Source organism: Streptomyces sp. NBC_01341, assembly GCF_035946055.1.
Taxonomy (GTDB): Bacteria; Actinomycetota; Actinomycetes; order Streptomycetales; family Streptomycetaceae; genus Streptomyces.
Genome location: NZ_CP108364.1, coordinates 1,483,367 through 1,541,037, shown reverse-complemented (window position 1 = coordinate 1,541,037; position 57,671 = coordinate 1,483,367). Strand labels below are relative to the sequence as shown.

The following is a 57,671-nucleotide window of genomic DNA, read 5'->3' as shown; positions in this document are numbered from 1 at the left end:
GCCGGTGAGCACGCAGCATGACACGCCCCCCAGCGGAGGGGGGCTGTTCCGGACCAAGACGGTCGAACAGTCCATCCGCGATACCGAGGAGCCGGAGCACGCGCTCAAGAAGTCCCTCTCCGCTCTGGACCTCACGGTCTTCGGCGTGGGTGTGATCATCGGTACCGGGATCTTCGTCCTCACGGGCAAGGTCGCCAAGGAGACGGCCGGCCCCGCCACCGCCCTCGCCTTCGTCGCGGCGGGCATCGTCTGCGCGCTCGCCGCGCTCTGCTACGCCGAATTCGCCTCCACCGTGCCGGTGGCCGGATCCGCGTACACCTTCGCCTACGCCTCGCTCGGTGAGCTGGTCGCCTGGATCATCGGCTGGGACCTGGTGCTGGAGTTCGCGCTGGGTACGGCGGTGGTCGCGGTCGGATGGTCCGGCTACATCAGGTCGCTGCTGGACAACGCCGACTGGACCCTGCCCGACGCGCTCTCCGGCCCGGACGTGGCGAGCGGCTTCGGCTTCGACATCCTGGCTTTCGCACTGGTGCTGGTGCTCACGGTCATCCTGGTCCTCGGGATGAAGCTGTCGGCCCGGGTGACCACGGCGGTCGTCGCCATCAAGCTCGCCGTCGTCTTCATCGTGATCATCGCCGGCCTCTTCTTCATCAAGTCGGCCAACTACACGCCCTTCATCCCCGAGGCACAGAAGCAGGAGGGCGGATCGGGCCTGGACGCACCACTGGTCCAGCTGATCTTCGGCTACGAGCCGACGAACTTCGGGGTCATGGGCATCTTCACGGCCGCGTCCGTCGTGTTCTTCGCCTTCATCGGCTTCGACGTCGTCGCCACGGCGGCCGAGGAGACCAAGCTCCCGCAGCGTGACATGCCGCGCGGCATCCTGGCCTCCCTGATCATCTGCACAGTGCTCTACGTCGCCGTGTCCATCGTGGTCACCGGTATGCAGAACTACACCGAACTCTCCGTCAGCGCCCCGCTCGCCGACGCCTTCAAGGCGGTCGGACACCCCTTCTACGCCGGAGTCATCAGCTTCGGCGCGGCGATCGGCCTGACCACGGTCTGCATGATCCTGCTGCTGGGCCAGACCCGTGTGTTCTTCGCGATGAGCCGCGACGGACTGCTGCCCCGGTTCTTCTCGGTGACGCACCCGCGCTTCGGCACGCCGTACCGCCCGACGATCCTGCTCGGTGTGATCATCGCGATCGTCGCCGGTTTCACCAGCATCAACGAGCTCGCGACCCTGGTGAACATCGGCACGCTCTTCGCGTTCGTCGTCGTCGCCCTCGGCGTGATCGTCCTGCGCCGCACCCGCCCCGAACTCCACCGCGCCTTCCGCACGCCGTGGGTGCCCGTCCTGCCGATCGTCTCGGTGGCCGCCTCGGTCTGGCTGATGCTGAACCTGCCGGCGGAGACCTGGCTCCGGTTCGCGGTCTGGATGGTGATCGGCGTGATCATCTACTTCGCGTACGGGCGCCACAACAGCCGTATGTCCAAGGAGCGCTGACCCGGTCAGTCACGACGCGAAGGCGGCAGCGGCCGTACCGTACGCGGTCCCGTGCACCTCGCCCCGTACGCTTCGACCCGCTGCCGCAGTCCCCGGTCGGACGTGACCACGACACAGTCGCCCCGGCCGGCCCGGTCGTCCGCCCACGCCGCCACCAGGTCCACGATCAGGTCGTCGCCGCTGCCCGCGGCCGCCTCCACGCGGACCCCCGGCACGGACACGACCGCGCGGGCCGCGCCCTCCACGACCAGCACCAGTTCGGCGGGACCGGGAACGCCCGGCAGCCCGTCGAGGGCATACGGGACGAGCGAGTCCCGCAGCCGCTCGGCGGCCCCGCGCCGGTCCCTCCACCACTGGTCCGGGACGGACCCCACCACGTTGGCGGCGTCGATGATCACGAGAGCCCGTTCGTTCGTCACCCCGTCAGGGTGACACGCGCTCAGCCGCCCGTCGCGGGAGACTCCTTCGCGGACTCCGGGATCGTGCCGTCCGAGCGGATCGCCTTCCAGAGGTCGCCGGCCTGCGGCTGCGCCGCCACCACACGGTTCGGGTCGCGTTTGTCGTAGGCGACCGGCAGCATGATCGTCTCCATGGACGAGGGGTCGACGCCGTTCATCGAGCGGGCGAACTCGGTGAGGGACGTCAGTGAGGCCAGCCCCTCGTCGGTGGTGAGCGACTTGGTGGCCGAGTTGGCGATCTTGTACGCCGTCGTCGGACTGCCGAGCAGGTCCTGCGACTTGATCTCGGTCAGCAGCGAGAAGAGGAACTGCTGCTGCAGCCCGATCCGGCCCAGGTCGCTGCCGTCTCCGATGCCGTGCCTGGTCCGGACGAAGGAGAGGGACTCGGTGCCGTCGAGCTTGTGCGTACCGGCGGTCAGGTCGAGCCCCGACGCCTTGTCGTGGATCGGCTCCTTGACGTCGACGGTGACGCCCCCGATGGCGTCGACCAGACCCTTGAACCCGGCGAAGTTGATCTCCATGTAGTGGTCGATGCGGACTCCGGACATCTTCTCCACCGTCTTCACCACGCAGGCCGGACCGACCTGCGAGTACACGGAGTTGAACATGACCCGCTCGGCGGGTGCCGTCGTCGAACCGTCGGACCTGGTGCACTCGGGCCGCGTCACCAGGGTGTCGCGCGGGATGGACACGGCGACGGCCTGGGTCCGGCCCTCGGGTATGTGCACCACCATGGCGGTGTCGGAGCGGGCCCCGCCGACGGCGCCACCCCCGCCCAGTTCCTGGTTCTCCGCCCCGGCGCGGGAGTCGGAGCCGAGGACGAGGAGGTTCTGGCCGGCGGTGGGCAGCTTCTTGGGACGGTCCTCACCGAGCGCCTTGTTGATGTCGACACCCTTGATGTTGTTGTCGAGGTCCTGATACATCCAGTACGCCGTGCCGCCACCCGCGAGGATGAGCAGGACGAGCACCCCCAGGGTGATCTTGAGGCCGCGGCGGCGTTTGCGCGGGCCTTCTCTGCGCTTCCGTCCGCCGCCATGAGACGCCGGACGGCCTTCCTGTGTGCCCTGGGACATGGCGTCGTGACTCATCGTGGTCGAGTCCTCAATCTCGTGGCCCGTGGGTGGGCTGTGGAGTGCGTGGGACTCGGGTGGGGGGTGTGGCCGGTCCGTGTGTGCATGACTGAGCGTGCACTATAGAACAGACGATCGTGCGCTTGGGGCGTTTTGGTCCCGGAATCACAACCCGCGCTGTCCGGACCGCCGTTCGTTCTCGGGCTGGTCGCCGATGCGCGGGTGGGGCTGCGGATCTCGCACCCGCGGCGCCGCACGGAGGGCCGGATCGGGCGAATCGGTGCTGAGCATATGATGTTGTCGGTCTTGTGCAGGCAGGATGAAGAACCGGTGAAGCGGAGAGGGTGTTACGGGCATGCGGAGAAGAGGACCGGACTCCGCGAGCAGTGCCCCCGCCCTCGCGTCCGCGCGCCGGGAGGTCCGCGGAACGCCGCGTGGCCGCTGGATGCCGCTCGGCAAGGACGGCAGGCTCACGCTCTACGCCCGCACGGACGGCGGTCTGTTGCGCTGGACGCAGCGGAACCCGGGCGGTGACCGCTGGGACGGCCCGGACTTCGTGCCGATCGCGGATCTGACGGACCTCACCGTCGTCCAGGGCGCCGACTCGTACGTGCATTTCCTCGGGCGCCGCGAGCGCCGCGGTTCGGACGGGCCGGGTGTGGACTTCGTGCACGCCGTCCAGTACCAGACCGGTCGCCCCGTCACCGCGTGGCGGTCCCTCGGGAATTTCCATCGTGACCGGGAGACCGGCCGGCAGGCCGGCGTGCCCACCGGGGCCGTCGACGCCCAGGGGGCGGTCTACGTCTTCGTGCGCAGCGCCGACCGAGGTCTGCAGATGTGCCGGGAGGCGAAGGGCGGCAAGTGGGGAGCCTGGCAGGACCTCAAGGGGGCCGGGCTCGCCGCCGGGATCGTGCCGTCGGTGACCTCGAGCGGGCTCGTGGAGGTCTTCGCGCCCAGCGATGAGGGTGCTCAGCAGTGGCGCCAGGACGACCCCGACGGTCCGCTGCACAGCACCGGGACGTCGCTGCGGTTCTACGCCCGGGAGGGGTCGGTGGCGGCCCTGGAGACGGCGCCCGGCCGGCTCACCTACTACTGGACCGATGAGAACACGGCGGGGGTCGTGTCCTACCGGGCCGGCGCCTGGCCCGTGCCGGTGGGCGGGTACCCCGGGGACGGTGCCCTCGCGGCCCTGCGCACCCCGCTCGACGGCTACGACTGCACGGTCCTCGCCCAGCGCGGGGCAGGCGGCACTCTGCTGATCGGGGTCTGCGGCACCGAGGGGGAGCAGGGCGGTGTCTGGTGGTCGGACACCACCGAGGACTGCGTCGGTGATCCCGCGCTGGCCCTCGACGGCCACGGCCGCGTGGTCGTGGCGGTTCCCGGGAAGAACGGGGTCGTGTCCGTGGCCCGGCAGGAATCGGGCCCGGGGCTGACCCTCGCACCGCACTGGCACCGGCTGTGACCCGCCGGCACCTTCCGGCGCATCGACGACACCGTCCGTTCACTTCCGTTCCATGTGTCGTTCTCGTGAAGTCGTAAAAGGTTGTACGAGTTCCCGGTGGGATTCCTCACGGCTACATGTCGTACATCTGCACTTTTTTGGCTGGACACTGATCAGCTCTTTATGTGAAGGTTCTGTGACTTGCTTGCGACTGAGCAGGTGTGACCGTCCTGCGCGGCGGTCCTCATGGGGGATGACAGGTTTCGGTCTCGTACCGTCCGCCGTCCGGGCACGAGGTGGTGCCTGGCAGCAGACGCTGGACCGCAGTGGCGTGGGTGGTGGATGCCTCGTGGTCGGTTCCGGTAATCCGGAGGCGGGATCGCTTGTTTCGGCGTACCGGTCGGTGGTGCCGGTCGGTGCGCGAAGAGGCATCGTCCGCAAGGTGCCCGCCCCGCTGCGCTCCGCCGTGAAGTCCTCGTTCACCTCCGTCGACGCCATCCGGTCGGCAACGGTCGTCTGGGCGATGGGCGGCCGCCGCAACGGGCCCCGGCACAGTGCGGCGTCGATGCGCCGGGTGGTGCGCCTCAAGGGCCGGCACGTGCACGCCCTGCTCGTGGAGGGCGCCACCGCATGGGCGGCCCAGGCCCGCAACCTGCACATCCTCATCGCCACGCTCGAGGCCGGCGGCATCGAGTACTTCTGTATCCGCGGTGCCACGAAGGACGTTCCGACGGTCGCGGTGCCCGCAGAGCTGCGCGAGTCGGCGGAGGAAATGCTCCAGATCGCCTTCGAGCAGACCCCGGGTTACGTGGGCACAGCCTCAGCGTCGGAGTCGGGCATGCGGCCCGGCGACGACGACAAGTCGTGGCGCCAGCTGCGCAAGCACGACGCCCTCCGGGTCGCCTGGTACGTCACCGACCCCACGCAGCAGCTCGTGTTCGGCGCCGACCAGGGCTGTGACCTCGAATTCTGGGCGGAACGAGAAGGCCGGCTCGTGGCACCCCGACCCAACCGGGTGGTCGAAGAAGTGCCGGTGGACGCACCACGCCACACCGTGCCGCAGGCCCTGTTCGCCCTGGTGCCCGGCTCCTACACCACCGGCAGCGCGCGCACCGTGGCCGAATTCACCCAGCCTCTGGCGGAGGACCACCTCTTCCCCATCGACGTCGTCTACACCTGGGTCGACGACTCCGACCCCAGATGGAGCGCCGAACGCGATGCCGCCCGCGCGGGCAGGCCGGGCGCCCCGTCCCAGACCCTGCACGCCCAGGCGGCGAACGACGCGCGCTTCACCAGCCGCGACGAACTGCGCTACTCCCTGCGCTCCCTGCACCAGTACGCACCCTGGGTCCGCACCGTCTACCTGGTCACCGCCGGACAGGTGCCCGGCTGGCTGGACACCGACGCCCCCGGCATCCAGGTCGTCGACCACCGTGAGATCTTCTCGGAACCCACCGCGCTGCCCACGTTCAACTCACACGCCATCGAAAGCCAGCTGCACCACATCGAAGGCCTGTCCGAGCACTTCCTCTACCTCAACGACGATGTGTTCTTCGGCCGCCCGCTCGGTGCCGAACGCTTCTTCCACACCAACGGCCTGACCAAGTTCTTCCAGTCCAAGGCGCTCATACCGAGCGGCCCCGCGGACACGGACGACCTGCCGGTGAACGCGGCCGGCAAGAACAGCCGGGCGCTGATCGAGCGGTCCTTCGGCACCCGTATCGCGCAGAAGATGAAGCACACCCCGCACCCGCTGCGCCGCAGCATCCTCGCCGACATCGAGCTGGTCTACAGCGAAGAGCACCAGCGCACCCAGCACTCCCGCTTCCGGTCCCCGGAGGACGTCCCGATCGCCTCCTCGCTGCACCACTACTACGGCTTCCACACCGGCCGCACGACCGTCGGCAACATCCGATACCAGTACATCGACCTCGCCGCCGACCAGGCCCGGCGCCGCCTGGACAACCTCCTCGCCCATCGGAACTTCGACACCTTCTGCCTGAACGACACCGTCGAACATGACGACCCCGAGGCCCAGGAGCGGATGGTGAGGAACTTCCTCGACGCGTATTTCCCCGTCCCCAGCCGTTTCGAGCGCGTGGACCGGGACGAGTACTGCGACGTGAGCGGGCCGGGCAAGGCCGAGATCAGGCAGTGAACGCCCCGCGCCCCGCCGCAGCACCTGTCCCCCGTAACGAAAGTGAACCGCGTGTTTGACACCACCAGTCGCGAAGCGGCCGGCGAGACCTTCATGGGCACCGGCTCCCGCCCGGAGCCCGGACCGGCGCAGCTGCGCAGGAGCCGTACGGAGCGGCAGGTCGTCGTAGACATGCACGAGCGGGTGGCGCTGGTGCACGACCGGCTCACACCACTGGCCGCGCGCGAGCTGAACAACCTGGAAGTCCGCCGCGCCTTGGAAGCCGAGCGGATCGACTGGTTCGCGGTGCCGGGCCTCGACGACACCGCCTCCGCGGTCGGAGTCGACGCGCGTCAGCGCCCCCAGGTCCTGGCGGCGCTGCGCGCCCGGCTGTCCGGCAGCAAGGGCTACCTCGCCCGCCCGAAGGCCGGGATGGCCCCCGGCGACGGCGCGTGGGAGGGCTCCTCGGACAGGACCTGGGAGAGGGCGAACGGCCTGCCCGTCGTGCGCGCCTTCTGGTTCCGCACCACGGAGGAAGGGCACCTGACGCATGGTGCCGACACAGGCTGCGACGTCGAGTTCTGGGAGCCCGGGGAGAGCGTGCCCGGCCAGGGTGTCGACCGCCTCGTCGCCCCCCGCCGCAACCGCGCCAGCGAGCAGATATCCCTCGGCGGTCAGCAGCTCGTCGTCGCCGGAGAGCACATGACCAGGCTCGTCGGCCGGGCCCACGGCTCCGAGACGCCGCCGCTGCGCCCGACGCGGACCCGCCCCGAACTGGCCATTCCCTTCCCCGACGAGCACCCCTTCCCCATCGACGTCGTGTACACCTGGGTGGACGGCGACGACCCGGCCTGGCAACGGCGTCGCGCGGAGAGCCGTGGTGAGGTCTTCCACGCGGAGGCCGCGAGCCTGGCCCGCTACGTCTCCCGCGACGAGCTGAAGTACAGCCTTCGCTCGGTGCGGATGTTCATGCCGTGGGTGCGGAACATCTACGTCGTCACCGACCGGCAGACCCCGCACTGGTGGACCGACGGCGACGGAAGGGCCCGCGTGGTGGACCACCGGGAGATCTTCGACGACCCCTCCCACCTGCCCACCTTCAACAGCCACGCCATCGAGTCGAGGCTGCACCACATCCCCGGGCTGTCGCGCCACTTCGTCTACTTCAACGACGACATGTTCATCGGGCGGACCCTCACACCCTCCGCGTTCTTCCACCCGAACGGCATCGCCAAGTTCTTCCCGTCACCCGCACAGGTCCCCTACGGCCCCCCGGAACCCGACGAGGTGCCCACGTCGGTCGCCGCGAAGAACAACCGCAGGCTCATCCAGGAGCGGTTCGGCCGCACGCTCGTGCAGAAGATGAAGCACGTGCCGTACGCGCTCAACCGGGACATCCTCGCCGCCATCGAACATGACTTCCCCGAGGAGCACCGGCGCACCTCCGCCAGCGCCGTGCGCAGTGTCTCCGACCTGTCCATCGCCTCCTCGCTGCATCACTACTACAGCTACTACTCCGGACACAGCCTCCCCGGCGACCTCCGGTACGGCTACTTCGCCCTGGACGACCCCGAGCTGGAACACAAGCTGCAACTGCTCCTCCTGCGCCGGGACCGGGACACCTTCTGTCTCAACGACTCCGCGAGCGACCCCGCCGAGATCGAGCACCAGAGCCAGCTGCTCCACCGATTCCTCGAAGCCTTCTACCCGGTGCCGAGCCCGTACGAGAAGACGGCGGCCTGAGCCATGAACATCGAGATCCTGGTCCACACCCTGGCCACCGATTCCATCGGCGCACGCGCGGCCGCCCGTCTAGCCCAGTCCCTTGCCACCCGTCACCGGGTCGCCGTCGTCACCGTGCGAGGCGCCTCCGCACCGCACCCGGCGCTGCAACTGCCCAAGGGCGTCGGTGTCGTGGCACTGGCACCCGCGGTCGCGGCCGGCGACCGTGACGACGAGAACACCTCGCAGCTCGTCATCGCCGGCGACCCCGAATTCCGGCGTTACAACCGCGCGGACGACGGGAGACTCCAGAAGCACCTGGCCGCGAGCGGCGCGGACGTGGTGATCGCCCTCAGCTCCGCGCTCGGCGCCGTCCTCGCCCAGTGCCGCGTACCCCACGCCCGGCGCATCGCCCGTCAGCCGGCTCCCGTCGAGCGGCTCCCGGAGTCGGTGCGTGCCCGCTGGACAGAGCTCTACCGCGAACTGGACGCGGTCGTCCCGCTCACCCGGGGCGACGCCGCCGCCCCGGAGTACCGGGCGTTGCTCGCCGCCGGCGTCGAGGTGCGCCACATCCCCGAGCCGGTGCTGCTGGCCGAGAACCCGGACAAGCCGATGACAGGAGTGGTGATCAGCGCGGGGCGGCTGGTCTCACATCGGCGCGTCGACTTGGCGCTGCACGCCTTCGCCCAGAGCCAGACGGCCCAACCGGGCTGGCAGCTACGGGTGTTCGGCACCGGTCCGCTGCGCCGTGAGACACGTGAACTGGTCACCGCGCTGGGTCTCCACGACCATGTGCTGCTGTTCGACCGGGAAGCCGGCGAGGAGGACTTCTACGACGCCGACATCGCCCTGGTGACCTCGGAGCGCCTGGACAGCGCCCGCCCCGTGTGGGAGGCGCTCGCCCAGGCCACCCCCGTGGTCGCCGCGGAGGTGCCCTGCGGAGCTCCCGAGGTGCTTGCGGAGGGCCACGGAGGGCTGCTGGTCCCGGTCGGTGACGTGCATGCCACGGCGCGCGCGCTGGAGCGCTACATGGCGGACGAGGGGCTGCGCTCCGCGCACCGGGTCCAGGCCCTGGAGACCGCGCGGACCGCAGGCGCGGAGCAGGTCGGCGACGCCTACGAGGACCTGTTCGCCGGGGTCAGGGCGGGGGCGCGTGGTCGGTGGGGCCAGCGGCGGCGTACGGGCGGGAGCGCGCCCGCCGAGGCGCGCCCTCTGGCAACCGCCGACTGCCGCGTGCTGCCGAACGGCGTGTGGGAGGTCACCGTGCACGGCGTCCCCGGGGCCCGCGCCGTACGCGTCAAGGAGCAGGGACAGGGCAGGACCGAAGTGCTCGACATCGCCGTCGGGAGCGGCGCGACCCCGGCCCGTATCGACGCCCGCGCCCTAGCCGTGCTGGGCGAGGGCCGGGCCGATCTCTACGCCGTGGACGGCAAGGGAAAGGAAAGCCGTCTGCGCTACGGGCGGTGCACGCTGGGCGGCGCGCGCGATGTCGGACACCTCAGCGACCTGGACCACTTCCACTGGGCGCTGCCGTACGCGACCGAGGGCGGCTACCTGCGCCTGCGTGTCTGGTCCCGGGCGAGCCATGCAGAACTGGTCAGCGTCGACTACGGCGATACGAGCCTGTGGCTGACCGGCTGGCTGCACGGGCAGTGGCAGGCCGGCGGCGAGCCGGCGTTGCTGCTGCGCCGGCGCCAGGAACCCTCGCGCACCCTGGCAGCCGGCCGGGTGCGGTTCGAGGACGGCTGGTTCGGCGCGGAGTTGCACATGGACGAGGCCATGCGAGCCCGGCTGCTCATGCGGGAGAACTGGGACGTGCTGCTCACCGACGGCAGCAGCGAGCCGGTCAGGGTGGCACGCATCGCCGACGACCAGGTGGTGCGGCGCGATGTGCAGCGCTTCCCGGAGCTGGTGCGGGAGGAGCCCTCGGACCTGTTCGGACCGGACGTCGACCGTGCCGTGGTCGGCCTGCGGCCCTACTTCACCGCGGACAACGAACTCTCGCTCGTGGTGACCGAGCATCACTGACAGTCGCCCCTCTCCGGACCTCGAGTACCCCAAGGACAACCGTGCGGATCTCCTTCCTGCTCCACAGCATCGACAATTTCGGCGGGGTACCGCGGGCGTCAAGCAGTCTGGCGTCCGCGCTGGCGGTGCATCACGAGGTGGAGATCGTCTCCGTCTTCCGGACGGCGGACCGGCCGTCCTTCGCACCGTCCACCGACGTCACCGTGCGCTACCTGGCCGACCGTCGAGAGGGGGCGGCGGGGGCCAAGGGCGGAAAGCCGTCACGGATCATGCCGCGTGAGGACGGCTGGGCCGACGAGTACACCCAGGAGATCGACGACCTGATCCTCGCCCACCTCGACAGGTGCGACGCCGATGTGGTGATCGTCGCCCGGCCGGCGTTCGCCGCGTATCTCATCGCGCACGGGCGGCACGGCTACGGGCGCGTGGTCATCGACCACGAGGGCTCGATGGTTCCCACGCAGGAGCTGCGCGACCGCACTCTGGCGCTGTACCGGGAGATGGACGGCGTCGTCTGTCTCACCCGGGCAGACGTGGACGGCTACCAGCGGCAGCTCGGCGACCAGGCGCCCCCGCTCGCCGCCATCGGCAACATCGTGCCACCGCCGGCCCGCCACAACCCCGTAAGCGGCCTGCCTCTGATCGCCGCCGCCGGGCAGCTCGTGACGCGCAAGGGCTTCGACACGCTGATCAACGCGTTCGCCCTGGTCGCCCCCCACCACCCGCAGTGGCGGCTGCGCATCTACGGCCGTGGACCCGAGCAGGCACGGCTGCAGGACCTCGTGCACGCGCACGGACTCAGCGACGCCGTGCGTTTCATGGGCGCGCTGCCCGACCTCACGGCGGAGTGGGACAAGGCCGCGTTCGCGGTCAGCGCGGCCCGCCGCGAGTCCTTCGGCCTGACCATGGTGGAGGCGATGCACCACGGGCTCCCGGTTCTGGCCGCCGATGCCCCCTTCGGACCCGGCGAGATCGTCGTCCCGGGCCACAACGGCATCCTGGTTCCGGTCGGTGACGAGCAGGCCATGGCCCAGGCGATGCGCCATCTCATCGAGCAGCCGGCCGAACGGGAGAAACTGTCCCAGGGCGCCTACGCCTCGGCCCCGCTCTACAGCGCCGAGCGCATCGCCTTCCGCTACGACGCGTTCCTGCGGGAGGTGGCCGCCTCCGTACCGAGGGAGCCGGCCGCCGAGGCCGCGCCCGCCGTCATGCCCGCTGTCCCGGCGGAGGTGCTGGTGCGCGGCGACGGATCCATCGAGGTCCGCGCCGCCCTGGAGCCCGGCGCGGAGCCCCCCGCGCTGTGCATCACGCCGCGGAAGGCCGATACGCCGCTGGTCAGGCTGGCCGCTCTCGGGACGGCGGTGGACGAGGCGACGGGCACTCCGCGATCGGTGTACGCGATCCCCGCCGAACCTCCGGTCCTTGCCGAGGGGCGTTACGACATCGACCTGGAGCTGCCGGACGGCCGACGCCGGCCGCTCGGTGCGGAGAGCGTCCACACCGGCGGTCTGCTGGTCCGCCGGGTCCCGGCGGAGGGCCCCGCGTACTGGCCGGTGCCCTATCGCACCGCGGACGGTCATCTGTCGGTCCTCGTGCGGCACCGCGTGCAGCACGCCGAGGTGCGTGCAGTGCTGGTGGGGCAGGACGGCTGGCTGGTGCGCGGCACCCTGATCGCACCGCCGGGCGCCGGCCTCGACGGGCTGCGCCTGGCGGCCGTGCCGCGCAGAGGGGACGCCGCGTCCACGGTGACGGGCCAGGTTTCCGTGGGGCCCGGCGGCACCTTCGAGGCGCACCTGCCGTTCGCCGGCGTGGTGGCCGCCTCGTCGGGCGGCCACGACGACTGGGACCTGTGGCTGGAGCGGGAACCCGGTCAGCCACGTATCCGGCTGGGGCGCTTCTTCGACGACATCCTGGAACGCAAGCGGATCGACGTGTATCCCACGCAGCGCTGGCACCACCCGACGCAGGGCCCGGCACGTGGAAGGGTCTTCTTCACACCCGGTAACGAGCTGTCCTTCACCGTCAGTCCCGACAAGGGCTGACACCTCTTCCCTCCGGCCCGTCAGTCCTCGTATCCGCCGTGGAGTACACGTTCATGCCTACGCACTACCGCCGCACCCGCAAGGCCGTCATCCCGGCCGCAGGTCTCGGCACCCGGTTCCTCCCCGCGACCAAGGCGACTCCCAAGGAGATGCTTCCGGTCGTGGACCGCCCCGCCATCGAGTACGTGGTGGCGGAGGCCGTACGCAGCGGACTCGACGACGTGCTCATGGTCACCGGCCGGAACAAGCGGGCCCTGGAGGACCACTTCGACCGCGCCTACGAGCTGGAGCACCTGCTGGAGCTGAAGGGCGACGGCGAAAAGCTTCGCCAGGTCCGTGAGTCGAGCGAGCTGGCCGATGTCCACTACGTGCGGCAGGGCAACCCGCTCGGCCTGGGCCACGCGGTCCTCTGTGCCGAACCGCATGTCGGTGACGCCCCGTTCGCCGTGCTGCTCGGCGACGACCTCATCGACGAGCGTGACCCGCTGCTCGCCCGGATGCTGGAGGTCCAGGAGGAGCGCGGCGGCAGCGTCGTGGCACTCATGGAGGTCGACGACGACCGGACGCACCTGTACGGCTGCGCGGCCGTCGCCCCCCTGGACGACGGCGAGGAGGACGACGACGTCCTGGTCGTCACCGGTCTCGTGGAGAAGCCCGAACCCGGCACCGCGCCCAGTAATCTCGCCGTGATCGGGCGGTACGTCCTCGCGCCTCAGATCTTCGAGGTCCTTCGAAAGACCCCGCCGGGTCGCGGCGGCGAGATCCAACTGACCGACGCACTACGCCAATTGGCCCTCGATCCGACGCTCGGTGGTCCCGTGCACGCGGTGGTCTTCGGCGGGCGCCGCTACGACACCGGGGACCGCGGCGACTATCTGCGTGCCGTCGTGCGGCTGGCCTGCGAGCGCGAGGACATCGGCCCCGAATTCCGTTCCTGGCTCGGCGGCTTCGTGCGGGAAGAGGGCATCCTGTAGCGAGGCGGCCGGTCGGGGCGGGGCTGCGCCCGGGAGACGTCGCCCCGGCCGCGTTTCGGCGCGGGCTTCCACGACCGGCCGATCGCTGTCCGCCGCGGGAGCCGAAACGGTGAGGGGCCGTACGGGAGTGATCCCGTACGGCCCCTCACCGCGTGCAGCGTGGTGTTACGCCGGTACGCTCGCCACGCCCGGCTCCAGGAACCGCTTCCCGTTCACGCGCTCCGAGACGCCCTCACGGTCCAGGTACGGCGTGATGCCGCCCAGGTGGAAGGGCCAGCCGGCGCCCGTGATCAGGCAGAGGTCGATGTCCTGGGGCTCGGCGACGACGCCCTCGTCCAGCATCAGGCCGATCTCCTGCGCGACCGCGTCCAGGACGCGGTCGCGGACCTGCTCCTCGGTCAGGACGGTGTCGCCCTGCTTGAGGAGGGCGGCCACCTCGGGGTCGAGGACCGGCGCGCCGGAATCGTGGACGTAGAAGCCGCGCTTGCCCGCCTTGACGACCGCCGCGAGGTTCTCGGAGACCGTGAAGCGGTCCGGGAACGCGCGGTTCAGGGTCTCGGAGACGTGCAGGCCGATGGCCGGGCCGACCAGCTCCAGCAGCACCAGCGGGGACATCGGCAGGCCGAGCGGCTCGATGGCCTTCTCCGCCGTCTCCACCGGGGTGCCCTCGTCGATGATGTTCTGGATCTCGCCCATGAAGCGGGTGAGGATGCGGTTGACGACGAACGCCGGGGCGTCCTTCACCAGTACCGCGGTCTTCTTCAGCTTGCGGGCGACGCCGAAGGCCGTGGCCAGCGAGGCGTCGTCGGTCTGCTCGCCGCGGACGATCTCCAGGAGCGGGAGGATCGCGACCGGGTTGAAGAAGTGGAAGCCGACGACCCGCTCGGGGTTCTTCAGCTTCGACGCCATCTCGGTGACCGAGAGGGACGAGGTGTTCGTGGCGAGGATCGCGTGCGCGGGGGCGACCGCCTCGACCTCCGCGAACACCTTCTGCTTGACGCCGATCTCCTCGAAGACGGCCTCGATGATGAAGTCGGCGTCGGAGAAGCCCTCCGCCTTGTCCAGCACACCGGAGACCAGGGCCTTGAGACGGTTGGCCTTGTCCTGGTTGATGCGGCCCTTGCCGAGCAGCTTCTCGATCTCCGTGTGGACGTAGCCCACACCCTTGTCGACGCGCGCCTGGTCGATGTCCGTGAGGACGACCGGGACCTCCAGGCGGCGCAGGAAGAGCAGCGCGAGCTGGCTGGCCATCAGGCCCGCGCCCACTACGCCGACCTTGGTGACCGGACGGGCCAGGGCCTTGTCCGGAGCACCGGCGGGACGCTTGGCACGCTTCTGGACCAGGTTGAAGGAGTAGATCCCGGAGCGCAGCTCGCCGCCCATGATCAGGTCCGCCAGGGCCTGGTCCTCGGCGTCGAAGCCGGCGGCCAGGTCACCGCTCTTGGCGGCGGCGATGATCTCCAGCGCCCGGTAGGCGGCCGGGGCCGCGCCGTGCACCTTGGAGTCGGCGATCGCCCTGCCGCGGGCGACGGCCTGGTCCCAGGCGTCACCGCGGTCGAGCTCGGGGCGCTCGATCGCGATCTCGCCCTTGAGGACGGCCGCGGTCCAGATCAGCGACTGCTCCAGGAAGTCCGCGCCCTCGAAGATCGCGTCGGCGATTCCGAGCTCGAAGACCTGCTTGCCCTTGAGCTGGCGGTTCTGGTTGAGCGAGTTCTCGATGATCACCGAGACGGCGCGGTCGGCGCCGATCAGGTTGGGGAGCAGCGCGCAGCCGCCCCAGCCGGGGACCAGGCCGAGGAAGACCTCGGGCAGGGAGAACGCCGGGATCGCCGTGGAGACGGTGCGGTACGAGCAGTGCAGCCCGATCTCGACGCCACCGCCCATGGCGGCGCCGTTGTAGTACGCGAACGTCGGGACCGCGAGGCCGGAGAGGCGGCGGAAGACGTCGTGGCCGCCCTTGCCGATGGCCAGTGCGTCCTTGTGGTCCTTCAGGAGCTCGACGCCCTTGAGGTCCGCGCCGACCGCGAAGATGAACGGCTTGCCGGTGACACCGACGCCGACGATCGAACCCTCGGCCGCCTCCTTCTCGACCTGGTCGACGGCGGCGTTCAGGTTCGCCAGCGACTGCGGGCCGACGGTGGTCGGCTTGGTGTGGTCGAAACCGTTGTCCAGCGTGATGAGGGCGAAACGGCCAGCGCCGCCGGGAAGGTCGAGGTGGCGTACGTGCGCCTGCGTGACGACCTCACCGGGGAACAGCTCGGCCGCACCCTTCAGAAGCTCGGTGGTGGAGCTCACTTGCTGCCTCCGGCTGCGTTCTCGAAGTTCGGGTTCTCCCAGACGACCGTCGCGCCCATGCCGAAGCCGACGCACATGGTCGTCAGGCCGTAGCGGACCTCCGGCTGCTCCTCGAACTGGCGGGCCAGCTGAGTCATCAGGCGGACGCCTGAGGAGGCGAGCGGGTGGCCGTAGGCGATCGCGCCGCCGTACTGGTTGACGCGCTGGTCGTCGTCGGCGATGCCGTAGTGCTCCAGGAAGGCCAGCACCTGGACGGCGAAGGCCTCGTTGATCTCGAAGAGACCGATGTCCTCGATGGAGAGACCGGCCTTGGCCAGGGCCTTCTCCGTCGCCGGGATCGGGCCGTAACCCATGACCTCGGGCTCGACACCCGCGAAGGCGTACGACACGAGGCGCATCCTGACCGGGAGGCCCAGCTCGCGGGCGGTCTCCTCGGACGCGAGCAGCGAGGCGGTGGCACCGTCGTTGAGCCCCGCGGCGTTACCGGCCGTCACGCGGCCGTGGGCGCGGAACGGGGTCTTCAGACCGGCCAGGGACTCCAGGGTGGTGCCCGGGCGCATCGGCTCGTCGGCGGTGACCAGGCCCCAGCCCGTCTCACCGGCAGCCGGATCGGTGCGGCGCACGGAGACCGGCACCAGGTCCTGCTGGATCCTGCCGTTGGCGTACGCCTTGGCGGCCTTCTCCTGCGAGCGGACCGCGTACTCGTCGGCGCGCTGCTTGGTGATCGTGGGGTACCTGTCGTGCAGGTTCTCCGCGGTCATGCCCATGAAGAGGGCGGACTCGTCGACCAGCTTCTCCGACACGAGGCGCGGGTTCGGGTCCACGCTCTCGCCCATGGGGTGGCGGCCCATGTGCTCCACGCCGCCCGCGATGACGACGTCGTACGCGCCGAAGGCGATGGAACCGGCCGTCGAGGTGACGGCGGTCAGGGCGCCCGCACACATGCGGTCGATGGAGTAACCGGGCACCGACTGCGGCAGACCCGCCAGGATGCCGGCGGTGCGCCCGAGGGTGAGGCCCTGGTCGCCGATCTGGGTGGTCGCGGCGATGGCGACCTCGTCGATCTTCGCGGGATCCAGGTCCGGGTTGCGGCGCAGCAGCTCCCGGATGGCCTTCACGACGAGATCGTCGGCGCGGGTCTCGTGGTAGATGCCCTTCGGGCCCGCTTTGCCGAACGGGGTGCGGACGCCGTCGACGAAGACGACGTCCCGGATGGTACGAGGCACGATGGCTCTCCTCCAGGGTGCGGGATGGCACTGCTGCGGGCGTACGCGTCGGCACGCCACGCCCCTCATGCTACTTGCGGGTAACCAGACTGCCCACCCCCCACCGCCGGAGCGGCGAACGTCACACGTGCGGGGGGCGGCGCCGGCGGCCCGGCGAGGCCGGGTAACTGGCGTGAATTCGATCCTCGTCGATGGGACCTGCCCCCGTGCCGCCCCGACACGCGGACGCCCCCCTGCCGGTCCGGCAGGGGGGCGTCCGCGGTTCCGCGGATGTCAGGCGGCGTCCGAGTCGAGGGCCCGCAGCAGCAGAGGACCGACCTGTTCGATCTGCCAGCGGCGCGCGCCGTGGCCGGCCAGCGCCGCCTCGACCGCGTCCGGTGTCAGGGCCTTCGGCGGCTCCCAGCAGACCCGGCGCACCGTGTCGGGGGTGATCAGGTTCTCCTGCGGCATGTGCAGCCGCTCCGCGAGCTCCGACACCGCGGCACGGGCCGCCGAGAGGCGTGCCGCGGCGGCCGGGTCCTTGTCCGCCCACGAGCGGGGCGGCGGCGGTCCCGCGGGGTGCTGGCCCGGCTGGGGCAGCTCGATCTCCGGCAGTGCCTTGGCCCGGTCGACGGCCGCCTGCCACTGCTCCAGCTGACGCCGGCCCATGCGGTGCCCGAAGCCGGGCAGGGCGGTGAGCGCCTGGACGTTCACCGGCAGCGCCAGCGCCGCCTCGATGATCGCGGCGTCCCCGAGCACCTTGCCGGGCGAGATGTCACGGCGCTGCGCCACCTGGTCACGGGCGGTCCACAGCTCCCGTACGACCGCGATCTGACGGCGGCGGCGCACCTTGTGCATGCCGGAGGTCCGGCGCCACGGGTCCTTGCGCGGGGGAGCGGGCGGCGCCGACGCGATGGCCGCGAACTCCTCCAGGGCCCATCCGAGCTTGCCCTGCCGGTCCAGCTCCTTCTCCAGGGCGTTGCGCAGATCGACCAGGAGTTCGACGTCGAGCGCGGCGTAGCGCAGCCAGGGCTCCGGCAGCGGGCGGGTGGACCAGTCGACCGCCGAGTGGCCCTTCTCCAGGGCGTAGCCGAGGACGTTCTCCACTATCGCGCCCAGTCCGACGCGCGGGAATCCCGCCAGCCGGCCCGCGAGCTCGGTGTCGAAGAGCGAGGTCGGGGTCATGCCTATGTCGCGCAGGCAGGGCAGGTCCTGCGTCGCGGCGTGCAGGATCCACTCGGTCCCGGTGAGGGCCTCGCCGAGACCGGACAGGTCGGGGCAGCCGACCGGGTCGATCAGCGCACTCCCGGCGCCCTCACGGCGCAGCTGCACGAGATAGGCGCGCTGGCCGTAGCGGTAGCCGGAGGCACGCTCCGCGTCGACGGCGACGGGACCCGTGCCCGCGGCGAAGGCCGCGACGACCCGCGCCAGTGCGTCGTCGGTCGCCACCACCGGGGGAATGCCCTCGCGCGGTTCGAGCAAGGGGATCGGCGCCGGGGCGACGTCGTCCGGGGGGGCGCCCCCGGTGGTTCGCAGTGAGGTGTCTGCTGCGGTCTCTTGGGCGTCGGTCACATGCCAAGGGTATCTGTGTATGCGCGTCGCCCGTCGACGGAACGTTCCGTCGACGGGCGACCATGCGCGTAAACCGGCCGGATGTGCATCCGCGCAGGTACCGGCGGGGCGAGGGGGTCAGTGGATGATGCCCGTCCGCAGGGCCACGGCGACCATTCCGGCGCGGTCTCCGGTGCCGAGCTTGCGGGCGATGCGGGCGAGGTGGCTCTTGACCGTGAGGGCGGAGAGGCCCATCGAGACGCCGATGGCCTTGTTGGACTGGCCCTCGGCGACCAGGCGGAGCACCTCCACCTCACGGCCGGACAGTTCGCGGTAGCCGCCCGGGTGGCTCGGGGAACCGGGAGGCCTGCGGTGCATCCGGGCGGCGTTCGCGCCGATCGGGGCGACACCGGGACGGGTGGGATGGCCGATGTTGGTACGGGTGCCGGTGACGACGTAGCCCTTCACGCCGCCCGCGAGGGCGTTGCGTACCGCGCCGATGTCATCGGCGGCGGACAGGGCGAGGCCGTTCGGCCAGCCGGCGGCTCGGGTCTCGGACAGCAGGGTCAGCCCGGAACCGTCGGGCAGGTGGACGTCGGCAACGCAGATGTCGCGCGGGTTGCCGACGCGGGGGCGGGCCTCCGCGATGGACGACGCCTCGATGACGTCACGAACTCCGAGGGCCCACAGATGGCGGGTGACGGTGGAACGGACGCGCGGGTCGGCCACGACGACCATGGCCGTCGGCTTGTTCGGGCGGTAGGCGACCAGGCTTGCGGGCTGCTCGAGGAGAACGGACACCAGGCCTCCTGGGGAGTGGCGGGACGGGCCGGCTCGGGGATGAAGCCGGGGCGAACCGTGCTTGAAGGGTCATTGACCTCTTCGGCAGCAGGCGCGTCCTCCTTTAGGGGAAGATCACGATTTCATGCGTAACAATTCGGGCAAATAGGACGCGCGATCGATTGTACGAAAAGAGAGCCGGTCCCTGTGCGACCGGCTCTCCGGGAAAGTGACGGAGCGTTATGAGACCTGGGGGCCCCGGCGCTGGGGGAGGTTCACCACCGCCGCGTCGGCCGTGCCCGACGGCGGCAGGCCCGCGAGCTGGCAGAGCAGATCGCCCCACGCGACCAGGTGGGCCGCCATGTCCGGCACCCCGCCGCGCCCCTCGCGAGGCGTCCACGACGCCCGGATCTCGATCTGTGTCGCCGGACGCCGCGCGGAGAGCGCGCCGAAGTAGTGCGACCCGGCGCGGGTCACCGTGCCGCCGGCCTCGCCGTACGACAGCCCCCGGGCGTCCAGGGCGCCGGTCAGCCAGGTCCAGCACACCTCGGGCAGCAGCGGGTCGGCGGCCATCTCGGGCTCCAGCTCCGCCCGCACCAGCGTCACCAACCGGAACGTGCCCTGCCAGGCGTCGTGCCCGGACGGATCGTGCAGCAGCACGAGGCGGCCGTCGGCGAGATCCTCCTCGCCGTCCACGACCGCGGCCTCCAGGGCGTACGCGTAAGGGGCGAGCCGCTTCGGCGGCCGCGTGGGCTCGATCTCGAGTTCGGTGCGCAGACGGGCCGAACGCAGAGCGTCGACCGCGGACCGGAACGCGACCGGGACTGATTCGCCCTCCGCACCCCCCTCGCCGCCGGTGCCATCGGAATGATCGGAAAATTGTCCCTGAGCCGGAGCCATGCGGGGAAGAGTAGGCGGAACCGGAGCCCCGTGCAGGGAGGGACACCCATGCGGCGTCCGGCTCATTGCCGCTCCGTGCGAAGATTCTGTGTGTGAGTGTCAACGACCTTCCCTCAGAGCTCAGCTCCGTCCGATCAGGGGAGGGCCCGTCCTCGGGCCTGCAGACGACCCCCGCCACCCACGAGTCGGCCTTCCTCAAGGCGTGCCGACGCGAACCGGTGCCCCACACGCCGGTCTGGTTCATGCGTCAGGCGGGGCGGTCACTGCCCGAGTACCTGAAGGTCCGCGAGGGCATCGCGATGCTCGACTCCTGCATGATGCCGGAGCTGGTCACCGAGATCACCCTGCAGCCCGTGCGCCGCCACAAGGTCGACGCCGCGATCTACTTCAGCGACATCGTCGTACCGCTCAAGGCGATCGGCATCGACCTCGACATCAAGCCGGGCATCGGCCCGGTGATCGCGGAGCCGATCCGCACCCGCGCCGACCTGGCCCGGCTGCGTGACCTCACCCCCGAGGACGTCCCGTACGTCACCGCGGCCATCGGCATGCTCACCGCCGAACTCGGTGCGACGCCGCTCATCGGCTTCGCCGGTGCTCCGTTCACGCTGGCCAGCTATCTCGTGGAGGGCGGCCCGTCCCGCAACCACGAGCGCACCAAGGCCATGATGTACGGCGACCCGGAGCTCTGGGCCGACCTGCTCGACCGGCTCGCGGAGATCACCGGCGCGTTCCTGAAGGTGCAGATCGAGGCGGGCGCCTCCGCGGTCCAGCTCTTCGACTCCTGGGTCGGCGCTCTCGCCCCGGCCGACTACCGCAGCTCGGTGATGCCGGCCTCGGCGAAGGTCTTCGACGCCGTCGCGTCGTACGGCGTCCCGCGTATCCACTTCGGTGTGGGCACCGGCGAGCTGCTCGGCCTGATGGGCGAGGCCGGCGCGGACGTCGTGGGCGTCGACTGGCGTGTCCCGATGGACGAGGGTGCCCGCCGGGTCGGCCCCGGCAAGGCACTCCAGGGCAACCTCGACCCCGCCGTGCTGTTCGCGCCGACCGAGGCGGTGGAGGCGAAGACCCGTGACGTGCTCGCCGCCGCCGCGGGTCTCGAGGGCCACATCTTCAACCTCGGCCACGGCGTCATGCCGACGACCGACCCGGACGCCCTCACGCGGCTCGTGGAGTACGTCCACGAGCAGACGGCGCACTGAGGTCCGACCCTCAGCCCCCGTCCCGCAGGGCCGCCCGCACCGCCGCGACGGTCTTGCGGGCGGCCACCAGGACCGGGTCCCAGACCGGTGAGAACGGCGGGGCGTAGCCGAGGTCGAGCGCGGTCATGCCCTCCACGGTCATGCCCGCGGTCAGGGCGACCGCGGCGACGTCCACCCGCTTCGCCGACCCCTCGCGGCCCACGATCTGCACGCCCAGCAGCCGTCCGGTGCGGTACTCCGCGAGCATCTTGACCGTCATGGGCTGCGCTCCCGGGTAGTAGCCCGCCCGGCCCGTCGACTCGATCGTCGCCGTGACGTAGCGCAGGCCGACGGCGCGCGCGTCCTTCTCGCGCAGCCCGGTCCTGGCGATCTCCAGGTCGCAGACCTTGCTGACCGCCGTACCGACGACACCGGGGAACGTGCCGTAGCCGCCGCCCACGTTGGCTCCGATGATCTGGCCGTGCTTGTTGGCGTGGGTGCCGAGCGCGATGTGGCGGGTGCGGTGCGCGACGAGGTCGAGCACCTCGACGCAGTCCCCTCCGGCCCAGATGTCGTCATGGCCCGCCACCCGCATCGAAAGATCCGTCAGAAGACCGCCGTGCGGGCCCAGGGGCAGACCGGCCGCGGCCGCCAGGGTGGTCTCCGGCTCCACGCCGATGCCGAGCACGACCACGTCGGCCGGATAGGTCTTCCCGTCCGTCGCGACCGCGCTCACCCGGCCGTCCTCACCGGTCAGGATGCCGGTGACCGAGGCCTCGTTGACCGTGGTGATGCCCAGACCGTCCATCGCCTCGTGGACCAGCCGCCCCATGTCCGGGTCGAGGGTGGCCATGGGCTGGGTGCCGCGGTTGAGCACCGTCACCTCGAAGCCGCGCTTGAGCATCGCCTCGGCCATCTCGACGCCGATGTAGCCGGCACCGACGACGACGGCCCGGCGCTCCGTGACCCGGTCCAGCGAGTCCAGGAGCGCCTGACCGTCCCCCAGGGTCTGCACGCCGTGGACGCCCGGCGCGTCGATGCCCGGCAGGTCCGGGCGGACCGGCCGGGCGCCCGTCGCGATCACGAGCTTGTCGTAATCCGTCCAGTACGACTCACCTCGGGCGAGGTCCAGCGCGCGGACCCTGCGCCCCGGTACGTCGATCTCCGTCACCTCGGTATGGGTGCGCAGATCGATGGCACGGTCCCGGTGCTCCTCCGGGCTGCGGGCGATGAGCTCGTCGCGGGACTCGACGTCACCGCTCACCCAGTACGGGATGCCGCAGGCGGAGTACGAGGTGAACTCCCCGCGCTCGAATGCGACGATGCTCAGCTCGTCCGGCCCCTTGAGCCTGCGGGCCTGCGACGCGGCGGACATCCCCGCCGCGTCGCCCCCGACGACCACCAGTCGTTCCGCCGCCATTGCAGGGTCCCTTCGCCGCCGTGTGCAGGTCCGGGGCCCACGCTACGGCGCTTACGGGGCCGACGGGGCCTGCGGGGCTTCCGAGGGCTCCTGCGGTGTCGTGCGGCGTCGTGGCAGCCGTCCCCGCACGAGCCGCCACAGCACCAGCAGGACCGCCACGGCGGCAAGGAAGGGAGCCGTGGCGCCGATCGCCACCGCGATCCACCGCAGCATCGTCACGAACGCGTCCCAGCCGCCCGCCAGCGCGTCCATGAACCCGGTGTCCTCGTCCTCCGGGTCCGTGGCGTCCTCGTAGGGCTCGTTGAGTTCGAGCGTGACGGTCGCCAGTGAGGTGCGGTCCTTCAGGGACGCCTGCTGGGCGAGGAGCGACTCCAGGTCCGCCTGGCGGCTGCTCAGTTCACCCTCCAGAGTCACCACGTCCGTGAGCTTCTCGGCCTTGTCCATGAGGTCACGGACCCGTGCGACGCTCGCCCGCTGGGTGGCGATCCTGCTGTCGACGTCGACGACCTGACCGGTGACGTCCTTCGCGTTCGACGTGCGTGAACGCAGCTTCCCGGAACCTGCGAGCCGGGTCAGCACCTCGTCGTACCGGTCCTGCGGCACCCGCAGGACCAGATGCGAGGTGTCGTACATGTCGTCGATCCGCTCCGTGGTCTCCTCCGCGACGAGGCCACCGGCCCCCTCCGCGGCGGCGCGGGCCGCCGCGACCGCCTTCGGCACGCTCTTCACCTCGACGGAGAGCGTGGCCGTGCGGATGACGTGCACCGCCACCGCGGATCCGGGCTTCGGTGCGGAGCGGGCGCCGCCGGCGGGCTTCCCCCCGGACTCCGCACCGGCGCCCTCGGCGCGGGGTGCCGCCGCCTTCTGGTCGGACGCGGCGCCCAGCGACTCCCCGCCGCCGGCCGATGAGCACCCGGCGGTGGCCAGAAGGACGGCGAGGAGTCCGGCGGCAGCCAGCGCGTGCGGGCGGCGCCGGAGGGCGCGGACGGAATGGACGGGTGGATGACTGTCCGTGTGGCGTTCGATGGTCATGATGCGTCCCCCCAGGGCCGTTTCAGATGGTGCCGGTTCGACGTGAGGGCCCCTGTGCGGGTTTCGTCCGCGTGGTTTCGAAGCGGTCACGTTCGGGACTCGGAAGGGGTTTGAGAGAGTGGACCCATGCAGCGTTCTCTTCAGCGCGACACCGCGCGTACGGGCCACGCCGTCGTCATCGGCGGCGGCATCGCCGGACTCGCCGCCGCCCACCGGCTGCTGGACTCCGGTCTCCGGGTCACGGTCCTGGAGGCGACCGGGCGGGTCGGCGGCAAGCTGATGACCGGGGAGATCGCGGGCACCCGGGTCGACCTCGGGGCCGAGTCGATGCTCGCGCGCCGGCCGGAGGCGGTCGGGCTCGCCGTCGCGGCCGGACTCGGTGACCGCCTCCAGCCCCCCGCCACCGCCACCGCGTCCGTCTGGACGCGGGGCGCTCTGCGCCCGATGCCCAAGGGCCACGTCATGGGCGTACCCGGTGACCCCGCGGCGCTCGGCGAACTGCTCTCGCCCGAAGGGCTGGCCAGGATCGCCGAGGAGCGAGACCTCACCCCGACGGCCGTGGGGGACGACGTCGCAGTCGGCTCCTACGTGGCCGACCGGCTGGGCCGGGAGGTCGTGGACCGGCTCGTCGAGCCGCTGCTGGGAGGGGTGTACGCGGGCGACGCCTACCGGATCTCGATGCGCGCGGCCGTGCCGCAGCTCTTCGAGGCCGTGAAGGAGGGCGGGCCGCTCCTCGACGGCGTGCTGCGCGTCCAGGAACGCGCCGCGGCCCGGCAGCAGACCGGGCCCGTCTTCCAGGGGATCGAGGGAGGCGTCGGTACCCTGCCGGGCGCCGTCGCGGACGTCGTGCGGGCAGGGGGCGCGGAGATCCTCATGGACACCCCGGTGCTCGGGCTGACGCGGACCGCGGACGGGTGGGACGTGCGCACGGACAGTGGGGTGATCGCCGCCGACGCCGTCGTCCTGGCCACCCCCGCCTGGTCCGCCTCCACCCTCCTCGCCGCCGAGTGCCCGGCCGCCTCCGTCGAGCTGGCCGCGGTCGAGTACGCCTCGATGGCCCTGGTCACCATGGCCTTCCGGCGCTCCGACGTCGCCGGGACCGAGGCGCTGCGGGGGCGCTCCGGGTTCCTCGTCCCGCCGGTCGACGGGCGCACGATCAAGGCCGCGACCTTCTCCAGTAACAAGTGGCGGTGGGTCGCGGACTCCGCGCCCGACCTCTTCGTACTGCGTACGTCGGTGGGCCGCTACGGCGAGGAGGAGCACCTGCACCGCGAGGACTCCGAACTCGTCGACATGTCCCTGCGCGATCTCGCGGCAGCGGCCGGGCTGACCGCCCGGCCCGTCGACACCGGGGTCACGCGGTGGATCGGCGGACTGCCCCAGTACCCCGTGGGCCATCTGACCCGGGTCGCGCGGATCCGTGACGAGGTCGCGAAACTGCCCGGACTGCGGGTGTGCGGAGCGGCGTACGACGGGGTCGGGATCCCGGCCTGCATCGCCGGCGGGCAGCGCGCGGCGGACGAGATCGCGGCGGACTTCACGGGGCAGAGCGCCGGGACCCCCACCCGGGTTCGGGGCACGCGGAGCGAGGCGGGACAATAGCCGTATGAGTGCGCCAGAAAAGCTTCCGAACGCGGGTAAGAAGGCCAAGGACCTCAACGAGGTCATCCGCTACACCCTGTGGTCCGTCTTCAGGCTGAAGGACGTCCTTCCCGTCGACCGCGCCGGTTACGCCGACGAGGTCCAGGAACTGTTCGACCAGCTCGCGGCCAAGGACATCACGGTCCGGGGCACCTACGACGTGTCCGGTCTGCGGGCCGACGCCGACCTGATGATCTGGTGGCACGCCGAGACCTCGGACGAGCTCCAGGAGGCCTACAACCTCTTCCGGCGCACGAAGCTCGGCCGCTCCCTGGAGCCGGTCTGGTCGAACATGGCGCTGCACCGCCCCGCCGAGTTCAACAAGTCGCACGTGCCCGCCTTCCTGGCGGACGAGACCCCGCGCGACTACATCAGCGTGTACCCCTTCGTGCGCAGCTACGACTGGTACCTGCTGCCCGACGAGGACCGCCGTCGCATGCTCGCGGACCACGGCAAGATGGCCCGTGGCTACCCGGACGTGCGCGCCAACACGGTCGCCTCCTTCTCCCTGGGCGACTACGAGTGGGTCCTCGCCTTCGAGGCCGACGAGCTGTACCGCATCGTCGACCTCATGCGTCACCTGAGGGCCTCCGAGGCGCGGCTGCACGTCCGTGAGGAGGTCCCGTTCTACACGGGGCGCAGGAAGTCCGTCGCAGAATTGGTGACCGGGCTCGCATAGCCAGCGTTTCCGGCCATCCCGACCCGGAAGATCAGTTGGCGGGCAACGGCGCGTGTGACGCCGCCCGTCGTTCCAGCGACACCGGGTCCGGTACCGGGTACACATCGGCCGACGGCCGGCGAACCGTCGTGATCCGCGGGGGAGTCAGCCATACCTCCCCGCGGGCCACCGCCTCTCGCCGAGTCCGGCCGGTGTGTCCCGGACCGTATACGTGAATAGGGCATGACGGAGGGCCGCCCCGGTCGGGCGGCCCTCCGTCATGTTGAGCGGATCCCCGGGGGCGCGCTCGGGCCGTGAGGTCCGGGTGCCGCTCAGCTCAGCAGGGCCGCCCGCAGCTGCGGGTCCTCGACCGCACCCACGCCCCGTACGGCCACCGCCGCGAGCAGATCGCGGTCCACACCCTGCGCCGGTGCCGGCAGCGAGTCCAGCCACCGCTGGCCCGTCGGGGAGGCCCACGGGCTGTACGGGTGGTTCTCCACCCGCGCGATGGCCAGGCATCCCAGGGTCAGCACGAGCGGCAGTGCGAACCATGCCGCCACCGGTCCCGCGTGGGAGGTCTCCTGACCGGGGATCAGCAGGGCCGCGGCGGCCAGGGCCACCACGAGCACCGCGGTGCCGCGGACGGCCCGCACCGCCGATTCGAGGTCCGTCCGCGTGCCGTGCGGGACGGCGAGGCCCGCGGCGACGAGGCGGTCGGCGAGGGCGCGCATGGCGTCGGCCGCCGCGGCGGCCGCCCTGATCGGCGCTATGCGGGACTGTCCGTCCGGCCCGATCGCACGGATCACGGTGCGCTCGACCTCGTCCCGCCCCTCAGGATCGACGACCGTCGCCCAGCCCGTGTGGGCGAGCAGCAGCCGTCGCCGCAGATGCATGGAGACCAGAGCCAGATCGGCGACCCTGTGAGGTCCGCCTGCCAGGAACGCCGTCTCGTACAGGTTGAGTTCGGGGTGCGCGGGCTCCCTCGTGACGGGCGTCGGCCGCTGGGCCGTGCTCGCGGTGACGAGGCACAGACGGATGCAGGAGACGCCGGCGGCGCCCCATGCGACGAGAAGAAGTACGACCCAGAGCATGGCCGAGTTGTATGCGAAATCTGCAAGGAAGCGCCATGGGTTGTTCACGATATGGACGAAACGTGGTCACAGGTCGTCATCGGTGGCTGAAACCTGACGGAGGCGTATCCGTGCGCCCGGCCCTGCGGCGGCGCCGTTGTGACGCCGCACGACCCGTCCTCCCGGGCGCGTGGACGTCTGTCTGCGTCAGGAGCTGCTACCGCAGCTGGACCCGCCACCACCGCAACTCGACCCGCTACTGCAGCTCGACCCGCTACTGCAGCTCGACCCGCTGCTGCAGCTCGACCCGCCGCCCCCGCAGCTCGACCCCGAGCTGCACGTGGAACCCGTCCCCGAGTCACCGCCCCCGCCCGTGGAGCCTCCGCACCCACCGCCGGGACCCGCACTCGCACACCACACCACGGGCACGAACGCCGCCGCCGCGGCAGGTGATGCGGCGGACGACGTCACCGATGAGGAACGCCCCGCGGGCCGTTGCCGGGCAGCGGCCACCAACTGTCCCTGGAGCTCCGCGTCCGGGAGTGCGCTCAGCCCCCTGGTGGCCACCAGATGGGCCGGATCCGTCACATGGGCGTTGGCCGCCCGGTAGCTGTCGGCGGCGCGGCGCCCCGCCCTGGTGAGCCGCGCCTTGGCCGCCGCCGCGGTGGCCAGGCCGACCACGGCCCCCGTCAGCAGCGCGGGCAGCACCTTCACGACGAAGGGGAAGGGAACGTCGGCGTACCCCTCCTGCACGGCGTACTGAGCGACGGTCAGGGCGATGCTGAGCGGGAACCCCACGATGCACCCGATACCCAGGGCCAGTGCCCAGCCCCGGCGGGTCCGGCTCTCGCCCGGTGCGACCAGCAGGCCCCGTGCGGCCAGACCGTCGCCGATCTCCTGCACCGCGGGGTGCCGCATCACGGCCTCGCGCAGGGTGTGCAGGGCGCCGCTGGGAGCGGCGGCCAGCTCCTGGACCACGGCGCGCTCCACCGCGTCTCGCGCCTCGTCCCGCTGGAGCACGACGATGCCCGGACCGCCGACGGCCAGCCGCCCGTCCGCGTGCATGCGGGTGAGCGCGGTGTCCACCACCCTGGCCGGGCCGCCGCTGAGGAACGCCTCCTCGGAGAGGTCGTGGACGTATGCGGCGCTGCCGCTGCCGCGCATGCCGACGCGGCGCGTCGTGACGATCAGGACGGCCGAGGCGACGGCGACGGTCAGGGTCAGCAGCAGAGCGAGTGTGTTCATGACGGTCACTTTCCGAGAAGAGCGGCACGGGCGGCGTGGACCAGGCGGGTCGCACGGCGGGGCGGGCGGGGGGCGGCGCGCTCCTCCCACCAGCGCGTCAGCCGCCGGCGGGCGGCCTCGTCGACCGGGTGGCCCGCGACGAGCAGCTGCTCGGCGAAACCGAGGGCGTCGCGGCGGTATCCGGCGGACATCGGCCGGTTCCGGGCGTATGCGAGGAACGCCCCCCGGTAGCCGTCGCCGAGGATCTCGGGCAGCTCCGGGGCGACCTTGGCGACGACGTCGGCCCGCTTCGCCGCCAGGGCCCTGCTCTGCACCGCGAGGCGCCTGTGGTCGAAGCCGTCCGGCACCGGGGTGCCGGCCACCAGGGACGACAGCAGCGCGGTCTGTGCCACAGAGGTACGGCCGCGGGCGCCGGCCGTACGGGAGGCGGGCCCGGCCACCCGGCCGGCCGGCTGCCGCCGGACCCGACGGGGTTCCGAGGCCGCCGCGGCGAGCGTCTCCCGGATCGCGGTGAGTTCGGCCGCCAGCTCCGCGCCCGGCGGGAAGTCGTCGTCGCGCTCCAGCAGCACACCCGGCGGGTCGACGCGGGAGCGGAGTTCGCCCAGTACGTCCAGGACCGGCCGCGTCACGGGATGGGCGTGGGTGTCGTGCCAGACACCGTCCTTCTCGACGCCGCCCGCCACGTGGACGTACGCGATGGCCTCCACCGGCAGTTCGTCGAGAGCCTGCGCGGGGTCCTCGCCGCGGTTGACGTGGTTGGTGTGCAGGTTGGCGACATCGATCAGCAGCCGTACGCCGGTGCGCTCGACCAGCTCCGCGAGGAACTGTCCCTCGGTCAGCTGATCGCCGGGCCAGGAGACCAGCGCGGCGATGTTCTCCAGGGCCAGGGGGACGGGCAGCGAGTCCTGCGCGATCCGCACGTTTTCGCACAGCACCTCCAGCGCGTCCCAGGTCCGGGCCACGGGCAGCAGATGGCCCGCCTCCAGTACCGGCGACGCGGTGAGGGTCCCCCCGGCCCGCACGAACGCGATGTGCTCGGTCACCAGCGGTGTGCCCAGCAGCTCGGCCTTCGCGGCCAGTGCGGCGAGACGGCCGGGGTCCGGGCGGTCCGCACCGCCCAGCCCCAGCGAGACGCCGTGCGGGACGACCGTGACTCCGCGCTCCCGCAGGCGCACGAGCGATTGCGGGAGATGGTCCGTGCAGATGTTCTCCGCGACCGCCTCGACCCATTCGATCCCCGGCAGCGCCTCGACCGTCTCCGCGATCTCCGGTCGCCAGCCGATCCCCGTTCCCAGCTCCATGGTGTTCCCTCCCCGTTCTGTGCAGGGGTGATGGCCCCGCGGGGAGCCCGCGAATCCGAAAGGAGGGACGTTCAGAGGTGGATTTGAGGTTTCCGGAGGCTGTGCCCGTACCCGTTACCAGGGTGGCCTGACCACCGGCGCCTGACCACCGGCGCCGGCGGGCCGGCTACGGCTGGGGCAGCGGAGCCATGGTGGGCGGCACCGGGCGCGAGGTGAACGACTGGTCGCCGCTCGGGGTCACCGGAACCGGGACCTGCGGGACGCCACCGCCCGAGGACACGGGCGGCCCCGACGGACTGGACGTCGCGGCCGCGGCGGCGTCACGCGCCAGGCCGTCGAAGTCGACGAACCCGGTGCGCTCCAGCATGGTGATGTGGTCGAGCACCGTCTGGTTGGCGTCGGAGGCCAGCTGCCGGATCAGCGAGTTGCGTGTCGTGTGCCTGACCTGGGCGATCAGGGCGAACACCTTGCCGTGCGCGGCCCGCAGGAGGTTGGCGAACTTCTGCTCGTACTCCTGCCCGCTCGCCGCCGTGAGCTCGTCGAGCCAGCCCTGCTGCAGCTCCGAGGGCTGGTTCGGGAGCTCCACACCGAGCTTCGAGGCCACGTCGCGAGCCCGTCGGTCCAGGTCCGTGTGCCCCACCACCAGGTGGTCCCCGGCCTGCTTCACGCCCTCGCTCGGCGCGCGCTCGATGGCCTGCTGCCCCGCCGGCAGCTCCCAGAGCCCGGCGAGGCGCACCTTCACCAGGAAGTCCCGGTCGGTGGCGGAGAGCGGGCCCCACTGGGTGGCGACGCTGGACGCGTTCAGATTGGCCTCGCCCGTGCCCGAACGGTCGGCGTAGGACCAGACGGGAAAGGCGAGCGCGCCGAGCGTGGCGACCAGCGCGGCGATGATGAGGGCCGTTCCGTTGATGCGTCGCAACAAGATGTTCTCCCGGGCCGGTACGTGACAGCGTCGAATCAACCGCCAACTGAAGCGTCGATCAACCTACTTGGCGGTAATGCCGTGGCGGCAGTACGGGGAGATACGTATTCGGGCGCAGGGATGTTCAACAGGGCGGCGAAAGATCCGGTGCGGCGCCCGGCCCGGCCCGGCCCGCAGGTCAGCGGCGCAGCGCGGGGTGATCGGCGACGACCGTGCAGGAGCCGGGGGCGACTTCGGTGAACCCGGCGTCGCGCACGACCGGCAGTCCGCTCGCCGTGAGCGCGCGCCAGCGGACGGCGTCCGGCGTCGCGACCGAGAGCGGGAAGCCCGCCTCGCGCCAGGCCTTCCGCTCCGTGTCCGACAGCTCCCACCAGGCGAGCTGCGCACCGTGCCCGGCCTGTGCCATCGCCTTGCCCGCCGACATGCCGACCTCGGGGTTCATCCAGAGCACGGGACCTGCCGGGTCGGGCGCGGCGGGGGGTTCGGGGTCGTCCAGATCGGTGCCCGACACCTGCAGTTTGGCCAGCTCCTTGGGCCAGCCGTCCAGCGGTACCGGCGGGAAGACCCGCACCTCGGCGCGCTCGCCGGTGACCGTGATCCCGGGCAGCGCGGACGCCTTGCGCCACTCCGCTCCGCGCGCCCGCCTGACCACCTTGCGGATCCGGGCGTCCTGCCAGTCACGCATGGCCCGTGCCCATTCGCCCTCACCCTCGGCCCCGCCCTCCGCGAGCGACCGGGGGTCGGACAGGATCGTGAGGACGGCGCGGGCCGCGGTCGCCAGGGCGTCGTTGCGCGCCGGGGGGTCCGTCCTCTCGATGCGCACCACCAGCGGCAGGACGAACTGCGGGGCCTCGTCGCGAGACGTCGGCTCCGTGCGGAACGGGCTGTCGGCGGGGGCGGAGGGCTCCGCGGGGGAGGGTTCGGAAACGCTGTCGCTGCTCACGCCACCAGTCTGCCAGGCGCGGGCGACGACCCGTTCTTGGCGGAATACAAGGCTCCGGGTGAGGATGCACGGCATGAAGAGCGACCTCTTTTCCAGCGAGCACACGGCGCAGCAGGCGACCGTCCCGGGCATGACCCTGCAGAACGCCAAGTCGATCAAGTACGCCGTCAACGGTGAGATGCACGCGCGCCAGGGATCGATGATCGCGTTCCGGGGCAGCCTCCAGTTCGAACGCAAGGGCCAGGGCATAGGCGGCATGCTCAAGCGTGCCGTCACCGGTGAGGGCCTGCCGCTCATGGCGGTCTCCGGCCAGGGCGAGGCGTGGTTCGCCCACGAGGCGGCGAACTGCTTCATCGTGGACATGGAGCAGGGCGACGTCCTGACCGTCAACGGCCGCAACGTCCTCTGCTTCGACGCCACCCTCGCGTACGAGATCAAGACCGTGAAGGGCGCCGGGATGACCGGCGGCGGGCTCTTCAACAGTGTCTTCAGCGGCTACGGCAAGCTCGGCCTGATCTGCGACGGCACCCCCATCGTGATTCCCGTCACCGCACAGCAGCCGGTCTACGTCGACACGGACGCCGTCGTCGGCTGGAGCGCCCAGCTGTCCACCTCGCTGCACCGCTCGCAGAGCTTCGGCTCGATGGTGCGCGGCGGCTCCGGCGAGGCGGTCCAGCTGATGCTCCAGGGCGAGGGCTTCGTGATCGTCCGCCCCAGCGAGCTCAAGCCGGAGAAGGCGTCGGCCCACTGATCCCGGGGGGCGGCCCTGGCGTCCCGGCCGCCGCACTGGGCGACTGCGTACCCTGGTGGGTATGGACGATGCGTACTGCGAGACGCCCGCGCCGGCCCCCGCGCCCCTGGACGCGGGCCCGCCGTACGCCGAGTGCGTGCTGTGCCGGGAGCCCACCGAGTACCCGGAGTCGGCGAAGGGCAGCACCCTCTGCCCCGTCTGTGCCTGGCAGGAGGCGGGACGCTCCGCGTGCTCCGGGTGAAGCGTGCGGGCGGGACCTCGCGCACGGGGTGTCCTCAGCCGCGCATCAGCTCGGAGACCTTCACGAAGCGGTAGCCGCGCTCGCGCAGCTCCGGCACGATCCGCCGTACGGCGGCATCGGTGACGGGAGCCGCGCTGCGGGTGCAGTGCATGACCACCAGCGATCCCGGCTTCACCTCGGCCAGTACCTGTTCGGCCACGGCGTCCGCGTCCGTCGCGAAGGCGTCCCCGCTCACCACGTCCCACTGCACGGCGGTCACCCCGGTGGGGGCCAGGGCCTTCAGCGAGGCGTCGTCGTAGCAGCCGCCGGGGAAGCGGAAGTACGGCACGACGTTGCGCGCGCCCGTCCTCCGGATGGCGGTGAACGCCTTCTCCACATCCCGCCGCATGTCCTTCTCCGCCACGGACGGCAGCCCGTAGCAGGGGGAGGAGAAGGCGTAGTGGCTGTAGGAGTGGTTGGCGATCTCGAACAGCGGATCGCTGCCGATCGCGCGGGCCTGCGCCGGGTATTCCTGCGCCCATCTGCCCGTCATGAAGACCGTCGACGGCACCGCGAGCCGGCGCAGCGACGCGATGAGCCCGGGATTGTCGAAGTGCTCGCCCGCCGCCGCTCGCGGTCCCTGGTCCGCCGTCATGTCCGCGTCGAAGGTGAGGGCCACGACCTTGTCGGACGCGCCCGCCCCTCCGGTCCCGGAGGGCGCCCCGTCCCCCCGGCGCTCGAAGACCGGCGTGAGACCGCCGGGACCGGGTGCGAGCACGGGAGGCGCGCTCCTCGTGGCCGGTTTCGGAGGCCGCGAGGGGGAGGCGGACGGTGTCGCGGACTCCTTGCCGGGTTCCTGACCGGATGTCCTGCCGGACTCCCGCACCGGTGACGGAGCGGCTGCCGGAGCAGCCGTCGTCCCGGTGCGGGTGCCCTCAGGAGCTCCGCACCCGGTGAGCGCCGCACCCAGTACGACACAAGCAGTCATCGCACGAACAGATCTGATCATCCGAGGAAGCTAACTGATGGATAATCAGATTATTCAGAGGCGCTCCGGCCGGGCCCGCACGGCCTACCCTGCGACCTGTCCTCCGGTTCGCCCAGGGGTGACGGTGCCCCACGGCCCGGTCGCGGCGGGTGGCCGCACGTGATCAGCGCCAGGGGCCCGTCACGGCGAACGTCGTCCCCGGCGTGTAGCAGTTCACGAACATCGTCCGGCCGTCCGGCGAGAACGTGACCCCGGCGAACTCCCCCCACTCCGGCTCCTCGGGCGTCCCGATGTTCTGACGCCCGCGCGCCATCGCGTAGACCTCGCCGCGCCGCGTCACCCCGAGTACGTGCTGGGCGCCGCCGCCGTCCTCGCAGACCATCAGCCCGCCCCCTGCCGCCAGGCAGATGTTGTCGGGTGACTCGCCCGGCAGCTGCACGTCGGTGTCCGGGCCGAAGACGATGACGAGCGTGAGCCGGCGCCGCTTCGGTTCGTACCGCCACACCTGACCGAAGTGATCGCCCGCCGATCCCTCCGCACTGTGCGCGAAGCTGGAGACGAAGTACACCGAGGACCCGCCCCAGTAGCAGCCCTCCAGCTTCTGGGCGTGGGTGATGCCCTTGGGGCCGAAATCCTGGAGCCGGATCGGCGTACCGGCGGCCTGCGGGTCCGGTACGGGGACCCATTCGATCCGGTCGAAGGTCGCGCCGGTCTCCTGGATCGCGGAGAGGTCGGGCACCCCGGGGACCCGCATGGCCTCCAGCGCGCCGCCGGCGCGCAGCGAGCCGGTCCCGCCGAGCGGTTTCTTCGGCAGGAAGCGGTAGAAGAGCCCGAACGGCCTCTCGAACGCGTCCTCGGTCTCGTACACGATGCCGTTGCCCGGATCGACGGCGATCGCCTCGTGCTGGAAGCGGCCCATCGCGGTGAGCGGGACGGCCCCGGTGCGGCGGGGATCGGCGCCGTCGACCTCGAAGATGAAGCCGTGGTCCTTCGTGTAGCCGTTGGTCCCCGCCCGGTCCTCGGTCTCCTCGCAGGTCAGCCAGGTGTTCCAGGGGGTGGGGCCGCCGGCGCAGTTGACGGCCGTGCCGGCGATGGCGACGCGCTCGCCGCGCACGGCGCCGTCCGCGTCGAGCTCGATGGACGTACAACCGCCCTTGCCCATCGGGTCGTAGGTGAGCCCTTCGACCGTGGGAACACCGATCTTGCCGGTGACCCGGTTCTCGTGGTTGCGCACGAGATGGACCCGGCCGTGGCGGCCGGCGAAGGCCGACATGCCGTCGTGGTTGCTGGGGACCAGGCCCTCGCCGGAGCGGAGCGGCTCGCCCTCCCGGGAGAGGACGCGATAGCGGAAACCCTTCGGCAGATCCAGCAGCCCGTGCGGATCCGGCAGGAGGGGGCCGTAACCGCTGTGGCCCCGGGCTTCGGCGGTGCCGGCGAAGAGTTCGGTGAAGGCCCCGGTGAAGGCTACGGAGGCCGCGGTGGCGGCGCTGCCGGCCAGGACCTGTCGTCGTGTCGCGAGTCGTCGAGGTGCGGATGACATGAGGCAACTCCCTGTTGGCGGACAGGTGAAGTGACCCGCATGTGTGTACCACGCGTCGGGGCGCGCGGGAACCATGCGGGCCACGGTGCCCCATGTGTCCCGGGGGCGGATGAGGCCCCTGGGGCGGGAGTGAGGTCAGGCCAGCGACGCGGTGAGCGTGATCGTGGTGCCCGTGAGCGCCTGGCTGACCGGGCAGTTCGCCTTGGCGTCCTCGGCGGCCTTCACGAAGCCCGCCTCGTCGAGGCCGGGGACCTCGCCCTCCACGGTGAGGTGGATGCCGGTGATGCCGGTGCCGGGCTGCAGTGTGACCTCGGCCTGCGTGTTCAGCCGGGTCGGCGGCGTACCCGCCGTCGTCAGGCCGTTGGACAGGGCCATCGAGAAGCAGCTGGAGTGCGCGGCTGCGATGAGCTCCTCGGGGCTGGTCTTGCCGTTCGCCTTCTCCGCGCGGGACGGCCACGAGACCGCGAACTCCCCGACGCCGGAGGAGTCGAGGGTAACGACGCCCGTGCCCTCGAGCAGGTTGCCTTCCCAGACCGTGTGCGCCTGACGCGTGGTAGCCATACTGGTTCCCTTCGAACGGTGTGCGTGGTTACGCGGGTGCGGGGCGCGCCCTGAGGCGGCCTCACACCCGTCGCCCCCGAACCTACTGCGCCACCAGACCCTTTGCGTCACGCGCCAGCGCCGTCAGCCGCGAGATGGCGCGGAAGTACTTCTTCCGGTACCCGCCGTTCAGCATCTCGTCACTGAACAGCCGGTCGAAGGGCAGACCGGAGGCGAGCACCGGGATCTCGCGGTCGTACAGCCGGTCGGCCAGCACCACCAGGCGCAGCGCGGTGGACTGGTCGGGCACCGGGCCGACGTCGGTGAGACAGACCGCCGCGATCCCGTCCGTCAGCGCGCCGTAGCGGCTCGGATGCACCCGTGCGAGGTGGTCGAGGAGGGCCGGGAAGTCGTCCAGCGAGGCACCCGCGGTGGCGTACGCGGCCCTGGTCACGGAATCGTCGGAGTACGGCGGCGGGGCCTCGGGCAGTCCGCGGTGACGGTAGTCCTCGCCGTCGATCCGCAGAGGCCGGAAGTGCGCGGACAGCCCCTGGATCTCGCGGAGGAAATCGACCGCGGCGAAGCGGCCCTCGCCCAGCTTGCCGGGGAGCGTGTTCGAGGTGGCGGCCAGGGCGACGCCCTGTTCGACGAGCCTGCTGAGCAGGGACGACACCAGGACGGTGTCGCCCGGGTCGTCCAGTTCGAATTCGTCGATGCAGAGGAGCCGGTGCCCGCCCAGCGTCTGCACGGTCTGCTGGAAGCCGAGCGCGCCGACCAGGTTCGTCAGCTCGACGAAGGTGCCGAACGCCTTGAGTGAGGGGTCGGCCGGAGTAGCGTGCCAGAGCGAGGACAGCAGGTGCGTCTTGCCGACGCCGTACCCGCCGTCGAGATAGACGCCGCGCGGCCCGCCGGGTGCCGCCTGCTTCCTCCCGAACCACTTGCGCTTGCCCGAACCCGTCGCGTGCGCACCGCCGAGCCCGGCGGCGAAGGAGCTGAGCACACCGACCGCCTCGGTCTGGCTCGGCTGGTTCGAGTCCGGTACGTACGTATCGAAGCGCACCGAGTCGAAGCGCGGCGGGGGCACCATCTCCGCGACCAGCCGGTCGGCGGGGACGCGCGGTTCGAGGGCGCACAGGGACTGCGGGGCCGTTTCGGCTATGGGGCTCTGCCCCGGCACGGCTGTGGAGGACGACACAACTCTCCACCTTAAGGCCTCTCCCGGAAGGCCTCCGGCGCCGTGCCAGACTGCCGGACATGCGACGCCTGCTCCCTGTGACGGACCCGACCACCCCAGCCGCTGCCGCCGATCGCGAGTGGACGCTCGACGAACTGGCCGGCGCCTACGCCTACCCGGCGGGTGACCGCCCCTGGCTCCGGGCCAACATGGTGTCCACCCTCGACGGGGCGGCCCAGCACGACGGCCGCTCCCAGGGCATCTCGTGCGCCGCCGACATGCGGATCTTCGGAACCCTGCGAGGGCTTGCCGACGCCGTGGTCGTCGGCGCGGAGACGGTGCGCCTGGAGGGTTACCGTCCCGCCCGGGCCCGCGAGGCCTTCGCCGCCCGGCGGGCCGCGGCGGGGCAGGGCCCGGCCCCGGCCGTCGCCGTCGTCAGCGCCGGCCTCGACCTGGACTTCTCCCTCCCGCTCTTCGTCTCGCCCCTGGTCCCGACCCTCGTGATCACCGGGACGGCCGCACCCGGGGACCGGGTCCGGGCGGCGAGGGAGGCGGGGGCCGAGGTCCTGTTCGCCGGGGACGGCGCCGCCGTCGAGCCCGCCCGTGCGGTGGCGGAACTGGCGGCCCGCGGTCACACCCGGCTCCTCACCGAGGGTGGCCCGCGGCTGCTCGGGCAGTTCGTGGCGGCCGGTGTGCTGGACGAGCTCTGCCTGACCCTGTCACCGCTGCTCACGGCCGGAGACGCGCAGCGCATCGCGGGCGGGCCGGCGGTGGTCGTGCCGGAACGTTTCTCCCTCGTCTCGCTGCTGGAGGAATCAGGGTTCCTCTTCACTCGGTACGGGAAGATCTGACATTGAGCGGAATATCCCGTTCCGGTTAACTCCTGGTGGGCACACTAAGTCCTGCTACCCCGTGCAATTGCGGGGAAGGATGGTTTCAGCAGAAGCGGCCGCCCCGTCGGCCGACAGGATGAAGCGGAAGGGCGCCTGCCGTGTTCACGAGCGTTTTGATGATCGAGAAGCCCCTCACTCCCGAGGACGTGGAGTTCGTCACCACCCTCCACGGCGAGGAGCGGATCTCGTTCGTCGTCCTGATGCAGCCCCGCAGCGACCAGGCCGACGTACTGCTGAGAGCGATCGACGACGTCGCGATCGGCGAGCTGCGGGAGGCCGTCCGGGAGGGTGAGCAGCCGGAGGGCAAGGAGGCCCGCGAACCCGCGGAGATGGCGCTGGAGTACTCGCTCAGGGAACTGCGCGAGGCCGGTTCGGAGGCCGTCGGCCAGGTGGTCGAGGACCATCCCCTGGACAAGCTGAAGACCGTCGTCGACGACTCGGGCGCCGACGAGGTCATCGTCCTGACGGCGCCTCACTACGTCGAGGAGTTCTTCCACCGCGACTGGGCGTCCCGGGCCCGTCACAAGGTCGGCGTACCGGTGCTCAAGCTCTTCGCGCACAGCGAATAGGCTGGGGGCGGACCCCTACCCACGTCAGCACACCTCGGGAGACTCACGCATGGCACCCGGTATTCCTGCCGCCCTGGAACGGCCGCACTTCATCGGCATCGGCGGAGCCGGAATGTCGGGCATCGCGAAGATCCTCGCCCAGCGCGGAGCGAAGGTGGCGGGCAGCGACGCCAAGGACTCCGCCACCGCCGAGGCGCTGCGGGCACTGGGTGCGACGGTCCACATCGGTCACGCGGCCGGTCACCTGGCCGACGACGCGACCTCGGTGGTCGTCTCCAGCGCCATCCGCGCCGACAATCCCGAGCTGGTCCGCGCCGCCGAGCTGGGCATCCCCGTCGTGCACCGCTCCGACGCGCTCGCCTCCCTGATGGACGGGCTGCGCGCCGTCGCGGTCGCCGGCACGCACGGCAAGACGACCACCACGTCCATGCTCGCCGTCGCGCTGTCCGAGCTGGCACTGGACCCGTCGTACGCCATCGGCGGCGACCTGGAGGGCCCGGGCACCAACGCCACGCACGGCGGCGGCGACATCTTCGTCGCCGAGGCCGACGAGAGCGACCGCAGCTTCCAGAAGTACGATCCCCAGGTCGCGATCGTCCTCAACGTCGAGCTCGACCACCACGCGAACTACGCGTCGATGGACGAGATCTACGAGTCGTTCGAGACCTTCGTCGGCAAGGTCGTCCCCGGTGGCACCCTCGTCGTCGCGGCTGACCAGGCCGGCGCCGTCGAGCTGACCGAGCGGGTCCGCGGCAGGTCCTCCCTGGACGTGGTCACCTACGGCGAGTCCGAGACGGCCGACGTACGGGTCCACAAGATCACCCCGCGTGGCCTGACGAGCGAGGTCACGGTCGTGCTCAACGGCAAGTACCTCACCTTCACCGTCTCCGTGCCGGGCCGCCACTACGCACTCAACGCGGTCGCCGCCCTCGCCGCGGGAGTCGCGCTCGGTATTCCCGCGCACAACCTGGCCTCCGCCATCGGCAAGTACACCGGGGTCAAGCGCCGCCTCCAGCTCAAGGGCGAGGCCGCCGGTGTCCAGGTCATCGACTCCTACGCGCACCACCCCACGGAGATGACCGCAGACCTGGAGGCCATGCGCGGCGCGGCCTCGGACGCCCGCCTCCTCGTGGTCTTCCAGCCCCACCTCTTCTCCCGCACCAAGGAGCTCGGCACCGAGATGGGCCAGGCCCTCGCCCTCGCCGACGCCTCCCTCGTCCTCGACATCTACCCGGCCAGGGAGGACCCCCTGCCGGGTGTCACGAGCGAGTTGATCATCGACGCCGCGAAGGCCGCGGGAGCCGAGGTCACGGCCGTCCACGACAAGGCCGCGGTCCCCGCCGCGGTCACGGGAATGGCGAAGCCGGGCGATCTGGTTCTCACCATGGGAGCGGGCGATGTCACCGACCTCGGCCCGCAGATCCTGGACCACCTGTCGAGCTGAGGAGCCACCGTGTCGTACGACGTCGAGAAGCCTGACGAGCAATGGCGGGCCGAGCTGACCCCCGCCGAGTACGCGGTGCTGCGCAAGGCCGGCACCGAGCCCGCTTTCGTGGGTGAGTACACCGACACCAAGACGGCAGGCCTCTACTCCTGCCGTGCCTGCGGTGCGGAGCTGTTCCGCTCCGACACCAAATTCGAGTCGCACTGCGGCTGGCCGTCCTTCTACGACCCGAAGGACACCGACGCCGTCGAGTTGCTCCGGGACGACAGCCTCGGCATGGCACGCACCGAGGTGCGCTGCGCCCGCTGCGGTTCACACCTCGGGCACGTTTTCGAGGGCGAGGGATACCCCACCCCGACGGACCAGCGGTACTGCATCAACTCCATCTCGCTGACGCTCGCGCCCGACGAGGCCTGAGAGACGTGGGAAGCCCCGGCGGCCAGGGCCGGCCGGGGCGCAGCACGACGCCGCCCGCCAGGAGACGCACTCCTGGCGGGCGGCGGTACGTTCCGGTCACGCGGGTGCGGGCCGCGTGCGACCCCTCCGCGACCGGTCAGGCTCACACCTTCGTGAGCTCCGCCGCCGGCCGCTGCACCGGGATCTCCTGCTGCAGCCGCTCGCCCTCGATGTCGAGGTCCGGCAGGATCCGGTCCACCGGACGGGGCAGCCACCAGGCGGCACGGCCCAGCAGGTGCATGACCGCAGGTACGAGGGTCATGCGGACCACGAAGGCATCGACGAGCACGCCGACGGCCAGGGCGAAGCCGATCGACTTGATGACCGGGTCGTGCATCAGCACGAAGCCGCCGAAGACGGCGGTCATGATGATCGCCGCTGCCGACACCACCCGCGCGTTGTGGCCGACACCGCTGACGACCGACTCGCGTGCGTCGCTGCCGTGGACGAAGTCCTCCCGCATCCGCGAGACGAGGAAGACCTCGTAGTCCATGGCCAGCCCGAACAGGATGCCGATCAGAAGGATCGGCAGGAAGCTGACCAGCGGCCCGGGTGTGTCGAGGCCGACCAGATCCGCCAGACGGCCCTGCTGGAAGATGGCCACGGTGATGCCGAACGTCGCGCCGATGGTCAGCAGGAAGCCCAGCGCCGCCTTGACGGGTACGAGGATCGAGCGGAAGACCAGCATGAGCAGCAGGACCGACAGCCCGACCACGAGCAGCAGGTAGACCGGCAGGGCGTGGGCGAGCTTCTCGGAGACGTCGATGCCGACCGCAGTGGCTCCTGTCAGCGCCACGGACGCCCCCCGCACGCTCTCCACCCGGTCGCGGATCGCGTTGACCGTGTCCTCCGTCGCGGCATCGGTCGGACCCGTCTCGGGGATCACGGCCAGCAGCGCGGTGGTGCCCCGCTCGTTCTTCTGCGGCGGGGCGACGGCGAGCACCCCGTCGGTCTTCGTGATCAGCCCGGCCGCCGCCGCGGCCGCGGCGGCGGTCGCCTCCGGGGTGTCACCGGAGACGACGGCGATCAGCCGTCCGTTGAACCCCTCCCCGAATCCCCGGGTGGTCAGGTCGTACGCCTCGCGGTTGGGGGAGCCCTCCGCCTCGGTGCTCGCGTCGGGCAGCGCGAGGCGCATGTCCTGCAGGGGCAGGGCCAGCGCGCCCAGGCCGATCACGCCGACGAGCAGCAGGGGAACGCGCAGCCGCGCCACGACCCGGCCCCAGCGGAAGCCGAAGCCGGTGCCGGCACCTCCGTGCGCCTCGGCGGAGGCGACGCCTGAGGTCCTGTCCAGGTTCCTCTGCTTGCGGGGCAGTACCCGCACTCCAGCGAAGCCGAGGACGGCCGGGAGGAGCGTGAGGGACACCAGTACCGCGAGAGCGACCGTGGCCGCCGCCGCGAGGCCCATGACCGTCAGGAAGGGCACCCCGGCGACGGCGAGCCCCGCCAGCGCGATGACGACGGTGGCACCCGCGAAGACCACGGCTGAACCGGCCGTACCGGCCGCGCGGCCGGCCGCCTCCTCACCGTCCATGCCGTCCTCGACGTACGTGCGGTAGCGGGAGGTGATGAACAGGGCGTAGTCGATGCCCACCGCCAGGCCCAGCATGAGCGCCAGGATGGGCGCGGTGCTGGTCAGCTCCACGGTGCTGCTGAGGGCGAACAGTCCCGCCATTCCGGCCGCCACCCCGACCAGCGCGTTCAGGAGCGTCATGCCCGCCGCCACCAGGGACCCGAAGGTCAGGACCAGTACGAGAGCGGCGACCCCGACTCCGATGACCTCGGTCGAGCCGACCTCGGGTACGCCCCGCATGATCTCGCCGCCGTGCTCCACGCGCAGATCCGCGACGGACGCGCCCGCCTTCGAGAACGCCTCGCGCTGGGCGTCGGTGATGCCGTCGACCCCGGTGGTGAACTGCACCTGGATCAGTGCGTAGCGGCCGTCCTGCGAGACGGCCTTGGACACGAAGGGGTCGACGGCGGCGAGGACGCCGGGGACCCTCGCGGCCTCGCCGGTCACGGGAGCCACGGCCTGCGGTGTCAGCTTCCCGCCCTCGGGCGCGGCGACGACTATGGTCCCGGTGGCGCCGCCGGCCTGCGGGAACTCCCGGGACAGTGCGTCCAGGGCTTTCTGGGACTCCGTGCCCGGAATCGAGAACTTGCTGGTCGTGGGCCCGCTGAAGGCCGCCGCTCCTCCTCCGAGGAGGGCGAGCAGCAGGAGCCAGAGCGCGAGCACGCGCCCCCGGCGACGGAAGGAGAGCCGGCCGAGCCGGTAGAGCAGGATAGCCATGCGGTAGAGGCGTCTTTCTCTTCGAACTGGACGACTTCTGTCAGCTGACGGGATGCCCGAGGGTTCTCAGAGCCCCCTGCACCAGCGCGGCGCGCATCGCGTCCGGCGCGACATCCACGTCGGCGGCGACCGTGACCGCCACGCCGCCGATGACCATCTGTGCGGATACGCGCGCCGCCGGTTCTCGCGACCGGCCGGCCAGTGCGTCCGCGAGCTGGTCGACCGCCTCGGGGATGACGGCCAGGACCGGATGGCCGAGCATGTCGGGCAGCTCGGCGAAAATGATCTTTACCTCCTGGCGGAAGCGCATCGCCAGACCCACGTAGACGTCCACCGCCGCTCGCACGGCCCGGTCGCCCTCCAGTGCCGCCAGGTCGTCCCTCATGGCGGTGAGGCTCTCCGCCGGAGGGGTCAGCAGTTCCGTGAGGATCGCGTCCTTGCCCGCGAAGTGGTAGAGCAGGGACGCCTTGGAGCACCGTGCCTCGACCGCGATGTCGTGCAGCGAGGTCCCCTTGAAGCCGCGCTCGGCGAACAGGCGCACTGCCGAGTCGAGAATCTGACGGCGCATGGGGGAGGGCTGGCGTGGCATGCGGACACCGTAGCTGACCGATCGGTCAGAACTGGCCGATCGGCCAGGTTCTCGCCGTGAGCCACGCCACTTTCGCGCGAATGCCTCAGTGGTGAGGGGAGGCCGCCGTCTCGGCCCGGCCGGGGGACGGACAAAGGCCCCCCAGTTCAACTGGAGGGCCTTACAGTGGCTTCGGTCGGGCGGCGGACGGCTCGGGAGGAGTGGGCGGGCTCTACTCCTCTTCGTCGGAGCCGGACTCCGCGGCCGCCTCGGCCCGCAGCAGCGGGTGCGCGACCCCCGGGAACACCCGGGCCCGCACGACCTCCTCGGCCGCCCCGCCCAGCACCACGGTCTCCGCGACCCCCCACGGGCGCCCCGCGAGGCGGACGGTCAGCGTGTACGAGGACGAGCAGCCCATGCACTCGTACCGGTCCGCCCAGACCTCGACCTCGGTCAGGCTGCCCGGGTAGCGCCTCACGTGCAGGTGCCGGGCATGGCAGCGGTCGCAGGTCTCGCCCGGCTCGCACGTGCCCCCGCAGGGGCAGGGCACATCCAGCGAACCGGCGGGCTGCCAGCGCTGGACGAGCACCGCGTCACGCGTGGCGCCCATGTCCTTCATCGCCTTCAGATTGCGCGCGGCGACGTTGTACGACTCGCCGGTCGCGGCCATCCGGTCCCGGATCACGTCCTTGCGTCCGCGGTTCGTCGTCATCCTGCTCCTCCTGGGGTGTCACGCAGCCCGCCGGGAGGCACACGAGATCAGAGTCTCCAACGGTACCCGCCCCAGGAGGACCGGCCTACCCGCACCGGATTCACTCAGGGCCGCGGCCCCGTCAGCGGCACTTCAGTTCCTTCTCCGCGAAGGCGGTGAACTGCTTCAGGAGGGCGGGGAGGATGCGGCGGGCCTGCTTCTCGTCCGGTGCATGGTCTGCGGTGACGTCGAGTTCCACGTATTTACCGAACGAGGGCGACGAGTTCGTGGGCTCGCAAGGGATGTAGGATGCCGCCCCGTCGCTCCAGGAAATTCCCTTCTTTCCCGCGTCGACGGCTTTGGGGCGGGCCTGGTCCCATGAACTCCAGTCGATCTGGCTCTCGGAATCCCGACGGGTGGCCACGGCTCTGAAGCCGTAGTTCCCGTCGATGTACACCAGGCAGCTCAAGCTCCGTACGTGCTCGGAATAGTGGAAGGGCTCGGCGCGCTGCGTGACCGCGTCGCCCGTGGGGAGGAGGGGAGCGACGTCAGCACCGGCGAAAGCTCCCCAGCAGACTCGCTTGGGTAGTTCCGGTACGGATTTCGTCTTCTCGTCGGTCGAGCATCCGGCGAGGCCGAGGAGGAGCGAGACGGTCGCAAGGGTCACTGCAGCTGTTTTCTTCATTCTGTTCACTACTGCTTTCCCTTGGGGTGCGAAGTGGCGACCAGATCTCGCCCGATCGAATGCGCTGAGCCGGTCTGAGTGGATGCGGCGCCTTGATATTCCTCGATCTGTTCGGCTGTATAACCTGTTCCTCGGGCGGCTGCTGCGACCGCGTTCCGAGCTGAATCCTTCGCTGCTGATTCCGCCCCTGCGTAGCCCACTGATGATTCGAGGCGAGCCTCGCCCGAGGTGTCCTTCTCTGCACTCTCCAGAGCCGACTCGGTGATGTCCTCCTGAATCCAGTCGACGACGTCGCCTCCTACCGGGATCATCTCCACGTATTTGGCGCCGACGGCACTGAGGATGCGATTTGTCCATTTCGCATTCTCGGCGGTGCCCTCGTTGTACTCCACGTCTGCGTGGGCCTTGGCGTCGTGAACCGCGTATGCCCGAGCCTCGGACATCATGCCCGCGATCTCGCCCCCTGGGTGAACGGCGTTCTGGACCGCCAGACCGGTGTCACCGTGGCTCCCGGGATGGCGGAACACATCACTGACCAGCGCCGTCGTATACGCCTGCTGCGCATTGGTGATGGCGCCGTAGGCCTGTGGGTCCTGGGCCACCGCGCCCAGGAATCCGGCCATCTGCCCCTTGTCGAATTCCGCCGCGTGCCCGAACGGTTTGATCTGGCCCGCCCCGTTCTCCGCCGTGGCCTGCAGGTCCGGCATGTACTCCGCCGCCATGTTGCCGAACTGCCGGGACAGTCCGCTGAGGGGTGCCGCAGGGTCGCCGGCCTTGGCGGCCACGAGTTCGGGGTTCGTGCCGGTCTTCTCCACGACCTGCTCCATGACTTCGGCCATGGCCTTGCTGTGGGAGACGGGCCGCGCGTCGTCGTCGCCCGGGGTCCGTCCGGTGACCGCTGCTTCCAGCGCGTTGCCCATGGCGGTCTGGCCCGGGGTGGCCTCCCCGCCGACCGCCGTGTCGTACCAGTCGGCCGTCGGCTTCTTGTCGAGCATGTAGTCGACCACGCCCTGAGCGTTCTTGCCCTTGATCTCGGCGTCGGACAGCGTGACGATGCCGTCCTTGTTGGTGTCCTCGCGGATCCCCTCGTGGAAGAAGGCGGTGGAGGCGTCGGGGTTCTTGCTCATCGCCTCCATGAGTCCGGTGAGGGGGTTGAAGCCCTTTCCGCCCTCGGCGTCGAGGTTGATCGCCATCTTCTGGTCGTAGGGCAGGTTGGCTGACCAGACTCCGGGGTCCTTCTTGTCCATCGCGACCATGTCCCGGCCGACGGCCGTGAGGAAGTCCTTGTCGTACGTCCCCTCACGAAGCAGTGCGCCGAGCGCCTGGTAGCCGTAGACCTTGGTGCCGACGCCCGCGAAGCCCGACACGTCGACCTCCTTGCGGCCGGCCTTCAGGAGCTGTGTGGTCCACGTCGCGTCCAGATGGTTCGGCGTCGAGGTCTGGGTGGCAAGACCGAGCATCGCGCCCATGTCGTTCTGCATGCCGCGGACCAGGGCCGCCCGGTCCTGGCCGAGGGGGCCGAGCGATGTCGCGTCGAGCGACATCCTGGTGTAGGCCTCGAGCGTCCCCTCCGCGCCGATCTTCCGGTAGAAGCCGGTCGCGAACTCGGGATCGTTGCGGTTGTCGTCGATGAGGTCGGCGAGTTGCTCGAGGGCCTTCACGTTGCGGGCGGTGCCACCCTCGCCCGTGACCGTCTTCAGCAGGCCGGCGGCGCGGTCGACCTGCTCGGCGTCGAGGCTGGTGAACTTCGGTGCGCTGAAATCCTTGTCGCCCTTCACGTTGGCCATGAGGGCGCGTCTCAGGGAGTCGTCGGCGTCGGAGAAGTCCTCGACGAGCCGGTCGATCCGCTTCTGCCAGGCGACGACGGCAGTCTTCTGCTTGCGCAGGGCCGCCGGGTAGTCGGGATCGTGCCGCGCACCGGGGTCGTCCTCCAGGTCGTACCGGGGGGACACGTGCCCGGCCGCGCTGATCACTATCCCGGCCTTCCCGGCTTCCTCGTCACGGATCCTGACGAGCTCGTCCTTCGCGATCTTGAACGAGGTGTGCGCGTCCGCGAGCAGTAGCCGGATGCCCTTGGCCTCGGCCGCCGCGTCCTCGAACTCCTCTGCCGTCTTCGCGATGAACGGTCTGGTGACGCTCGCGTTGACTCCGTCCCAGTCGGCCTTGCCTGCCTTCGCCTTCATCCCGGTGCGGGCGTCGTCAGCCAATGACTCCAGCTTGGTGACCATCTCCGCCCAGCTGTCGGCGGCTTCCTCGAGCTTGCCCAGAGGCGCGCTCACGACGTCCTCGAACTCCATGGCTCTCTCCCCCGTAGGCCGGCCGGTGATCGGACGGACCCGCCCAGTGCTGCGCTACAGCGTAGGGCCTCTCGTTCGGATCATGCTGGGCGCGCGGGGTCTGGTGCCGTTCGCGGAGGTACGCACCTGCGAACGGGCACCCGAGGTCAGCCCCTGCGCACCCGGCCCGCGATGCGTTTGCCGAGCCGTCCCAGGGACCGGGGCGGACGGTTCCAGGTGCGGAAGGCTTCCAGGGTGCGGCTGCTTCCGTCGCGTTCCACCGCCTGCTCCGCCGCCGCCAGTCCCTCGGCCGACAGGGCGCGGACCGCCGGGCGCAGCACCTCGTCGAGCAGGGCTGTACGGGTCCGGGCCCAGGGGGCGCCCGCGTGCGGATGGGAGTTCCACACGGCGAAGCAGTCGGCGACGTACGCGGGGTCGGCAGCCAGCAGTGCCCGGACCTCGTCGCGGCGGGCGGCTGTGCCGTAGGCCGCGATCAGGTCCTCGTCCCCGCTGTGCACGAAGGCGTACAGCTCGGCCTCGGGCCGGTCCGGGGCCAGCAGCCGTTCGGCCAGGGCTCCGTAGGCGTGTTCGAGGGCCGAGGGCTCCACGGGTTCGGCGCGGCTGCGCAGCGTTCTGGCGTGGTCGGCCCAGCCGGGTTCCGCCGATCCGGAGCGGATGTCGCGCGCGAAGTCCAGGAGCATCAGGCAGGCGCGCTCCCGGGCATCGATCTGCTGAGGGAAGCCCCGCAGCAGGTAGTGGGCCAGTTCGGCGGCGCCCACGTCACCGGAGGGGGCCGCGAGGGCGGCGTCGACCATACGCGCCCAGGTGCCGGCCACCCGGTGGGCGTCGGACGTCGTCTCGTCGAGCAGTGACCTGGCCTCGTCCGCCGTCGGGGTGTCCTCGCCCCAGACCAGGCCCACGGCGGTCCGCAGCACCAGCGGTTCGGCGAAGGGGGACATGCCCGCGGCGCGCAGCACGGTGTGCAGGACGGCCGGCCGGCCGGCGCCCCTCGTCCGGGCGGCGGGCGCCTCGGCGCACATGCGCAGGTGCGGCAGCGCCTGCGTCCCGGTGAACGGCAGCGTGACCCGGGACAGGAGGTCCTCCGTGGCCGCGGGGTGGTCCGGGGCGAGCCTGTCCAGCTCGCCCAGCAGTGCCGTACGCACGTCGAACTGCTCGTCCAGCAGTTCCAGCAGGGCGGGACATGCCTCGGCCCCGTCATGGTCCAGCAGGGCGCGGGCCAGGCGGCGTACGGCCCCGGGGAGCAGTTCCGTGGAGTCGAGGCCCAGCAGCCGCACGAGCCGCAGCACCTGCACGGTCCGCGCGACGCCGCGGGGCGGGGCGGAGAGCTCGGCCAGCAGTTCGCCGCCCATCTCGTCGACCAGAGCGGCGAGGGCGCGCTCCCCGTCAGGGCCCTCGAACACCGACCGCGCGGGAGGTTCCAGGGTCACGTCGTCGCCCCGTACCGCCTCGGTCACCAGGAGGGCTGCCAGCGGTGCGGTCACGGAGGCGGGACAGCGGCCGTCCAGCGCCGTCAGCAACCGGAGAGCCGCGGCGCACTCCGCCGCAGTGCGGTCGTCGGCGGGCGCGGTCAGCGCGTCGGTCAGCTGCCGGGTGCGCTTCTCGTCCAGCGCGTACGGCCGCTCGGCAGCCCAGTCGGCCGCCGCCGCACGCTCGTTGGAGCCGAGCACGATGCCCGCGCCGAGCGCCGTCACCGCGAGCGGGCCCGCCGCGAACGGCTCGCCCGGCAGTTCTGCCGCGTCGCGGAACAGCTCGGGGGCCCTGCTGCGCCAGATGCGGGCCGCGGTCCCCGCCCAGGCGTCGTCCACCACCGCGGCCGGCCGAGGTCCGGAAGCGGCGTGTACACGGAAGCGGGGGTCGCTGATGTCGGGCGCGTCCTCCGGCAGGACTCCTACGACATGGTGCGCGGTGCGTCCGGGACGGCGGGTGTACGTGGTGAAGCTCAGCCGTTCGGCGTGCTCCCGGGGGAGCGCGGCGGTGGCCAGCGCGACCCATCGGGCCACATCGGCGCTCTGCCGCTCCACGAGGACGACCCGCGGCGCCGACAGGTCCTCGCTCGCCCGGCGCAGGTCGGCGAGGACAGCCGCGAGCCACGGGCTGCGGGACACCGCGAAATCACCGAGGCTCTCCCTGGACAACCCCTGCGAGGGGCCGGGCGCGGTGGACAGCACGGTCAGCGGATCCGGCGGGGTGCGGTCCGGTGCCGCGGAGAGCCAGCCGGCCGCGCCCCACGCGGCGACGGGGAGCGTCCCGCCGGGTATCGGCGTGCCGGGCGTCAGGTGCACGGCGTGGGCATGGAAGCCGGCCGGTCCCGTGGCGACCGCGCGGCTGATCAGATGGCTGCCGTCGGAGAGTGCGACGTAGCCGAACGCCACCGGCAGAGAACGGAGTTGTGCGTCGGAGAGCCGGTCGGGAGTGCCTGCCGGAGCTTCGTAGGACAGAAGCGGAGCGGCTTCGGCACGGACCGGCCCCGGTATCGCGGGATCGGTGGCGGTGAAGCGGCCACCGGTCTCCCCGTCGCCGGACGCGACGGAGGTGTAGTGCAACTGCGGGAGGCTCATGCGTAGGCCCTCATCGTCCCTGCCACGTGCGTCCCCGTGCCACGCACCGGCCACCGCTCGCCGCCCTGTTGGGGCGGCCCGGCCCGGCGGAGCGACGACCCCGGCGGGGAGCCTTCCGTAGTCGTGCGGGCGACGCTATCAAGGCCTGACGCCCCGTTGGGCCGCGCGCGACGGGACGACGCCCTAGGTTGGACGTATGACCGAGGCAGCGCTTTCCGCGGGAGTGGTGGAGTACGAGGACACGGGCGGCGACGGGCCCGTGGTGGTCCTGCTGCACGGCGTCGCCATGAACGGCTCGCTGTGGCGGCACGTGGTGGCCGGACTCCGCCCGCACTACAGGTGCGTCGTGCCCACGCTGCCGCTCGGTGCGCACCGGAGGCCCATGCGTCCCGACGCCGATCTGACGGTTCCGGGGGTCGCCCACATGGTGGCCGAGTTCCTGGAGGTCCTGGACCTCGGCGATGTCACCCTGGTGATGAACGACTGGGGCGGGGCACAGGCCCTCGTCGCGGACGGCAGGGACGAGCGGATCGGCAGGCTCGTGATCACGTCATGCGAGGCGTTCGACAACTACCCGCCGGGCCTCCCCGGCCGCAACCTGCTCGTTGCGGCGAAGGTACCCGGCGGGCTGCGGCTCGCCTTCGCCGTGCTGAAGTTGAAGCCGATGCGCAGGCTGCCCGTGACCTGGGGCTGGATGAGCAAGCGGCCGGTCCCGCACGAGGTGATGGACGCGTGGTTCCGGCCGCTGTGGACCTCCGCCGCGATCCGGCGGGATCTGAGGGCGTACGTGCTCGGGGTGCCGCCCGGGGACGAACTCGTGAGATGGGCGGACGCGCTGCGGACGTTCGACCGCCCGGCGCTCGTCGTCTGGGCGTCCGAGGACAGGGTCATGCCCCCCGCGCACGGCCGGAGACTGGCGGAGATGCTGCCCCGGGGCGAACTCGTGGAGATCGCCGACAGCTTCACCCTCATCCCGGAGGACCAGCCGCAGCGGCTGAGCGAGGCCATCAGGGCGTTCGTGCCGCTGTCCTGACGGGGCGGGGGACGGCGTGGCCGGTGGGTCCGCGGGCACGCGGTCCCACCGGCCGGAGGGGCGGACGGTCCGTCAGCCCGCGGTGGTCTCCGGTGCCGTGCCGCCACGGCGCATGCCGATCCCGGCCAGGAGCGCCCCGACCGTGCACAGGACCGCCGTGACGACGACGGCGCTGTGCACACCGTTCATGAACGCGTTGCCGCTGCCTTCGACGACGGCCGCCCGCAACTGCGCGGGCATGCCGTCCGAGACGGGTGCGACACCCATGGCCACCGCGTCCCCGGCCCCCCGGAAACCGGCTGCCGCCGTGGCGGGAACGCCCGCCGAGGTCAGCTCGCCCACGAGGGTGGAGCCCACCTTCCCGCTGATCAGTGACACCAGCACGGAGGTGCCGAGCGCGCCTCCGACCTGCAGTGATGTGGCCTGAAGGCCGCCCGCGACACCACCGTCCCGCTTCGGCGCGTTACCGACGATGGCGTCGGAGGACGCCGACATCACCATGCCCACGCCCAGCCCGATCGCCAGGAAAGGCGGCCACAGGGCGGCGTACGGGGAACCGGCGTCCCAGGTCAGCATCCACAGGGAGGCTGCGGCCTGGAGCACCATGCCGACCGGCATGCTCAGCCGCGGGCCGAAGCGCTGGGTCAGTGCGGCGCCGAGGGGAGCCGCGACCACGGTGGCGAGGCTGAGCGGCAGGGTGCGGACACCGGACTCGACGGGCGTGAAGCCCCGCACGTTCTGCAGGTAGAGCATCACGAAGAAGATGACTCCGAGCAGGACGAAGAAATTGATCGCGGTGACGACCGTGCCGATGGCCAGCGACCGGTTGCGGAAGAGGCGCATCGGCAGCAGCGGGTGGCCGAGGCCCGACTCGTACCGGCAGAAGACGGCCAGCAGGACCAGCCCCGCGGCGATCGAGCCGAGTGTTCCGCCGGATGTCCAGCCCCAGGTCTCGCCCTTGACGACGCCGAACACGAGGGCGACCAGTCCGGCCCCGAGCAGGATCACGCCGGCCACGTCGAAGCGGTGGTGGCCGGTGGAGTCCTTGCTCCTGGGGAGGACGAGCAGGCTGACGACCAGCGCGACGACACCGATGGGGGCGTTGACGAAGAAGACCGACTCCCAGTTGACGTGCTCGATGAGCAGCCCGCCGACGATCGGCCCGAGCGCGGTGGAGCAGGACGCCACCATGGCCCACAGGCCCACGGCCATGCCGAACCTGTGAGGAGGGAAGACCGCGCGAAGGAGCCCGAGCGTGTTGGGGATCAGCAGTGCGGCGAAGACACCCTGAACGGCGCGGAAGGTGATGACGCCCTCGATCGACCCGGAGAGGGCGATCGCCACGGAGGCCAGCGTGAAGCCGACGGTGCCCACCATGTAGACCGTGTGCCGCCCGAAGCGGTCTCCGAGCTTCCCGCCCAGGATCAGCAGGGCCGCCATCGCCAGGAGGTAGGCGTTGGTGACCCACTGGAGGCCGGCGGTCGACGCCTTGAGGTCCCGGCCGATCTCCGGGTTCGCGATCGCGACGACGGAGGCGTCGAGGTTGACCATGAACAGGCCGATGGCGACGGCGACCAGGGTCAGCCAGGGGTTGGCGCGCCTGCTCCCCGGCGCGCGGGGTGGAGCGCTTTCGGGCAGGGAGGAGGTGTCCACGGTGGTGGAGGACATGCGGAAGCCTTGTCTGTGGGTCTTCGGGGTGGAAAGAGGGCACGCCGGAGCGAGCGGCCGGCGGACCGGGCGCACGGCGGCGGCCGGTCACCGCTGTCGCGGCGGCCGGTGACGACGTGCCGGACGCCGGCCGCGGGCGGGCTTCCCGGGTGAGGTCAGCCGGCGGGGGAGTGCAGATTCCTGTTGAGGGAGGCCAGCGCGCCCAGGGCCGCGCCGAGCGCGTCGAGCTCGCCCTCGGTGAGGGTGTGCAGGGCCCGGCTCAGGTGGGCTTCCTTGATCGTCCGCGCCTGGGCCAGCCGCTCCCGGGCCGTGGCCGTCGGGTGCAGGTGGGCGACCCGCTTGTCGGCCGGGTCCTGCCTGCGCTCCAGCAGCTCCTGATCGGTGAGCTGGGAGACGAGCGCGCTGACGTTGTTCGGCTTCATGAGCAGGGCCTCGGCCGCTTCGCGGACCGTGATCCCCTCGCGTTCCTCGACCAGGAACAGCAGCGCCAGCTGGCCGTCCGGAAGCCGGGGATGCGGGAACCCGTGCGCGACCTGCCGCTCCAGACCCCGGTGCAGCGCGGGCAGGAACGTCACGAGCGCGGAGGCCACGTGGTCGATGTCCTGGTCGGGCGCGGTGGGGTCGGGCATGCCCGCAGCATAGGTACGACTCTATAGGTATGTCAACATATGTAAATGGCGTCGGCCTCCGGGCGGGCGGGGCGGCCCCGGACTGCGTGCCGAGAGGCCCCGGCTGGGTGGTATATCTGCAGTTGAGAGCCCCCGAAGCGTCGTGAAGGCGGTCGAGAGAAGGACCATGGACAAGCCCACGCACTTGATCGAGTTCGAGACCATGCTGCTCGGGCGGCACCTCCAACTGAGCGCTCCCCGGTCACGGCGGGGCGGCGGATACCTCGACCGCAGCGCGTACACGCTGCTCAGCCGGATCCGCATGGAGGGCCCGATGTCCATCGGGCAGCTCAGCGAGGCCTTCGGGCTCGACGCGTCCACCCTGAACCGGCAGACCGCCGCGATGCTGCGGGGCGGTCTCGTCGAGCGCATCCCGGACCCCGACGGTGGCATCGCCCGCAAGTTCCGCATCACCGATGAGGGTGAACGGAGCCTGGAAGCCGAGCGGACCGAGAACATCCGCGGTCTCGAACGGGTGATGGCCGACTGGAGCCCTGACGAGGTCGCCGGGTTCGCCGCGTACCTCAAGCGCCTCAACAGTGACATCGAGAACCTCGACGGCCGGCCCTGGCCCCGTCCCTGACGGGAGGGCCCGTACCGCCCCTGAACTGCGGCGATCCGCTGCACCGGCGTCCTTCGTCCGGGCGGCCCGTGTGGCCCTCCCGGCCGGGGGCCTGAAGCTGATCTACGGCCGCGCTTAAGAAATCCTCGATGGACCTGAGGCGCCGGGTGCGGCACATTTCTTGGTGACGGCAGAGATTCCGGTGACAGGCGCCCCGTTCTGTCCCGGCCGCCGTATCCCCCGCCACCCCGGGCCGCAGACCGCCTCCGGCACGTCCGCGCCCGGGAACGCCACGCACCAGGACAGGGAGCCGCACCCGTGAAGGCACTCGTGAAGCACAAGGCCGAACCCGGACTCTGGCTGATGGACGTGCCGGAGCCCGAGACCGGGCCCGGAGACGTGCTGATCAAGGTCCTCCGCACCGGGATCTGCGGCACCGACCTGCACATCCGCGATTACGACGGCTGGGCCCAGCAGGCCGTGCGCACCCCGCTGATCCTCGGGCACGAGTTCGTCGGCGAGGTCGCCGGGATCGGCGCGGACGTCGTCGACATCAAGATCGGCGACCTGGTCAGCGGTGAAGGCCACCTGGTGTGCGGGAAGTGCCGCAACTGCCTCGCCGGCCGCCGGCACCTGTGCCGCTCCACCCTGGGGCTCGGCGTCGGCCGGGACGGAGCGTTCGCCGAGTACCTCGCGCTGCCCGCCTCGAACGTCTGGGTGCACCGGGACAAGGTCGACCTCGACATCGCCGCGATCTTCGACCCGTTCGGCAACGCCGTGCACACGGCGCTGTCCTTCCCCCTCGTCGGGGAGGACGTGCTGATCACCGGCGCCGGCCCGATCGGCATCATGGCCGCCGCCGTCGCCCGCCACGCGGGTGCCCGCAACGTCGTCATCACCGACGTCAGCGAGGCGCGGCTGGAGCTCGCCAGGAAGGTCGGGGTGGACCTCGCCCTGAACGTCGGCACCGAGACCATCGCCGACGGCCAGCGCCACCTCAACCTGCGCGAGGGCTTCGACATCGGCCTCGAGATGTCCGGGCGCCCCGAGGCCATGCGGGACATGATCGCGAACATGACGCACGGCGGACGGATCGCGATGCTCGGCCTGCCCGCGGCCGAGTTCCCCGTCGACTGGTCCCGCGTCGTGACCTCGATGCTCACGATCAAGGGCATCTACGGCCGCGAGATGTACGAGACCTGGTACGCCATGTCCGTGCTCCTGGAGGGCGGGCTCGACCTCGCCCCGGTGATCACCGGACGCTACGGGTACCGCGACTTCGAAGCCGCGTTCGACGATGCCGCGAGCGGTCTCGGTGGCAAGGTACTGCTCGACTGGGCCTCCTGAAGCTCCTCGCACGCACCCCCGTAACCACCTGGGAGACATCCTCAATGTTCGATTCCGTACGCGACGACCTGCGCACGACCCTCGACGAGATCCGCGACGCCGGGCTCCAGAAGCCCGAGCGGGTCATCGGCACCCCGCAGTCCGCCACCGTCGCCGTCACCTCCGGTGGGCGCGCCGGTGAGGTCCTCAACTTCTGCGCCAACAACTACCTGGGGCTCGCCGACCACCCCGAGGTCGTCGCCGCGGCACACGAGGCCCTGGACCGCTGGGGCTACGGCCTGGCGTCCGTGCGCTTCATCTGCGGCACCCAGGAGGTCCACAAGGAGCTGGAGCAGCGGCTCTCGGCCTTCCTCGGCCAGGAGGACACGATCCTCTACTCCTCCTGCTTCGACGCCAACGGCGGAGTCTTCGAGACCCTGCTCGGCCCGGAGGACGCGGTGATCTCCGACGCCCTCAACCACGCCTCGATCATCGACGGCATCCGCCTGTCCAAGGCGAAGCGCTACCGCTACGCCAACCGCGACATGGCCGACCTGGAGCAGCAGCTCAAGGAAGCCTCCGGGGCGCGGCGCCGCCTCGTCGTCACCGACGGCGTCTTCTCCATGGACGGATACGTCGCGCCGCTCGCCGAGATCTGCGACCTCGCCGACCGCTACGGGGCCATGGTCATGGTCGACGACTCGCACGCCGTCGGATTCGTAGGACCCGGCGGCCGGGGCACCCCCGAGCTGCACGGCGTCATGGACCGCGTCGACATCATCACCGGCACGCTCGGCAAGGCCCTGGGCGGTGCGTCCGGCGGCTACGTCGCGGCGCGCGCCGAGATCGTGGCCCTGCTGCGCCAGCGCTCGCGCCCGTACCTCTTCTCCAACTCGCTCGCCCCGGTCATCGCCGCCTCCTCCCTCAAGGTCATCGACCTGCTGGAGTCCGCGGGGGACCTGCGCGAGCGGCTCAACGCCAACACCGCGCTCTTCCGCTCCCGGATGACCGAGGAGGGCTTCGACATCCTGCCCGGCGACCACGCCATCGCCCCCGTCATGATCGGGGACGCGGCGAAGGCAGGCCGGATGGCGGAGCTGCTCCTCGAGCGCGGTGTGTACGTGATCGGGTTCTCGTACCCCGTCGTCCCGCAGGGGGCCGCGCGCATCCGCGTCCAGCTCTCGGCCGCCCACTCCACCGACGACGTCAACCGCGCCGTGGACGCGTTCGTCGACGCGCGGAAGGCACTGGAGGCGTAGCAACTCCCGCCACCAGGGACAATGGGGGCATGATCGATGCACGGCGGCTGCGCATCCTCCGTGCCGTGGCCGACCACCGTACGGTGACCGCCGCGGCCGCCGCGCTCTACCTCACACCCTCCGCGGTCTCCCAGCAGCTCGCGGCCCTGGAGCAGGAGACCGGTCACCGGCTCGTCGAGCGCGGCGCACGCGGTGCCCGGCTGACGCCGGCGGGTGAGATCCTTCTGACCCACGCCAACGCGGTGCTCGCGCAGCTGGAGCGGGCCGAGGCGGAACTCGCCGACTACGGTGCCGGTGTGGCGGGCACCGTGACCGTCGCAGCGTTCGCGACGGGCATCGGCCTCGTCCTCGCCCCCGCGATCGCGGAGCTGTCGCGCACCGCACCCGGTATCCGGGTGCGGGTGCAGGACGCCGAGGGTGACGCCAGCGTGCCGATGGTGCTGGACCGGCAGGTCGATGTGGCGGTCGCCGTCGAATACCGCGGCGCGCCCGGCGAGGACGACCGGCGGCTGACCCGGGTGCCCCTGTACTCGGAGCCCTTCGACGCGGTGCTTCCGGCCGCCCACCCTCTCGCCGGCCAGGAGCACGTGGCCGTCGCGGACCTCGCCAAGGACGCCTGGATCGGCCCGTACCCCGGTAATCCCTGCCACGACGTGGTGGTCCTGGCCTGCGAGCTCGCCGGGTTCGCACCCCGGCTCGAGCACTCGTCGGACGACTTCCACGCGGTGGTCGCGCTGGCAGGGGCGGGCGCCGGGGTGGCGCTGGTACCCCGTTCGGCGCTGCGCGGCACCGGGCCGGCCGAGGCGGTGGTCCGGCCGGTCGAGGGCGTCGTCCCGACCCGCAGGGTCTTCGCCGCGGTGCGGCACGGGGCGGAGGGCCATCCACTGATCAAGCCGGTCCTCGACGCACTCCTCGCGGCGGCCCGGCCGGGCGGCGCCTCCGAGGCCCGGGCCGCGTGAGGGCAGGCCTCCTCGTCCGCTCGGCTCACGCGGGCTGCAGCAGGTCCCACCGGTTGCCGTAGAGGTCCTGGAAGACCGCGACGGAGCCGTACGTCTCGTGCCTGGGTTCCTCCAGGAAGCGGACTCCGGCCGCCAGCATCCGGCTGTGGTCACCGGCGAAATCCTCCGTGTGCAGGAAGAAGCCGACCCGGCCGCCGGTCTGCGCCCCGACGGCCGCCAGCTGGGCGTCGTCCTTGGCCCTGGCCAGCAGCAGCCCCGTGCCCGTCGTGCCGCGCGGCCGCACGACCACCCAACGGGTGCCGCCGCCCCGGTCCGTGTCCTCCACCACCTCGAAGCCGAGGGCATCGGTGTAGAAGGACAGGGCTTCGTCGTAGTCGCGGACGACCAGTGTGACCAGGGCGATGTGGGACATGGGGATCCTCGTCCTCGGAATGGCGGCAGAGTTCAGTTATACGTAACACTAACGCGCGGCCCGTCCGCCCGTGGACAATGCGCGCCATGGACACGAACGACCTCGCCGCCCTGGTGGCCCGGGCCCGCGGGCTCGCCGACCCGGGCGACCGCCGCATCCTCGGCATCGCGGGCCCGCCCGGAGCGGGGAAGTCCACCCTGGCGGCCCGGATCGTCGACGCGCTCCGGGGGCGCGCCGTGCTCGTCCCGATGGACGGGTTCCACCTGGCCGGGGCGGAACTCGAACGCCTGGGCCTGGCCGCCCGCAAGGGCGCTCCCGACACCTTCGACGCCGCCGGTTACGCGGCGCTCCTCGCGCGGCTGAGGAAGGCCGGGGAGCCCTGGCCGGTCTACGCGCCCGCCTTCGACCGGGCACTGGAGGAGCCGGTCGCCGGTTCGGTGTGCGTCGCCCCGGACATCCCGCTCGTCGTGACCGAGGGGAACTACCTGCTCCTGGACGAGGGGCCCTGGGCCGCCGTGCGCGGGCTGCTCGACGAGGTGTGGTTCCTCGACGCCGACCCGCGGGAGCGGGTGAGCGGCCTCGTGGAGCGGCATGTCCGGT

At 71.4% G+C, this 57,671-nt stretch carries 49 protein-coding genes (1 of these 49 cut by a window edge); 22 read left to right on the top strand and 27 right to left on the bottom strand.

The genetic code is table 11. From position 1 onward, the window contains the following. Positions 1-4: 4 nt before the first annotated feature. The gene (locus OG206_RS06855; protein ID WP_327113295.1) at positions 5-1,507 is read left to right on the top strand and encodes an amino acid permease; all 1,503 of its coding nucleotides are present in this window, start codon (positions 5-7) and stop codon (positions 1,505-1,507) included. 5 nt (positions 1,508-1,512) lie between these two features. Here OG206_RS06855 and OG206_RS06850 read toward each other — a convergent pair whose 3' ends face one another. Both OG206_RS06850 and OG206_RS06845 read right to left on the bottom strand, forming a co-directional pair. Further along, positions 1,513-1,926 (bottom strand): NTP pyrophosphohydrolase, encoded by a 414-nt coding sequence (locus tag OG206_RS06850; protein ID WP_327113293.1) that lies wholly within the window; start codon positions 1,924-1,926, stop codon positions 1,513-1,515. 20 nt (positions 1,927-1,946) lie between these two features. Next, positions 1,947-3,053, bottom strand: a complete 1,107-nt coding sequence (locus tag OG206_RS06845) for an LCP family protein (protein WP_327113291.1) — start codon at positions 3,051-3,053, stop codon at positions 1,947-1,949. Positions 3,054-3,390: 337 nt separating this feature from the next. Here OG206_RS06845 and OG206_RS06840 point away from each other — a divergent pair, with 337 nt between their 5' ends. The 6 genes from OG206_RS06840 (at position 3,391) to galU (ending at position 13,379) form a co-directional block, all read left to right on the top strand. Continuing rightward, a complete protein-coding gene (locus OG206_RS06840; RefSeq protein ID WP_327113289.1) occupies positions 3,391-4,497 on the top strand; it encodes a hypothetical protein in 1,107 nt (368 codons plus the stop codon). Positions 4,498-4,825: 328 nt separating this feature from the next. After that, positions 4,826-6,634, top strand: a complete 1,809-nt coding sequence (locus OG206_RS06835) for a stealth family protein (protein ID WP_327122203.1) — start codon at positions 4,826-4,828, stop codon at positions 6,632-6,634. Between the two features lie 51 nt (positions 6,635-6,685). Beyond that, positions 6,686-8,356 carry a stealth family protein gene (locus OG206_RS06830; protein WP_327113287.1) on the top strand — a complete coding sequence of 557 codons (1,671 nt, stop codon included), beginning with the start codon at positions 6,686-6,688 and terminating at the stop codon, positions 8,354-8,356. A gap of 3 nt (positions 8,357-8,359) precedes the next feature. Then, positions 8,360-10,363: a glycosyltransferase gene (locus OG206_RS06825; protein ID WP_327113285.1), complete on the top strand. Its 2,004-nt coding sequence runs from the start codon at positions 8,360-8,362 to the stop codon at positions 10,361-10,363. 41 nt (positions 10,364-10,404) lie between these two features. After that, positions 10,405-12,405 (top strand): glycosyltransferase, encoded by a 2,001-nt coding sequence (locus OG206_RS06820; RefSeq protein ID WP_327113283.1) that lies wholly within the window; start codon positions 10,405-10,407, stop codon positions 12,403-12,405. A 53-nt stretch (positions 12,406-12,458) separates the two neighbouring features. Further along, complete coding sequence (galU, locus tag OG206_RS06815; protein ID WP_327113281.1) at positions 12,459-13,379, top strand: UTP--glucose-1-phosphate uridylyltransferase GalU; 921 nt, start codon at positions 12,459-12,461, stop codon at positions 13,377-13,379. A 165-nt stretch (positions 13,380-13,544) separates the two neighbouring features. On the opposite strand, the gene OG206_RS06810 is transcribed toward galU, so the two are convergent. From OG206_RS06810 to OG206_RS06790, 5 genes are all read right to left on the bottom strand, one after another. Next, positions 13,545-15,674: a 3-hydroxyacyl-CoA dehydrogenase NAD-binding domain-containing protein gene (locus OG206_RS06810; protein ID WP_327113279.1), complete on the bottom strand. Its 2,130-nt coding sequence runs from the start codon at positions 15,672-15,674 to the stop codon at positions 13,545-13,547. Then, positions 15,671-16,900, bottom strand: a complete 1,230-nt coding sequence (locus OG206_RS06805) for a thiolase family protein (RefSeq protein WP_327113277.1) — start codon at positions 16,898-16,900, stop codon at positions 15,671-15,673. Before OG206_RS06805 ends, OG206_RS06810 begins: the two co-directional genes overlap by 4 nt. 273 nt (positions 16,901-17,173) lie before the next feature. After that, positions 17,174-18,451 carry a ribonuclease D gene (locus OG206_RS06800; RefSeq protein WP_327113275.1) on the bottom strand — a complete coding sequence of 426 codons (1,278 nt, stop codon included), beginning with the start codon at positions 18,449-18,451 and terminating at the stop codon, positions 17,174-17,176. A gap of 117 nt (positions 18,452-18,568) precedes the next feature. Then, positions 18,569-19,231 (bottom strand): helix-turn-helix transcriptional regulator, encoded by a 663-nt coding sequence (locus OG206_RS06795; RefSeq protein WP_033300087.1) that lies wholly within the window; start codon positions 19,229-19,231, stop codon positions 18,569-18,571. A 219-nt stretch (positions 19,232-19,450) separates the two neighbouring features. Further along, the gene (locus tag OG206_RS06790) at positions 19,451-20,110 is read right to left on the bottom strand and encodes a DUF3000 domain-containing protein (protein WP_327113265.1); all 660 of its coding nucleotides are present in this window, start codon (positions 20,108-20,110) and stop codon (positions 19,451-19,453) included. A gap of 92 nt (positions 20,111-20,202) precedes the next feature. Here OG206_RS06790 and hemE point away from each other — a divergent pair, with 92 nt between their 5' ends. After that, positions 20,203-21,312 (top strand): uroporphyrinogen decarboxylase, encoded by a 1,110-nt coding sequence (hemE, locus tag OG206_RS06785; protein WP_442805808.1) that lies wholly within the window; start codon positions 20,203-20,205, stop codon positions 21,310-21,312. A 10-nt stretch (positions 21,313-21,322) separates the two neighbouring features. Here hemE and OG206_RS06780 read toward each other — a convergent pair whose 3' ends face one another. Together OG206_RS06780 and OG206_RS06775 are read right to left on the bottom strand one after the other, a co-directional pair. Next, a complete protein-coding gene (locus OG206_RS06780; protein ID WP_327113263.1) occupies positions 21,323-22,711 on the bottom strand; it encodes an FAD-dependent oxidoreductase in 1,389 nt (462 codons plus the stop codon). Positions 22,712-22,762: 51 nt separating this feature from the next. Continuing rightward, positions 22,763-23,743: a DUF4349 domain-containing protein gene (locus OG206_RS06775; RefSeq protein ID WP_327113261.1), complete on the bottom strand. Its 981-nt coding sequence runs from the start codon at positions 23,741-23,743 to the stop codon at positions 22,763-22,765. 126 nt (positions 23,744-23,869) lie between these two features. Between OG206_RS06775 and hemG the strand changes: the two genes are divergently transcribed. Continuing rightward, positions 23,870-25,345: a protoporphyrinogen oxidase gene (gene hemG, locus OG206_RS06770; protein ID WP_327113259.1), complete on the top strand. Its 1,476-nt coding sequence runs from the start codon at positions 23,870-23,872 to the stop codon at positions 25,343-25,345. A gap of 4 nt (positions 25,346-25,349) precedes the next feature. Further along, positions 25,350-26,063 (top strand): hydrogen peroxide-dependent heme synthase, encoded by a 714-nt coding sequence (gene hemQ / locus OG206_RS06765; RefSeq protein ID WP_327113257.1) that lies wholly within the window; start codon positions 25,350-25,352, stop codon positions 26,061-26,063. A 311-nt stretch (positions 26,064-26,374) separates the two neighbouring features. On the opposite strand, the gene OG206_RS06760 is transcribed toward hemQ, so the two are convergent. The 5 genes from OG206_RS06760 to OG206_RS06740 form a co-directional block, all read right to left on the bottom strand. Continuing rightward, the gene (locus OG206_RS06760; protein ID WP_327113255.1) at positions 26,375-27,133 is read right to left on the bottom strand and encodes a TIGR04222 domain-containing membrane protein; all 759 of its coding nucleotides are present in this window, start codon (positions 27,131-27,133) and stop codon (positions 26,375-26,377) included. Positions 27,134-27,319: 186 nt separating this feature from the next. After that, a complete protein-coding gene (locus OG206_RS06755; RefSeq protein ID WP_327113253.1) occupies positions 27,320-28,357 on the bottom strand; it encodes a TIGR04222 domain-containing membrane protein in 1,038 nt (345 codons plus the stop codon). A 5-nt stretch (positions 28,358-28,362) separates the two neighbouring features. Further along, positions 28,363-29,658, bottom strand: a complete 1,296-nt coding sequence (locus tag OG206_RS06750; protein WP_327113251.1) for a DUF692 domain-containing protein — start codon at positions 29,656-29,658, stop codon at positions 28,363-28,365. Between the two features lie 166 nt (positions 29,659-29,824). Beyond that, positions 29,825-30,577 (bottom strand): DUF4142 domain-containing protein, encoded by a 753-nt coding sequence (locus OG206_RS06745; RefSeq protein ID WP_327122201.1) that lies wholly within the window; start codon positions 30,575-30,577, stop codon positions 29,825-29,827. Between the two features lie 181 nt (positions 30,578-30,758). After that, positions 30,759-31,523, bottom strand: a complete 765-nt coding sequence (locus OG206_RS06740) for an aminoacyl-tRNA hydrolase (protein ID WP_327113249.1) — start codon at positions 31,521-31,523, stop codon at positions 30,759-30,761. 73 nt (positions 31,524-31,596) lie between these two features. Between OG206_RS06740 and OG206_RS06735 the strand changes: the two genes are divergently transcribed. Both OG206_RS06735 and OG206_RS06730 read left to right on the top strand, forming a co-directional pair. Next, on the top strand, positions 31,597-32,274 hold the full coding sequence (locus OG206_RS06735) for an AIM24 family protein (RefSeq protein WP_327113247.1): 678 nt from the start codon (positions 31,597-31,599) through the stop codon (positions 32,272-32,274). A gap of 61 nt (positions 32,275-32,335) precedes the next feature. Next, on the top strand, positions 32,336-32,515 hold the full coding sequence (locus OG206_RS06730) for a hypothetical protein (protein ID WP_327113245.1): 180 nt from the start codon (positions 32,336-32,338) through the stop codon (positions 32,513-32,515). Positions 32,516-32,549: 34 nt separating this feature from the next. On the opposite strand, the gene OG206_RS06725 is transcribed toward OG206_RS06730, so the two are convergent. The 4 genes from OG206_RS06725 to zapE all read right to left on the bottom strand — a co-directional run bounded on the left by OG206_RS06725 (position 32,550) and on the right by zapE (position 36,757). Continuing rightward, a complete protein-coding gene (locus OG206_RS06725) occupies positions 32,550-33,503 on the bottom strand; it encodes a polysaccharide deacetylase family protein (protein WP_442805807.1) in 954 nt (317 codons plus the stop codon). A 142-nt stretch (positions 33,504-33,645) separates the two neighbouring features. Beyond that, entirely contained in the window at positions 33,646-35,022 is a 1,377-nt protein-coding gene (locus OG206_RS06720; protein ID WP_327113243.1) for an alkaline phosphatase PhoX, read from the bottom strand. A 135-nt stretch (positions 35,023-35,157) separates the two neighbouring features. Further along, positions 35,158-35,583, bottom strand: a complete 426-nt coding sequence (locus OG206_RS06715; protein ID WP_327113241.1) for an OsmC family protein — start codon at positions 35,581-35,583, stop codon at positions 35,158-35,160. Positions 35,584-35,665: 82 nt separating this feature from the next. Next, complete coding sequence (gene zapE / locus OG206_RS06710) at positions 35,666-36,757, bottom strand: cell division protein ZapE (RefSeq protein WP_327113239.1); 1,092 nt, start codon at positions 36,755-36,757, stop codon at positions 35,666-35,668. 59 nt (positions 36,758-36,816) lie between these two features. Here zapE and OG206_RS06705 point away from each other — a divergent pair, with 59 nt between their 5' ends. The 4 genes from OG206_RS06705 to msrB all read left to right on the top strand — a co-directional run bounded on the left by OG206_RS06705 (position 36,817) and on the right by msrB (position 40,059). After that, positions 36,817-37,587 carry a pyrimidine reductase family protein gene (locus tag OG206_RS06705; protein ID WP_327113237.1) on the top strand — a complete coding sequence of 257 codons (771 nt, stop codon included), beginning with the start codon at positions 36,817-36,819 and terminating at the stop codon, positions 37,585-37,587. Between the two features lie 158 nt (positions 37,588-37,745). After that, entirely contained in the window at positions 37,746-38,198 is a 453-nt protein-coding gene (locus OG206_RS06700) for an indole-3-glycerol phosphate synthase (protein ID WP_327113235.1), read from the top strand. 49 nt (positions 38,199-38,247) lie between these two features. After that, complete coding sequence (gene murC / locus OG206_RS06695) at positions 38,248-39,642, top strand: UDP-N-acetylmuramate--L-alanine ligase (RefSeq protein ID WP_327113233.1); 1,395 nt, start codon at positions 38,248-38,250, stop codon at positions 39,640-39,642. Positions 39,643-39,651: 9 nt separating this feature from the next. Next, positions 39,652-40,059: a peptide-methionine (R)-S-oxide reductase MsrB gene (msrB, locus tag OG206_RS06690; protein ID WP_327113231.1), complete on the top strand. Its 408-nt coding sequence runs from the start codon at positions 39,652-39,654 to the stop codon at positions 40,057-40,059. 142 nt (positions 40,060-40,201) lie between these two features. On the opposite strand, the gene OG206_RS06685 is transcribed toward msrB, so the two are convergent. From OG206_RS06685 to OG206_RS06660, 6 genes are all read right to left on the bottom strand, one after another. Next, complete coding sequence (locus OG206_RS06685; RefSeq protein ID WP_327113229.1) at positions 40,202-42,385, bottom strand: MMPL family transporter; 2,184 nt, start codon at positions 42,383-42,385, stop codon at positions 40,202-40,204. Positions 42,386-42,425: 40 nt separating this feature from the next. Then, a complete protein-coding gene (locus OG206_RS06680; RefSeq protein ID WP_327113227.1) occupies positions 42,426-42,974 on the bottom strand; it encodes a TetR/AcrR family transcriptional regulator in 549 nt (182 codons plus the stop codon). 211 nt (positions 42,975-43,185) lie between these two features. Next, on the bottom strand, positions 43,186-43,665 hold the full coding sequence (locus OG206_RS06675) for a hypothetical protein (protein ID WP_327113225.1): 480 nt from the start codon (positions 43,663-43,665) through the stop codon (positions 43,186-43,188). A 121-nt stretch (positions 43,666-43,786) separates the two neighbouring features. Continuing rightward, positions 43,787-44,311 carry a hypothetical protein gene (locus tag OG206_RS06670; RefSeq protein WP_327113223.1) on the bottom strand — a complete coding sequence of 175 codons (525 nt, stop codon included), beginning with the start codon at positions 44,309-44,311 and terminating at the stop codon, positions 43,787-43,789. A gap of 26 nt (positions 44,312-44,337) precedes the next feature. Further along, positions 44,338-46,626, bottom strand: a complete 2,289-nt coding sequence (locus tag OG206_RS06665; RefSeq protein ID WP_327113221.1) for a DUF6571 family protein — start codon at positions 46,624-46,626, stop codon at positions 44,338-44,340. A 146-nt stretch (positions 46,627-46,772) separates the two neighbouring features. Further along, positions 46,773-49,184 (bottom strand): GTPase-associated protein 1-related protein, encoded by a 2,412-nt coding sequence (locus OG206_RS06660; protein WP_327113219.1) that lies wholly within the window; start codon positions 49,182-49,184, stop codon positions 46,773-46,775. Positions 49,185-49,380: 196 nt separating this feature from the next. On the opposite strand from OG206_RS06660, the gene OG206_RS06655 reads away from it, so the two are divergent. Then, a complete protein-coding gene (locus OG206_RS06655) occupies positions 49,381-50,217 on the top strand; it encodes an alpha/beta fold hydrolase (protein WP_327113217.1) in 837 nt (278 codons plus the stop codon). A 72-nt stretch (positions 50,218-50,289) separates the two neighbouring features. On the opposite strand, the gene OG206_RS06650 is transcribed toward OG206_RS06655, so the two are convergent. Both OG206_RS06650 and OG206_RS06645 read right to left on the bottom strand, forming a co-directional pair. Beyond that, on the bottom strand, positions 50,290-51,885 hold the full coding sequence (locus OG206_RS06650) for a DHA2 family efflux MFS transporter permease subunit (protein ID WP_327113215.1): 1,596 nt from the start codon (positions 51,883-51,885) through the stop codon (positions 50,290-50,292). A gap of 155 nt (positions 51,886-52,040) precedes the next feature. Beyond that, positions 52,041-52,514 carry a MarR family winged helix-turn-helix transcriptional regulator gene (locus tag OG206_RS06645; RefSeq protein ID WP_327113213.1) on the bottom strand — a complete coding sequence of 158 codons (474 nt, stop codon included), beginning with the start codon at positions 52,512-52,514 and terminating at the stop codon, positions 52,041-52,043. Positions 52,515-52,680: 166 nt separating this feature from the next. Between OG206_RS06645 and OG206_RS06640 the strand changes: the two genes are divergently transcribed. The 4 genes from OG206_RS06640 (at position 52,681) to OG206_RS06625 (ending at position 56,659) form a co-directional block, all read left to right on the top strand. After that, entirely contained in the window at positions 52,681-53,136 is a 456-nt protein-coding gene (locus OG206_RS06640; RefSeq protein ID WP_327113211.1) for a MarR family winged helix-turn-helix transcriptional regulator, read from the top strand. A 297-nt stretch (positions 53,137-53,433) separates the two neighbouring features. Continuing rightward, positions 53,434-54,462 (top strand): L-threonine 3-dehydrogenase, encoded by a 1,029-nt coding sequence (gene tdh / locus OG206_RS06635; RefSeq protein ID WP_327113209.1) that lies wholly within the window; start codon positions 53,434-53,436, stop codon positions 54,460-54,462. Positions 54,463-54,506: 44 nt separating this feature from the next. Further along, entirely contained in the window at positions 54,507-55,700 is a 1,194-nt protein-coding gene (locus OG206_RS06630) for a glycine C-acetyltransferase (protein WP_327113207.1), read from the top strand. A 29-nt stretch (positions 55,701-55,729) separates the two neighbouring features. Next, positions 55,730-56,659 (top strand): LysR family transcriptional regulator, encoded by a 930-nt coding sequence (locus OG206_RS06625; RefSeq protein WP_327113205.1) that lies wholly within the window; start codon positions 55,730-55,732, stop codon positions 56,657-56,659. A 25-nt stretch (positions 56,660-56,684) separates the two neighbouring features. On the opposite strand, the gene OG206_RS06620 is transcribed toward OG206_RS06625, so the two are convergent. Further along, complete coding sequence (locus OG206_RS06620) at positions 56,685-57,071, bottom strand: VOC family protein (RefSeq protein WP_327113203.1); 387 nt, start codon at positions 57,069-57,071, stop codon at positions 56,685-56,687. An 86-nt stretch (positions 57,072-57,157) separates the two neighbouring features. Between OG206_RS06620 and OG206_RS06615 the strand changes: the two genes are divergently transcribed. Continuing rightward, positions 57,158-57,671, top strand: partial view of a nucleoside/nucleotide kinase family protein gene (locus tag OG206_RS06615; RefSeq protein WP_327113201.1) — the 5' portion only. 113 nt of this gene lie beyond the right edge of the window; only the first 514 of its 627 coding nucleotides appear in the window; its start codon is at positions 57,158-57,160; its stop codon lies off the right edge, out of view.

What these genes read in the sequence shown, in the direction of transcription:
- OG206_RS06845 (WP_327113291.1), bottom strand. Translation starts at nt 3,053, where the DNA reads ATGAGTCACGACGCCATGTCCCAGGGCACACAGGAAGGCCGTCCGGCG.
- OG206_RS06840 (WP_327113289.1), top strand. Translation starts at nt 3,391, where the DNA reads ATGCGGAGAAGAGGACCGGACTCCGCGAGCAGTGCCCCCGCCCTCGCG.
- OG206_RS06825 (WP_327113285.1), top strand. Translation starts at nt 8,360, where the DNA reads ATGAACATCGAGATCCTGGTCCACACCCTGGCCACCGATTCCATCGGC.
- galU (WP_327113281.1), top strand. Translation starts at nt 12,459, where the DNA reads ATGCCTACGCACTACCGCCGCACCCGCAAGGCCGTCATCCCGGCCGCA.
- OG206_RS06790 (WP_327113265.1), bottom strand. Translation starts at nt 20,110, where the DNA reads ATGGCTCCGGCTCAGGGACAATTTTCCGATCATTCCGATGGCACCGGC.
- OG206_RS06780 (WP_327113263.1), bottom strand. Translation starts at nt 22,711, where the DNA reads ATGGCGGCGGAACGACTGGTGGTCGTCGGGGGCGACGCGGCGGGGATG.
- OG206_RS06775 (WP_327113261.1), bottom strand. Translation starts at nt 23,743, where the DNA reads ATGACCATCGAACGCCACACGGACAGTCATCCACCCGTCCATTCCGTC.
- hemG (WP_327113259.1), top strand. Translation starts at nt 23,870, where the DNA reads ATGCAGCGTTCTCTTCAGCGCGACACCGCGCGTACGGGCCACGCCGTC.
- hemQ (WP_327113257.1), top strand. Translation starts at nt 25,350, where the DNA reads ATGAGTGCGCCAGAAAAGCTTCCGAACGCGGGTAAGAAGGCCAAGGAC.
- OG206_RS06760 (WP_327113255.1), bottom strand. Translation starts at nt 27,133, where the DNA reads ATGCTCTGGGTCGTACTTCTTCTCGTCGCATGGGGCGCCGCCGGCGTC.
- OG206_RS06755 (WP_327113253.1), bottom strand. Translation starts at nt 28,357, where the DNA reads ATGAACACACTCGCTCTGCTGCTGACCCTGACCGTCGCCGTCGCCTCG.
- OG206_RS06750 (WP_327113251.1), bottom strand. Translation starts at nt 29,658, where the DNA reads ATGGAGCTGGGAACGGGGATCGGCTGGCGACCGGAGATCGCGGAGACG.
- OG206_RS06735 (WP_327113247.1), top strand. Translation starts at nt 31,597, where the DNA reads ATGAAGAGCGACCTCTTTTCCAGCGAGCACACGGCGCAGCAGGCGACC.
- OG206_RS06730 (WP_327113245.1), top strand. Translation starts at nt 32,336, where the DNA reads ATGGACGATGCGTACTGCGAGACGCCCGCGCCGGCCCCCGCGCCCCTG.
- OG206_RS06725 (WP_442805807.1), bottom strand. Translation starts at nt 33,503, where the DNA reads ATGATCAGATCTGTTCGTGCGATGACTGCTTGTGTCGTACTGGGTGCG.
- OG206_RS06720 (WP_327113243.1), bottom strand. Translation starts at nt 35,022, where the DNA reads ATGTCATCCGCACCTCGACGACTCGCGACACGACGACAGGTCCTGGCC.
- OG206_RS06715 (WP_327113241.1), bottom strand. Translation starts at nt 35,583, where the DNA reads ATGGCTACCACGCGTCAGGCGCACACGGTCTGGGAAGGCAACCTGCTC.
- OG206_RS06705 (WP_327113237.1), top strand. Translation starts at nt 36,817, where the DNA reads ATGCGACGCCTGCTCCCTGTGACGGACCCGACCACCCCAGCCGCTGCC.
- OG206_RS06700 (WP_327113235.1), top strand. Translation starts at nt 37,746, where the DNA reads ATGATCGAGAAGCCCCTCACTCCCGAGGACGTGGAGTTCGTCACCACC.
- murC (WP_327113233.1), top strand. Translation starts at nt 38,248, where the DNA reads ATGGCACCCGGTATTCCTGCCGCCCTGGAACGGCCGCACTTCATCGGC.
- OG206_RS06685 (WP_327113229.1), bottom strand. Translation starts at nt 42,385, where the DNA reads ATGGCTATCCTGCTCTACCGGCTCGGCCGGCTCTCCTTCCGTCGCCGG.
- OG206_RS06680 (WP_327113227.1), bottom strand. Translation starts at nt 42,974, where the DNA reads ATGCCACGCCAGCCCTCCCCCATGCGCCGTCAGATTCTCGACTCGGCA.
- OG206_RS06675 (WP_327113225.1), bottom strand. Translation starts at nt 43,665, where the DNA reads ATGACGACGAACCGCGGACGCAAGGACGTGATCCGGGACCGGATGGCC.
- OG206_RS06665 (WP_327113221.1), bottom strand. Translation starts at nt 46,626, where the DNA reads ATGGAGTTCGAGGACGTCGTGAGCGCGCCTCTGGGCAAGCTCGAGGAA.
- OG206_RS06660 (WP_327113219.1), bottom strand. Translation starts at nt 49,184, where the DNA reads ATGAGCCTCCCGCAGTTGCACTACACCTCCGTCGCGTCCGGCGACGGG.
- OG206_RS06655 (WP_327113217.1), top strand. Translation starts at nt 49,381, where the DNA reads ATGACCGAGGCAGCGCTTTCCGCGGGAGTGGTGGAGTACGAGGACACG.
- OG206_RS06650 (WP_327113215.1), bottom strand. Translation starts at nt 51,885, where the DNA reads ATGTCCTCCACCACCGTGGACACCTCCTCCCTGCCCGAAAGCGCTCCA.
- OG206_RS06645 (WP_327113213.1), bottom strand. Translation starts at nt 52,514, where the DNA reads ATGCCCGACCCCACCGCGCCCGACCAGGACATCGACCACGTGGCCTCC.
- OG206_RS06640 (WP_327113211.1), top strand. Translation starts at nt 52,681, where the DNA reads ATGGACAAGCCCACGCACTTGATCGAGTTCGAGACCATGCTGCTCGGG.
- OG206_RS06630 (WP_327113207.1), top strand. Translation starts at nt 54,507, where the DNA reads ATGTTCGATTCCGTACGCGACGACCTGCGCACGACCCTCGACGAGATC.
- OG206_RS06625 (WP_327113205.1), top strand. Translation starts at nt 55,730, where the DNA reads ATGATCGATGCACGGCGGCTGCGCATCCTCCGTGCCGTGGCCGACCAC.
- OG206_RS06620 (WP_327113203.1), bottom strand. Translation starts at nt 57,071, where the DNA reads ATGTCCCACATCGCCCTGGTCACACTGGTCGTCCGCGACTACGACGAA.